The 42665-nt window shown below is 66.3% G+C and carries 30 protein-coding genes, 5 tRNA genes and 1 pseudogene; 16 read left to right on the forward strand and 20 right to left on the reverse strand.

Features of this window, described 5'->3' with window-relative positions; translation table 11 throughout:
- The coding region (locus tag ACIQ6O_RS00435; RefSeq protein ID WP_396205796.1) for a glycosyltransferase at positions 1–581 on the forward strand (581 nt) is incomplete at its 5' end.
- Here the strand turns inward: ACIQ6O_RS00435 and ACIQ6O_RS00440 are convergent.
- Genes ACIQ6O_RS00440 through ACIQ6O_RS00450 form a run of 3 tightly spaced genes read right to left on the reverse strand, consistent with a single transcriptional unit; the run spans position 520 to position 3513 of the window.
- A complete protein-coding gene (locus tag ACIQ6O_RS00440) occupies positions 520–1698 on the reverse strand; it encodes a glycosyltransferase family 4 protein (RefSeq protein ID WP_396205797.1) in 1179 nt (392 codons plus the stop codon). The genes ACIQ6O_RS00435 and ACIQ6O_RS00440 overlap by 62 nt on opposite strands.
- 41 nt (positions 1699–1739) lie before the next feature.
- Entirely contained in the window at positions 1740–2993 is a 1254-nt protein-coding gene (locus tag ACIQ6O_RS00445) for a glycosyltransferase (RefSeq protein ID WP_396205798.1), read from the reverse strand.
- Positions 2994–2997: 4 nt separating this feature from the next.
- Positions 2998–3513: a phosphatase PAP2 family protein gene (locus ACIQ6O_RS00450; RefSeq protein ID WP_396205799.1), complete on the reverse strand. Its 516-nt coding sequence runs from the start codon at positions 3511–3513 to the stop codon at positions 2998–3000.
- Positions 3514–3716: 203 nt separating this feature from the next.
- On the opposite strand from ACIQ6O_RS00450, the gene ACIQ6O_RS00455 reads away from it, so the two are divergent.
- Positions 3717–7049, forward strand: coding sequence for a WD40/YVTN/BNR-like repeat-containing protein (locus ACIQ6O_RS00455; protein ID WP_396205800.1), 3333 nt, complete (start codon positions 3717–3719; stop codon positions 7047–7049).
- Between the two features lie 151 nt (positions 7050–7200).
- Here the strand turns inward: ACIQ6O_RS00455 and ACIQ6O_RS00460 are convergent, their stop codons facing one another.
- The 3 genes from ACIQ6O_RS00460 to ACIQ6O_RS00470 are packed head-to-tail and all read right to left on the reverse strand — an operon-like array spanning position 7201 to position 13041.
- Positions 7201–9084, reverse strand: coding sequence for an ankyrin repeat domain-containing protein (locus ACIQ6O_RS00460; RefSeq protein WP_396205801.1), 1884 nt, complete (start codon positions 9082–9084; stop codon positions 7201–7203).
- Between the two features lie 20 nt (positions 9085–9104).
- Entirely contained in the window at positions 9105–10484 is a 1380-nt protein-coding gene (locus ACIQ6O_RS00465; protein ID WP_396205802.1) for a DUF1552 domain-containing protein, read from the reverse strand.
- A 7-nt stretch (positions 10485–10491) separates the two neighbouring features.
- On the reverse strand, positions 10492–13041 hold the full coding sequence (locus ACIQ6O_RS00470) for a DUF1592 domain-containing protein (RefSeq protein ID WP_396205803.1): 2550 nt from the start codon (positions 13039–13041) through the stop codon (positions 10492–10494).
- Between the two features lie 146 nt (positions 13042–13187).
- Here ACIQ6O_RS00470 and ACIQ6O_RS00475 point away from each other — a divergent pair, with 146 nt between their 5' ends.
- Positions 13188–13538 (forward strand): hypothetical protein, encoded by a 351-nt coding sequence (locus ACIQ6O_RS00475; RefSeq protein WP_396205804.1) that lies wholly within the window; start codon positions 13188–13190, stop codon positions 13536–13538.
- 17 nt (positions 13539–13555) lie between these two features.
- On the opposite strand, the gene ACIQ6O_RS00480 is transcribed toward ACIQ6O_RS00475, so the two are convergent.
- Positions 13556–16081: a zinc-dependent metalloprotease gene (locus ACIQ6O_RS00480; RefSeq protein ID WP_396205805.1), complete on the reverse strand. Its 2526-nt coding sequence runs from the start codon at positions 16079–16081 to the stop codon at positions 13556–13558.
- A 208-nt stretch (positions 16082–16289) separates the two neighbouring features.
- Between ACIQ6O_RS00480 and ACIQ6O_RS00485 the strand changes: the two genes are divergently transcribed.
- The 5 genes from ACIQ6O_RS00485 to ACIQ6O_RS00505 all read left to right on the forward strand — a co-directional run bounded on the left by ACIQ6O_RS00485 (position 16290) and on the right by ACIQ6O_RS00505 (position 23110).
- A complete protein-coding gene (locus ACIQ6O_RS00485; protein WP_396205806.1) occupies positions 16290–16790 on the forward strand; it encodes a hypothetical protein in 501 nt (166 codons plus the stop codon).
- The gene (locus tag ACIQ6O_RS00490) at positions 16787–17314 is read left to right on the forward strand and encodes an L-2-amino-thiazoline-4-carboxylic acid hydrolase (RefSeq protein WP_396205807.1); all 528 of its coding nucleotides are present in this window, start codon (positions 16787–16789) and stop codon (positions 17312–17314) included. Before ACIQ6O_RS00485 ends, ACIQ6O_RS00490 begins: the two co-directional genes overlap by 4 nt.
- 66 nt (positions 17315–17380) lie before the next feature.
- On the forward strand, positions 17381–17821 hold the full coding sequence (locus ACIQ6O_RS00495) for a hypothetical protein (RefSeq protein ID WP_396205808.1): 441 nt from the start codon (positions 17381–17383) through the stop codon (positions 17819–17821).
- A gap of 28 nt (positions 17822–17849) precedes the next feature.
- Positions 17850–20219 carry a DNA polymerase domain-containing protein gene (locus ACIQ6O_RS00500; RefSeq protein ID WP_396205809.1) on the forward strand — a complete coding sequence of 790 codons (2370 nt, stop codon included), beginning with the start codon at positions 17850–17852 and terminating at the stop codon, positions 20217–20219.
- Positions 20220–20287: 68 nt separating this feature from the next.
- Positions 20288–23110 carry a carboxypeptidase regulatory-like domain-containing protein gene (locus ACIQ6O_RS00505; RefSeq protein ID WP_396205810.1) on the forward strand — a complete coding sequence of 941 codons (2823 nt, stop codon included), beginning with the start codon at positions 20288–20290 and terminating at the stop codon, positions 23108–23110.
- A 246-nt stretch (positions 23111–23356) separates the two neighbouring features.
- Here ACIQ6O_RS00505 and ACIQ6O_RS00510 read toward each other — a convergent pair whose 3' ends face one another.
- Positions 23357–24628 (reverse strand): exo-beta-N-acetylmuramidase NamZ domain-containing protein, encoded by a 1272-nt coding sequence (locus tag ACIQ6O_RS00510; RefSeq protein WP_396205811.1) that lies wholly within the window; start codon positions 24626–24628, stop codon positions 23357–23359.
- Between the two features lie 172 nt (positions 24629–24800).
- On the opposite strand from ACIQ6O_RS00510, the gene ACIQ6O_RS00515 reads away from it, so the two are divergent.
- Entirely contained in the window at positions 24801–25955 is a 1155-nt protein-coding gene (locus tag ACIQ6O_RS00515; RefSeq protein WP_396205812.1) for an exo-beta-N-acetylmuramidase NamZ domain-containing protein, read from the forward strand.
- Between the two features lies 1 nt (position 25956).
- Here ACIQ6O_RS00515 and ACIQ6O_RS00520 read toward each other — a convergent pair whose 3' ends face one another.
- On the reverse strand, positions 25957–26505 hold the full coding sequence (locus tag ACIQ6O_RS00520) for a hypothetical protein (protein WP_396205813.1): 549 nt from the start codon (positions 26503–26505) through the stop codon (positions 25957–25959).
- A gap of 143 nt (positions 26506–26648) precedes the next feature.
- On the opposite strand from ACIQ6O_RS00520, the gene ACIQ6O_RS00525 reads away from it, so the two are divergent.
- Both ACIQ6O_RS00525 and ACIQ6O_RS00530 read left to right on the forward strand, forming a co-directional pair.
- Complete coding sequence (locus ACIQ6O_RS00525; RefSeq protein WP_396205814.1) at positions 26649–27503, forward strand: DUF1028 domain-containing protein; 855 nt, start codon at positions 26649–26651, stop codon at positions 27501–27503.
- Between the two features lie 11 nt (positions 27504–27514).
- The gene (locus ACIQ6O_RS00530; RefSeq protein ID WP_396205815.1) at positions 27515–28114 is read left to right on the forward strand and encodes a YbhB/YbcL family Raf kinase inhibitor-like protein; all 600 of its coding nucleotides are present in this window, start codon (positions 27515–27517) and stop codon (positions 28112–28114) included.
- A gap of 25 nt (positions 28115–28139) precedes the next feature.
- Here ACIQ6O_RS00530 and ACIQ6O_RS00535 read toward each other — a convergent pair whose 3' ends face one another.
- Positions 28140–28673 carry a heme NO-binding domain-containing protein gene (locus ACIQ6O_RS00535; RefSeq protein WP_396205823.1) on the reverse strand — a complete coding sequence of 178 codons (534 nt, stop codon included), beginning with the start codon at positions 28671–28673 and terminating at the stop codon, positions 28140–28142.
- Positions 28674–28678: 5 nt separating this feature from the next.
- Positions 28679–30064, reverse strand: coding sequence for a response regulator (locus tag ACIQ6O_RS00540; RefSeq protein WP_396205816.1), 1386 nt, complete (start codon positions 30062–30064; stop codon positions 28679–28681).
- Between the two features lie 119 nt (positions 30065–30183).
- Here ACIQ6O_RS00540 and ACIQ6O_RS00545 point away from each other — a divergent pair, with 119 nt between their 5' ends.
- On the forward strand, positions 30184–31005 hold the full coding sequence (locus ACIQ6O_RS00545) for a fumarylacetoacetate hydrolase family protein (protein ID WP_396205817.1): 822 nt from the start codon (positions 30184–30186) through the stop codon (positions 31003–31005).
- Positions 31006–31115: 110 nt separating this feature from the next.
- A complete protein-coding gene (locus tag ACIQ6O_RS00550) occupies positions 31116–33074 on the forward strand; it encodes a methyl-accepting chemotaxis protein (protein ID WP_396205818.1) in 1959 nt (652 codons plus the stop codon).
- A gap of 66 nt (positions 33075–33140) precedes the next feature.
- Here the strand turns inward: ACIQ6O_RS00550 and ACIQ6O_RS00555 are convergent, their stop codons facing one another.
- From ACIQ6O_RS00555 to ACIQ6O_RS00590, 8 genes are all read right to left on the reverse strand, one after another.
- Positions 33141–35504 carry a response regulator gene (locus ACIQ6O_RS00555; protein ID WP_396205819.1) on the reverse strand — a complete coding sequence of 788 codons (2364 nt, stop codon included), beginning with the start codon at positions 35502–35504 and terminating at the stop codon, positions 33141–33143.
- A gap of 10 nt (positions 35505–35514) precedes the next feature.
- Positions 35515–37974, reverse strand: a complete 2460-nt coding sequence (locus tag ACIQ6O_RS00560; RefSeq protein ID WP_396205824.1) for an ATP-binding protein — start codon at positions 37972–37974, stop codon at positions 35515–35517.
- Between the two features lie 48 nt (positions 37975–38022).
- A complete protein-coding gene (locus tag ACIQ6O_RS00565; protein ID WP_396205820.1) occupies positions 38023–38655 on the reverse strand; it encodes a YbhB/YbcL family Raf kinase inhibitor-like protein in 633 nt (210 codons plus the stop codon).
- A 258-nt stretch (positions 38656–38913) separates the two neighbouring features.
- Positions 38914–38987, reverse strand: a tRNA-Pro gene (locus ACIQ6O_RS00570).
- Between the two features lie 33 nt (positions 38988–39020).
- Positions 39021–39094 (reverse strand) — tRNA-Arg (locus ACIQ6O_RS00575).
- 149 nt (positions 39095–39243) lie between these two features.
- Positions 39244–39317 (reverse strand) — tRNA-Val (locus ACIQ6O_RS00580).
- 18 nt (positions 39318–39335) lie between these two features.
- A tRNA-Gly gene (locus tag ACIQ6O_RS00585) sits at positions 39336–39408 on the reverse strand.
- 88 nt (positions 39409–39496) lie between these two features.
- Positions 39497–39569: transfer RNA gene (locus ACIQ6O_RS00590), tRNA-Ala, on the reverse strand.
- A 347-nt stretch (positions 39570–39916) separates the two neighbouring features.
- On the opposite strand from ACIQ6O_RS00590, the gene ACIQ6O_RS00595 reads away from it, so the two are divergent.
- Complete coding sequence (locus ACIQ6O_RS00595) at positions 39917–40804, forward strand: RNA polymerase sigma factor RpoD/SigA (protein ID WP_306520846.1); 888 nt, start codon at positions 39917–39919, stop codon at positions 40802–40804.
- Positions 40805–40883: 79 nt separating this feature from the next.
- Here ACIQ6O_RS00595 and ACIQ6O_RS00600 read toward each other — a convergent pair whose 3' ends face one another.
- A complete protein-coding gene (locus ACIQ6O_RS00600; RefSeq protein WP_396205821.1) occupies positions 40884–41324 on the reverse strand; it encodes a PEP-CTERM sorting domain-containing protein in 441 nt (146 codons plus the stop codon).
- Between the two features lie 337 nt (positions 41325–41661).
- On the opposite strand from ACIQ6O_RS00600, the gene ACIQ6O_RS00605 reads away from it, so the two are divergent.
- On the forward strand, positions 41662–42465 hold the full coding sequence (locus ACIQ6O_RS00605; RefSeq protein ID WP_396205822.1) for an ABC transporter ATP-binding protein: 804 nt from the start codon (positions 41662–41664) through the stop codon (positions 42463–42465).
- 9 nt (positions 42466–42474) lie between these two features.
- A pseudogene (locus ACIQ6O_RS00610) lies at positions 42475–42665 on the forward strand (hypothetical protein); the annotation flags it as partial.

A 42665-nucleotide genomic window follows, 5' to 3' on the forward strand; every position in this document is an offset into this window, starting at 1 on the left:
CGTTCCTGCATGTCGGGCGGCTCGCCCCCGAAAAGAACGTGGAGCTCGTGCTGTCCGCGTTTTCCCGTGCGCGATTGCAGCTGCCCGACATGGCCCTTCGCCTGATTGTCGCGGGCGCCGGGCCAAGTGAGCAGGTGCTCCGGTCGTACGCCACGCACGGCGTGACCTTTCTCGGAGCGGTCGATCGCACGAGTGAGCTCCCCTCGCTTTACGCAAGCGTCGACGCCTTCGTCACGGCCTCGACGACCGAGACGTTGGGGCTGGTGACCCTTGAAGCCATGGCGTCGGGGCTCCCGGTGGTCGCGTGCCGCGAAGGTGGCCTGCGCGACTACCTGGAGCACGCCCATAATGGGCTGGCGTTCGTCGCCAACGATGTCGACGACTGCGCCAGCGCGATGGTGCGCCTCGTCAGCGACGCCTCGCTCCAGGAGCGGTTGCGTTCCGGCGCCCGTCAGACCGCGGAAATCTGGTCGTCGAGCCGCGAACTCGACCGGATCGACGAGCTGTTTCGCGGCGAGATTACAGCGCGTGCGCGAGCGCCGATGTCGCCTCACGCACTGATCCCGCACGTTGCACGCTGAGGTAGTCCGCGAACAGCGTGTCCCACACGGCCGTCCAGCTCCGTGACTGGGCGAACTGCAGGGCGAGTGCGCGCATCGTCACGAGCGCGGTGCGGTCATCGATCAGCGTGATCAGTTGCTGCGCGAGGGCGTCGGCATCGCCGGCCTTGCACACCCAGCCGCGACCGGGGAGCAGCACTTCGCGGGTAGGTGCGACGTCGGCCCCGATGACCGGCGTTCCCGACGCCATCGCCTCGAGCATCACGTTGCCGAACGTATCGGTGGTGCTCGGGAAGAGCAGGACGTCGGCGCTGGCGTAGACCTCGCTCAGGGCCTGTCCCTCGAGTCGACCGGTGAACACGCTCCCCTCGGGGGCTGCCTCGCGGGCCGTCTGCTCGAAAGGGCCGTCGCCGACGACCACCAGGCGGGCCGCCTCCGGTCGGCTGGCCGACACGGCACGCATCGCGTCGAGCGCGACGCTCACGTTCTTTTCGGGAGCGATGCGCCCGACGTAGGCGGCCACCAGCGTATCATCCGTCGCACCGATGGACTCGCGAAACGCCGTGGAGCGGAACCGCGGAGCGAATCGTGTGCTGTCCACGCCGCGTGACCACTCACGGCAATGCGTGAAGCCGTGCGCGGTGACCTCGTCGACAATGGCCATGGTCGGGCAATACGTGCGACGGCCCACGTTGTGGAACCACCGCAGGTACGACCAACCCGGCACCGCGAGCGCGCCGAGACCGTAGTGGGCCGCGTATGCCGTGAAGCTGGTGTGGTACGACGAGACAAAGGGCACGCCAAGCGTGAGGGCAGCGCGACGGCCGGCGAGCCCCACGCCGAACTCCGTGGCCGCGTGGACGAGCGACGGTCGGAAGTCCCGCAGCGCCGCCCGCACCTCGCGCTGCTTCGGCCACGCCAGCTGCAGCTGCGGGTAGGCCCAGAACGAGCGGCTCGGAAACCGCTGGACGCCGTGGCGCTCCGTGGCGTCGGGGTCGTCGGTCGTGAAGACCCGTACCTCGCCACCGCGTTCGCGCAGCGCCGTGACAAGGCGGTCGAGTGTACGCGCCACCCCATTCACCTGCGGCGCAAAGGTATCGCTGAACAGCGCAAGTCGAATGTGTGAGCAGTCAGACATGACGGGCACCTCGCCAGCAGAGGACAGAGACGTAAAGACGCTCACAGCGCGACGCCCGTGATCTCGGCGTACACACCAAACAGCCGATCGAACACCACGCGCCAATCGTGCTCACGTTCGGCGAACGCACGCGCGCGCTCCGACCGTAACGGGAGGTCCGCTGACAAGATGGTCTGCGCGGCGCGCGACACGTCATCGGCGTCGCCCAATGCGTACGTCACGCCGCCACCGCTGCGTTCCACATGTTCCGCAACGGCCCCGCTGCGCACACTGAGTACCGGAGTGCCACACGCCATGGCTTCGACGGCCGCCAACCCGAAGGTTTCGGCCGGCCCGGGCGCAATGTACACGTCACAGGCGGCGAGCAGTTCGGCCAGCGCGCGACGGTCGTGGACGAAGGGCCGGAACAGCACGCGTTCCCCGTACGGATGGGCACGGAGCCGCGCCTCGTCGGGGCCGGCCCCCACGAGGAGTAGTCGAGCGCCCGTGGCGCGTTCGACCCGCTCCCAGGCATTCAATACGACATCGATTTCTTTCTCGCGAGCGAATCTGCCGGCGAATACCGCCAGCGGCTCCGGGGGCAGCTGCAACTGGGCGCGCACCTGTTCACGCGCGGCGCGCCGATCGGCATTGAACACGCCAAGGTCTACGCCCAGCGGAATGTGGATCACCCGTGGAAACCCCTGACGTTGAAGCTCATCGGCACCGCCGGCGGTCGCCACGATGGTCGCGGCGCTGCGGTGGGCGATCTGCCGCAAGTACCTCCACGTCACATCGCTCGCCCACTGCTTCGTGCGCGGATGGCCGAACGCGCGGGACGCGATGCGCGGGACGTCGGTATGGTGATAGTACACGAGGGGCGTACGGCTGCCGCGCGTGGCGTGCCGCACGATCCAGGGCACCAGAAACGGTGACCCGACCTCGATGATCTGCGGGCGCTCGTGTTGCACGATACGGGAGACCGAGCGCGTCGCGAGCATGAAGCGGTAGGGGCGGTGCCGCGGAATGGCCGGGCCGCGCAAACGTACGATGCGCACGCCGTGATCGTCTTCCACCTCATCGGTGGCGCCGGGGACGACGATCGTTTGACGCAGCTGCGGCCGCGCGGCGACGTAGCGCGCCTTGGCCAGCAGATAGGTGCGAATGCCGCCGCTGGTTTCACCGAACCACTCGGTGGCGTCCAGCACGCCCAGTCGGGCGTCCTCGCGAAGCCGCGCCGGCAGGGGAGAGGAGCCGGCGCGGAATTCCGCGGGGGCGGCGGTGAGCGGCGCCGCCAGCACACTTTGAGCATCCACGACGTCAGCCCAGCAGCGGATACGCCGTGAGCAAGGCGATTGCCTGCCCAACGACCACGTCTCCCGGGTAGTGCACACCGAGCATCACGCGCGAGAAGCCAACGAGCAGCGCAAGGATCAGCAGGGGGATGGCCAGCGCGGGAAAGGCCGTCGAGAAGCCGATGGCCACGGCCATCGCCGCACAGGAATGCCCGCTCGGAAACGAGAATCGGTCGGGAATCTCGATGAGCGATTCGAGCCCTTCCGTGAGCTGTGGCCGCGGACGGCCCACCGTGCGCTTCACGATCTGCACGGCGAGATGCGACCACCCCAGCAGCAGCAGCGTGTTCCACACCTGCGCTACGTGAACCGTTGGCAACACGAGCGCGAGGATCGTCAGGCCGATGCTTGCGCGCGCACCGCCAAGGTGCGTCACGAACGACCAGAACGCTCTTGTGCCTCCGCGACAGGCGGGGGAGAGACACAAGCGGGAGAATATCGCGCGATCACGCGCATCGAGGCGCTGCAGCCAGGGCGTCATGACCGGGAACACTCTGGGAGCTCCGCCACGGCCCCATGTCGGCACCGCAACGCTCAGGTAAAGCCTCGATCCCGATTGTGTGACGACCGACGCAACATCCTCTCGCGCCGACTGGCGGAAGTCGTGACCAGCGCGTCGAATTAATCACGCCGCGCGCGGTCGTTCGGCGGCAAACCTCCCCTCCACCTCCAGCTGCCTCCGCCATGTCGTACCATGGTTCCCGGTGGGCCGTCCCCGCCACCTGTTCCACCTCGCTGGGCCTTGCCCTTGCCGCGGTTCCGCTCGCGGTCGTCCCGCTGGCAGCACAGTCGTCGAAGGCCGCCGCCCCTCCAGCCGCGCCCGCGCCCGCGTTAGCGGCGCAACTCGATCGCCTCGAGTGGCGCAGTGTCGGGCCGGCCAACAACGCGGGACGCATCTCCGTGATCGTCGGCGTACCCGGAGATCCGCTCACGTACTATGTGGCCGGCGCGAACGGCGGCATCATCAAGACCACCAACGGTGGGACCACCTTCCGCCCCATCTTCGACCAGCAGAGCGCCGGCTCCATCGGCGCCATCGCCGTGGCGCCGAGTGACCCCAACGTGATCTACGTGGGCACCGGTGAAGGCAATCCCCGCAACAACGCCTCCATCGGTGACGGGATGTACAAGTCGGTGGATGGCGGCGAACACTGGACGAAGATCGGCCTCGAGAAGTCCGACAAGATTGCGCGCCTCGTCGTCGACGGAAAGAACGCCGACATCGTGTATGCCTGCGTGCTCGGCCGCGAATGGGGACCCAACGAGGACCGCGGCGTCTTCAAGACCACCGACGGTGGCGCCACGTGGCGCAAGATGCTGTACATCGATTCGCAGACGGCGTGCTCCGATATCTCCGCCGATCCGAACAACAGCAACGTGCTCTACGCCGGCATGTATACCTATCGCCGCTGGGCGTGGTATCTCGCGTCCGGGTCGGGGAACACCTCGGTGTGGAAGTCGGTGAACGGTGGGCAGACCTGGGAGCGTCTCTCCGGGCCCGACAAACTGAACGGCCTCCCGCGCAAGGCAATGGACCGTATCGGCGTGGCGGTCGCGCCGAGCGATCCGAACATCGTGTACGTCCTCAGCGAAACGAAGGACGAGGGCGAATTGTGGCGCTCCGACGACGCTGGACAGACATGGCGTACGGTGAACCGTGATCCGAACATCAACTTCCGGCCGTTCTACTACGCGGACATCCGCGTGGACCCGAAGAACCCGAACCGGGTGTTCACGCTGTCGGGCGGCCTGTATTTCTCCGACGACGGCGGGCGCAACTTCACTACCATCGCGCGTGACGTGCACGGCGACCATCAGGCGATGTGGATCGATCCCGTCGACCCGCGCTACATCCTGAGTGGTAGTGACGGCGGATGGCAGGTGAGCCGCGACGGGGGTAAGAACTGGGATGTGGTGAACACGTTCGCGTTCACGCAGTTCTATCACATCAACTACGACATGCAGCAGCCGTACAAGGTGTGCGGCGGTCTGCAGGACAACGGCAACTGGTGCGGCCCGAGCAACTCGCTCTCGGGGCAGGGGATTCGCCCGTCCGACTGGTACACCATCTCCGGTGGCGACGGCTTCTTCGCGGTGCCGGTGCTCGACAAGCCGTGGCTGCTCTACAGCGACTCGCAGGGCGGCATGCTCAACATCACCGACACGCGCAGCGGCGTGCAGAAGATGATCTACCCGTATCCCAACCGGGTGGGCTCGGTGGGTGATGCGATGATCGGCCACAAGTACCGTTTCAACTGGAACTCACCCATCGCCCTTTCCCCCCAGAATCCCGGGGTCGTGTACTTCGGCGGCAACGTGGTGTTCCGGTCCCGCAACTACGGGCAGAGTTGGGAGGTCATCTCTCCCGACCTCACCACCAACGATCCGAAGAAGCAGCAGTCGAGCGGCGGCGAAATCGTCACGGACAACACCGCGGCCGAGTTCCATTCCTCCTTGCTCAGCATCGCGCCGTCGCCACTCGACTCGAACGTCATCTGGACGGCGTCCGACGATGGGCTGGTGCACGTGACGCGCGACGGCGGAAAGAGCTGGACCAAGACCTTCACCAACGTCCCGGGGCTGGCGCCCAACGCGTGGCTCGCGACCATCGAGGCGTCGCATTTCGACAAGGGAACGGCGTACGTCACCGCTGATCATCATCAGGACGACGACTACCGTCCGTACGTCTACATGACCACCGACTACGGCGTCACGTGGAAGAGCATCCGCGGCGATCTCCCCGAAAAGGCGTGGTGGACGCACGTGGTCCGAGAAGATCCGAAGAACCGCAATCTCCTGTACCTCGGGACGGAGGCGGGTGTCTGGGCGAGTTGGGACCGCGGCGAGCACTGGCACTCGCTGCGCGGCTCACTGCCCGTCACGCCCGTGCGCGACATGCTGATCCATCCGCGCGAGAACGATTTGCTGTTGGCCACGCACGGCCGCGGTCTCTACATCCTCGACGACCTCACGCCGCTGCAGCAGATCGCACAGGTGACGCAAACGGCGGGGAGCAATGCGGCCCTGTTCGACGTGCGTCCCGCGATCAACTGGACCTCCTGGAATCGCGACGGCAACCTCGGGCAGCGGAAGTACGCCGGCGAGAATCCGCCGCCCGGTGCGCTCATCTCGTACTGGCTGCGTCAGCAGCCGGCCGGTGAGGTGAACATCGAGGTGGCCGATGCGAGCGGGCGCATCGTGCGTCGCTTCCGGCGCGTCCCTGATGAGGCCGGTGTGAACCGCATCAACTGGGATCTCCGTGAGGATGCCGCGCCCGGTGCTGGTGGTGGCGCCCGTGGCAACCGGGGCGCCGCCGAACCTGCGGCGCCGACAGATACTTCGCTGAACGGGCTACGCGAGCGTCGTCGCGCTGCAGCGCAGCGGCGTTCGGCGGGCGGCGAAGGGGGTGAGGAGAACTTCTTCGGCCCGGCTTCGGCGTCGGTAGTCCCCGGCACCTATCAGGTCACGCTCGTGGTGAATGGCCAGCGGTATACCAAGGCCGTGCAGGTGAGCCGTGATCCGCGCATCGAGATGACCGGCACGCAGATCGCCGAGCAGTTCGAGGCGGGCAAGGCCATCGAGGCCACGCAGGTCCGCATCGCGCGGGTCATCGCGGGAGTGGATGATCTCTCGCGGCAGCTCACGGCGGTACAGACGGCGCTGCGCGCCGCGCCTGGCGTCGCGAACGGCGCCGCGGCGCTCACCGAGATCGGCACCACGCTGCGCGACCTGCGCCACTTCCGCGATTCGGTCCTGGCGCGTCCGCTGCCTGGGCTCGGCTATCGGCAGTACCCGCGCCTGCGCGAAGAGGCGCAAACCATCAGTGGCTCCATCTCGCGGCCGCAGTGGCCGGTGACAGCCGGCGAAAAGCTGCGCAGCGGGGAACTCACGGTGGAAACCGACGATGCGCAGGGGCGACTGGACGCCATCGTCCGCGATCGGATCGGCAAGATCAATGATCTGCTGAAGGGATCGCAGCACATCATCACCCCGGGATCGGGGAGGATCGTGCCGTAGACTGAGTGGATGAGGTCGCGTGAGGGCAGGGGGAGTGTTCAGCCTTCAGCTCTCGGTCTTGAGCTGAACTGATGGCTGAAGGCCGAAAGCTGAAAGCTCCCCCCAACCTCGCGCGATGTCAGGCTCTCAGCCCCACGCGAGATCGATCCCCTCAGCAGCTTACGCAGCGATGATTGTTCTTCGCGCCCATCCCTTCGAGCAGCTTGATCGTCTCGAGGTACGGGGATGTGCGCTGCACCGGACCGTTGGCCATGTCCACCGTGGTCTGTCCCGACCGCGCCACGAGTTTGGGGTCCGCGCCCTTTGACACGAGATAGAGAATCATCTCGTTGTCGCCGCGCGCGGCGGCGTGATGCAGCGGCGTGTAGCCGGCGTAATCGCGGGCGTTCACGTCGGCCTTGAGCTCCTCCACGAGGAACTTCACCGTGGGCAGCCACCCGTCGGTCACATGCCGGTGGTCGTTGGCGGCGAAGCCGGTGCCGTAGCCCACGCCGCTGGCCCCGTGAATGGGGAGAATGCCGAGTCCACCCGCTGGCACCGGGGGAAGTCCAGACGGGTCGGCAGGTGCCGCCGCCGTACCCGCACGCCGCACACGCGGCGGCGGCTTGATGGTGCCTACGTTCGGGTCGGCGCCAGCGGCCAGCAGCATCTTCATCGCCGGAAGATCTGTCGCATACGCAGCGCGCAGGAACGGCGTCGCCCCATTGAAGTCGACGCCGAGGTTGTCACGGTTGTACGTGGTGTACCAGAGCGATCGCGTGAGGCGCGCGTTTGGATCTGCCTTGGCGTCGAGCAGCGCCTTCATGACCTCGAGATACGTGGCCTTCTGCTGCAGCTGAAACGCCGGCTGCGGGGTGCGCGTGCTTGGTGCCCATTCCTTGTTCAGTACGGCGAACAGTGGCCCGGCGCCGGCGTCACTGTAGAGGTTCGGATTGGCGCCGCGCTTCACGAGTGCCAACGTGAGATCGTAATGCCCGTTGATGGCGGCCATGAGGAGCGGGCTGGTATGGTCGCCGCCGCTCACCTGGTCGATGTTGGCGCCGCCGTCGAGCAGCGCCATCGTGGTTTCGATTTCGCCTTCCCGAACCGCGAGCAGGAGCGCCGTCAACCCGCCCTGCACCCCGAGCAGTTCGTTGTAGGCTGGGTTGTCGTCGTCGAGTCCGCGGCCGCCCTGCGCCGCGAGACGCGCTTCCTCGGCCGCGGTGGCGTCACGGACGCCGGCAATGGACTGCGCCGTCGCGGCGGCGCGCTCCACCTCGCGCGACGCCGCCACGGCTGCCTGCACCTGCTCCGGTGTGGGCTGCCAGTTGGGGTTGTTGGCCTGCCCCTGCTTCTCGCGTAACTGCTGCAGCACGACGTCGCGTCGCATCTTCGCCTGCCGGTCCTGCGCCGCGCTCGCCATGATGTCCATCGTACGCGCCACGAGCGACGGATTCGCCCCGGCCTTCATGAGCGACCGGACCGCCTCGGTGCGGCCGCGTGCCGCCGCCAGCATGAGGGGCGACTGGTTCCATCCGGGCTCGAGGGCGTTCACATCAGCGCCGGCCTTGATGAGCGCCGACACGGTACCGGGGACGCCGGACGCTGCGGCCAGATGCAGCGCCGTCACCCCTTCGCTCGTGACGGCGCGTACGTCGGCCTTGGCCGCGAGGAGCTGCCTCACGATGGCGGTGCTCCCGGCGCTGCTGGCGACGTGCAGCGGCTGGTACGCGCCGATGCGGGTGGCTGCCCGTACCGAGGCGCGGGCACGCAGCAGCATCCCCGTCATCACCGAATCGCCTCGCTGCGCGGCCCAGTGCAAGGCGGTCATGCCATCACCCTGCGCCGCGTTCACGTCCACGCCCTTGGCGAGCAGGGTGCGCAGCGCCGAGACGTCTCCCTGCATGGCCGCATCGGCCACCGGTGCCGTGGCAGCGGCGACCCGCGTGTGGGCCGACCGCACCACGCCGTCGTTCGTGAAGGGACCGGCCACGCGAGGGGCGGGTGGCAGCACCAGCATCGGCAGCAAGAGCGCCGTCGTGACTCCGTATCTCATCTTTCTGCGCCTCCTGCCCGTTAGAAGCTGAACTCGCCGGTGCTGTCACCGAACGTGGTGAGATCATCCATGCCGATCTTGTGCATGAGGCTCAGCATCACGTTGGCCATGGGCGTGCCGTCGGGCGCCTTGAGGTGCTGGTTCCCCGATGCCAGGCCATGACCGCCGCCGAGAAGAATGAGCGGGCAGCGGCGATGGTTGTGCGTGTTGCTGTCCGACATCGGCGAGCCGTAGACGATGGTCGTGCGATCGAGCAATGGCACATCGCCGTCCATCGTGTTCTTGAGCTTGTCGAGCAGGTACGGCAGCAGGCTCACGTGATACTTGTTGATCTCCGCGAACTCCTTCACGCGCGCCGGGTTGTTGCCGTGATGCGACGCGGGGTGGAAGCCGGTCATCACGCCGCTGTCGGGGAATACGCGCGCCGACGCATCGCGCCCCATCTTGAACGAGAAGACGCGCGTCATGTCGCTCTGCAGCGCCAGGACCTGCAGATCGAACATGATCTTCACGTGGTCGCCGAAGTTGTCGGGCACGCCCGCAGGCGCGCCCGCGAGTTCCCGCTCCTCTCCCGACTTGTTGCGCGCTTCCACCTGCTGAATGCGCCGCTCGATCTCGCGGATGTGCTCGAGATACTGGCCCATGCGCTGCCGGTCGGCGGCGCCGAGCTCGCGGTTCAGCTGCGCCACGCGCCCCGTGATCCAGTCGAGCACACTGCCCGTGCTGCGGTTGCGCATCGCCCGCTCTTCCGGCGTGCCACCGGCGCCGAACAGCTGCTCGAACGCCACGCGCGGATCCCGGATCATCGGCAGCGGATCGGTGGGCGAACTCCAGCTGATCGAGTCGGTGTACATGCACGAGTAGCCGTACGCACACCCGCCCGCCCGGTCGAGCGGCTCGATGCACAGCTGCATGCTCGGAATGGGCGTGGCCTGCCCGAAGCGCTGGGCGTACAGCTGGTCGAGCGACGTGCCCGCGAAGATGTCCGAGCCTTCCGTCTGCGTGGGGTGCGACTGCGTGAGGAATACCGCGCTCGACCGGAAGTGATCGCCGCCGATTTCCTCGGGCTTGTAGGCCTCCGCCATGCGCACGTCGGTATTGCTCACGATCGTGAGATACTTGCGCCACGACTCGAGCGGTGACAGCGAGGTCTTGCTCAGGTCGAAGGTGCGCCCCGTCGTAGGTGGCGCCCACAAATGCTCCGTGAGTCCGAACGGGGCGCAGCCGGCGGCGCCGTGCACCATTTCGAAGGCGAGCAGACGCGTCGGATTCGCGGCGTGCCCCACGCGACCGAGTGCGTTCACCGGCGTCATTGCCTCGAGGTAGGGCAGTGCGACCATGGTGCCCATGCCCTTGAGGAACGTGCGGCGCGGCATGGGTTGGCGGAACAGATGGGCCATGACTGACTCAGCGAAGCGGCGAGGGGGCGCCCGATGCGCCGCTCTCGACAGTGGTGGACGACTCGAGCTTCTGCATGCGGAACGCGGGGCTCTTCACGACGCCCATGATGTACGCCGATAAGCGGTGCTGCTGTGCGCCGGCGTCGCGCACGATGCGGCGCACCGTCGGCATGTCCGTGGCTTCCATCCGGCGGCCCACGGCATAGGCCATGAGATTGCGCGTGAAGGTGCGAAGCAGGGCGTCCTGCCGCTTGAGCAGTGCCCCCTGCAGTTCCACGGCATTGTTCACGATGCTGCCATCCCACAGTTCTCCGCGGGAATCCACGGGCATGCCGTTGTCGCGCAGCCGGACCTTGCCAGTGGCATCGTACTGCTCGAGCGCCAGCCCAATGGGATCCATCATCTTGTGGCAGCTGCTGCACGACGGGTTCTTGCGGTGCTGCTCCATGCGTTCACGTACGGTGAGCGGACGGGAGCCCACCGTACCCGGCGTGGCTTCGAGGTCGGGCACGCCCGGCGGCGGCGGCGGCGGCGGGCTGTTGAGCAGCACCTCCATCACCCACTTGCCGCGGTCCACGGCCGAGGTACGCGTCGCGTGCGAGGTGAGCGTAAGCACGCTCGCCTGCGCCATCAGCCCCCGGCGGAGCGGGTCCGTGAGGGATACGCGCCGGAACGCCGGGCCCACCACGTTCTTCATACCGTAGTGCTGGGCGAGCCGCTCGTTCACGAAGGTGTAGTCGGAGCGGTAGAGATCGAGCACCGGCCGGTCGCGTCGCACGAGGTCGTCGAAGAACAGCTCCGTCTCGCGACGCATCGCCGTGCGCAGCTGCTCGTCGAAGTCGGGATACTGCCGAATGTCCGGCGTGACCACGTCGAGGTCGGGCAGGCGCAACCACTGCGCCGCGAATCGTGTGGACAAGGCGGCAGCCCGTGGATCGGCGAGCATGCGCTTCACTTCCCGCTCGAGGCCTCCCGGCTGTGACAGGCCACCACGCTGTGCGGTCTGCAACAGCGCTTCGTCGGGGGGCGCTGACCAGAGGAAGAAGGAGAGACGCGACGCGAGGTCGAGATCGCGCAGCGCATACCTGCCGTTCCGCGGCGCGGAGCTGGGTGCGCGTTCGAAGCGGAACACGAAGTCGGGGCTGGCCAGCATCCCCTCGAGCGCCAGGCGCACGCCGTTCTCGAAGCTGCCGCCGCCCTTGCGCTCGGTGTCATACAGCGACATGAGCCCCGCTCGGTCTTCCTCGGTGAGCGGACGGCGATAGGCGAGCGTGCCGAGCCGGGTCACGATCGACTGGGCACACGGGCGTTCGGCGGCGGCCGTGGTCGGCTGGCAGGTGAACACGCGCCGGCGGATGTGCGTCTCGCTCACGCCGTTGGCCGCGTACGGCCCGGTGATCGTGAGCTCGCGCAGGTGGGGGAGCAGCGTGAAGCCGTACGCGACCGCGTTCGAGGTGCTGTTCAGCGAGTACTTGAGCGGCGAGATGAGATCCTGCACCACGCCCTGGAAGCGCGGCGGAATGAACGCGGCCGACACCTTGTGCGGCCCCGCAGTCACGCGCACCGGGGGCAATCCCTGTGCAACGCCATTGGGATCCGATGCGTGCATGAAGCGGTCGATGTCGATCAGCGCCACCCGTTCGCCGTCGATCGAGATCTCCAGCGCTTCCCCGCGCGCGAGGCCGCCGGCGAATGCGCCCGTGGTCTCGTGGAAGAAGTTCACGTTGAACCGGTACTCACCGTCGGCGGGGAACATGTGCGTGACAACCATGCCGCCGCGCGTGCCGAACGGTGCGCCCTCCACATGTGCCGTCTGCGACGCGAGCTTTGGCATCGTGTACGTGGTGGCACCGGCACTGGCTTTTGCGTTACCCACCGCCAGCCAGCTGATGTCACCGGCCGCGCGCAGATACGCGCCGAGCAGCGTCGGCGACAGCGCCTGTACGTCGGCGATGTTGTCGAAATTGTCGCTCTTGGTGTCGGGCGGTAGGTACTGCGCGGCGTCGACGTCGATGCCCAGCAACTGCTTTACCGCTGCCTGATACTCGGCCCGATTGAGACGCTGGAAGGTGCGGCGCCCCGGGTCCGGATCGAGCACGGCGGCCGAGTCGAGTCGCGTCTCCAATTCCAGCGCGAGGGCGTCGAGTGTGTCGCCGGCCGGTCGCGGTGAACCCACCGGGGGCATCATCCCCACCCGAAGCTTCGCCACCATGCGTTCGGCCACATCGACCTGACCGAAGGGCGAGGCCACATCGAAACGCGCGAGCGTGAGGTTGCCCCGCTTCATCGTGTCGTTGTGGCACTTGCCGCAGTACTGCTTGACGACGCCGTTGAGGGCGGCCGGTGCCAGGCGCTTCGCCATATGCGCGCGCGCCGGCAACACCGCGTGCTTCGCGGCGGGGAACCGATCGGCCGGCGATGGTACGAGTGGAGTAGAGGCCACTCCGCGAGTGGCCGACAACGGTGGATCGATGCGAGGCGTGGGACGCGCGCTGCCGGGAGGAGGGGACAGCAGGGCAGCGGACAGCGTCACAGCCAGCGCGGACATCGTCTTCATGCCGTACCTCGGGTACGTGAAACCACGAAGGCCTTCGTCGAAACGCGCAACTGGAGAAAAGTGCGGGTTGCCGAGGGAAGGCGCAAGAAAAGGAGGGCAGAATCCGCCTGCATTGACGGGGGCGCTTTGGGCCGGGATGTTAGGGGATGCCCGCGTATCTCCCCGCCATCCCGGCCGCGCAGCCGCCCGCCAAGGCCGCCGCCGCCACCGTCGCGCCAGCGGCGGACAGCATCAGCACCGCGATCGAGGCGTTCGCCAAGCTCCAGCGCGCCATAAATCAGCTGCGTGACACGGAGCAGGCCGAGCTCGCCCTGCCGCGCAACAAGAAGGTCGAAGAGCAGGCGACCATCCGGGAAAAATTCCGCAAGCTCCGCGCGGATTCGCTCAAGGCGCACGGTTACACCCAGGCGCAGGTCACGGCGATGACGCTGCGCCTCAGCAGTGATGACACCCTGCGTGCACGCTTTGAAGCGACGATGGAGCGACTCAGCAAGTAGCTCCATCGTCTGACCCCTTACCGCGGATCCAGAATCGCGGTGGCCCGCTCAGCGAGATCCGCCCAGTGCGCTTGCTGCGCCGCATCGGACGAGCTGGTCGCGTGGGCCCGCGCCTCGCGCTGTACGGCGCGCACCTGCGCGCGGGCCAGCGCTGGCAGATCGCTCTGCAACACGTTCGGGGCCGTCACGAACGGTGTGAAACGCGCATTCTGGCCGCCGCCGAACCCGCCCGCACCGGCGCCGCCGGCGGGGGCTGTCGGTGGGGTGATGAGCGCTTCGAGTCGCTGCAGGTACACCCGCTGCAGGGTGCGCCGGTGGGCGTCCGGGGCTGACCCGTTGAACAGCGCGCGCCGGAGATCGCTCATGTACGCGGCCAGCGGATACGCATTGGCGGCGTCGTAGCGCTCCGATTCCGACATCCGCCCCAAACGGGCCGGCGACAAGAGGGACGTGATGACCCCGGCCGACCGAGCGCCCACGACGGTATTCGGGCCAATGCGGGTGACGACGCTTGCCGGCATCAGCCAGTCGGGGCTGCTGAACAGCTGGCTGGCGATGAATGACAGCGCCGCCTGCTGACGGGTCTTTGGCACCACGCGATACACCGCGCCCTGCTGCTCGGCCACTTTGAGATCCACCTCAACTCCGCCAACCACCGTGGCGACGTGGCCCACGTTGCCGAACCAGCGTCCCACCGTTTCCTCGTAGAGCTCACGCAACTCGGCGAAGTCTTCGCCAGTGGCCGTGGTCCACGCCGCGAGGTTGGGCAACACCCGCTTGTAGTTGGCGGTGGAGTACTGGGTGGCCTTGAGCGGGTCGTCGCCCAGGTCTTCGGTCTGATTGCGCGGATCGCCGGCGGCCAACTGCTGCGACGCGAACCGGTATGGAAACCGCACCGTCTGCTGAGTGAGCCAGCGATTCAGCGTGGCCCGCTCGGCCTCCGGCGTTGGAGCGGTGATGACGCGATAGCCCCAGTTGATCGCGAAGTCGTCGAAGGGCCCCACACGACGGATGAAGTCCTTGGGCTGCAGTCCATCACCAGGTTGCGCGACGTAGTTCTGTCGCGCGTAGTCCATGATGGTGGCGCTCACCCCGTACACGCGCGTAAAGCTCGGACTGCGCAGCGAGTCCACCGGGAAGGATGCCGATGCGATCATGTTGTGCTGCAACCCCAGCGCATGACCGATTTCGTGCGTGATCACCTGCCGCATCGTCTCGCCCATCAGCTCTTCCGGGATGTCGAGCGACCGGGCCGACGGATTGGCGGCTCCCGTCTCCATGATGAGCCAGTTCCGATACGAGCGCATGTGGTTGTGATACCACGTGATCTCGCTGTTGATGATCTCGCCCGAACGCGGATCGTGCGTGTGTGGGCCGGTCGCGTTGCGCACGAGGCTCGCGGCCCAGCGCACGATGCTGTAGCGCGCGTCGTCGAGGTCGAAGTCGGGATCCTCCGTCTTCGACGGCGCCTCCCGGGCAAGAATGGCGTTCTTGAAGCCTGCCTTCTCGAATACCTGCTGCCAGTTCTCCACGCCTTCCTTCACATAGCGCTTCCAGCGCGCGGGGGTGGCCGGGTCGAGATAGTAGACGATGGGCTTCACCGGCTCCACGAGTTCACCGCGCGCATACGCGGCGGGATCCTTCGGTTCGAGGCGCCATCGCGTGATGAACTCCTGGCTCTCCGCCTTCTGCACGTCGAGCCCGTAGTTCACGCGCTCCACACTGAAGTAGCCCACGCGAGCATCGGCATGGCGCGGCCGCATCGGTACCTTGGGGAGCAGCACGATCGACTGCCGCGTTTCCATCGTCACCGTGGCGCCGTCCGCGTCCACCGGGGGCGTGGCGGCGTCGAAGGTCTGCACCTGACGCACTTCGATGTTGATCGGGAAGCCGCGCATGCTGGCGATATAGCTGCGCGCGGCATCGTAGCGACGCACCCCATAGGCCCGACGCTGCGCGGCATCGAGACCGGAGGTGGCGGGGTTGTCGGCGCCGAAGAAATCGGTCACATCGATGACGTACGACGTGCTGTCCTTGCCGAACGCCGCGATGGGAAACGCCCCGATGATCGCGGGATAATTGTTCTGCGCTACGCTGCGGGCGATGGGGAGCGAGTCGTCAGCCACGGCGCCCGTATTGATGCTCTTGAGCAACACGCGGTCGTTCGCCCGTTCCCAGCGCACGAGGCGTTCGACGAGCGAACTCCCGGCGCTCAAAAAGCCACCGGCTCCTGCCGGGACACCGGAGACGCGGGTGACCATGAGGAAATCGCGGCCGGCGAGCGAATCGGGTACCTCGAAGAAGAACCGGTCGTCGACCTTGTGCACGGAAATGCCGCCCTTGTCGGTGCGGGCGCGCGCCGTGATCACCTGCGCGTAAGGGCGCGGCCCGCGGCGGGCCGTCGCGGCGCCTTCCTGAGGACCGTTCGCCGGCGCCGCTGAGGGAGGCGTACCACCCGCCGGCGGCGTCGCCTGCGCGCCAAGTGCGCCGGCGGATCCAGCGTAGGGCAGGACGAGGAGCGTACACGCAGTAATGAGCTTCATTTCGGAACTCGGTGTGTGTGTCGGGAGGCTGGCGAAGACAGGCACCATGGGGCAGGCTGCGCCGCCCCGAGTTTTTCGCGCATCAGTGCTACGTACAACCGGCCCCGCGCGCTCGAATTCATCCACGCGCGGGGCTGCGCCCAGCGGGGATGGCCCCACGGGCGCTTCGTGCATGGCGGGGGGCATACTCGCGCGCTATCGTTGCGCCATGACCCGTCTTCGTTTGCGCACGACTGCCCCCCGCCGGCGCCCGATCCGTGCTGGCCTGCTCGCGCTGACCAGCACAGCCACGTTTCTGGCCGGCTGCTTTTCGTATCGACCGCTGGCGCCGGCGGCCCTGCCGGCCCGCACCGAAATCCGCCTCGTCTTCACCCCGGACGGAGCGAAGGTGCTGCGAGAGGCGGCGGGATTCGAGCTGCGGCAGCTCGATGGCATGGTGGTGCGTACCCTCGGCGACAGCGCGGTGCTGGTGAAGCCCGACGCGCTCGTCACGGTTGACGGCGATGAATTGCCGTGGCGGCGCGGTGAGCTGGTCGTGCCCTGGCGGACGGTCGATCGCCCGCTGCAGCGCACCATGGACAAGCGGCGTACGCGCGGCTTTGTGGCCGTGATGGGGGCGGCGTTCACGGGGGTCGTGTACTTCGCGCTCAAGAGCATCAGCAGCGGCAGCGGTAGTAGTCTGCAGTCCGGCCGGGGGGTCCCGGAGTGACACCGATTTCGTCAGAGACCTCTGGGCTGCCCACCGACGCCGAGCTGAATGCCATCGGTGTGCTGCGGCGGCGGCTTATCGAAGCCCGTGTGGTGGCACCCTTGCTGGAAGCCCTGGGCGAGAGATTCGGCCGTGACGATGTGCTCGCGGTGGCCCGTGAGGTGATCGTATCGCTGGCCACCAGACAGGGGGGCGAACTCGCGGCCCACGTAGGCGGCTGTTCGTTGCAGCACTTCGAGGGCACCCTCGATCGCTGGACGGCTGACGGGGCACTGGAGATCACCGTTCGAGAGTCGAGCGATGAGACGTTCGCCTTCGACGTGACCCGCTGCCGATATGCCGAGATGTACCGGGCGTTGGGCATTCCCGAGTTGGGGGCGATCCTCTCGTGCAATCGGGACGCCGCCCTCATCGGCGGCTTCAATCCCGATGTGGCGTTCACGCGCACCCAGACCATCATGGGCGGGGCCAGCCACTGCAACTTCGTGTACACCCTTACCCGCGCCCCGCGGTCGACCCCCTAGATTTCCCGTCCGGCGCCCGCGCTCCCGGCGTGTGGCCGATGTCGACCTCTTCTCGCGGATGGTGCGATGTACCCGTTCGTTCTCAAGTTTCACAACGTGCTCGCGTGGCTCGTGCTCGCGACCGCACTGCTCGTGATCGTAAAGGCGCTGACCGCCAAGACCACGTGGGGCGACGCCGAGACCTCATGGGTGCGTCGCCTCACCATTCTGGCCCATCTGCAGCTCGTCGCCGGGCTGACGCTGTGGTTCGTGAGCCCGGCGGTCGGTGCGGCCCGCTCGGCCATGGGGGCGTCGATGAAGGACGCGGCCACCCGGCGAACGCTGGTGGAGCATCCCTTCCTGATGGTCGTAGCGGTCATCGCGGCCACCGTGACGAGTGTGATGGTGCGCAAGGCGGCCGGTTCCGATGCCAAGGCGAAGAAGGCGCTGATCGGGACGCTCGTGACGCTCGTGCTCGTCGCGGCCATGCTGCCGTGGAACCGCCTGATCGGGTCGTGGACGGCCTGAGCGGATTCGTCTGAACAACGAGGAATGGTTGTGGGGGTGGGATCCCACGCCGGGCATCGTCTCGGTGTGGGCCACGCCCGATGGTGAGGCCACGGTGTGGCGCCGTCCTGGAGGCGGTGTGTTGCTCACCGAGACGGAACGGTTTCGCCCCTGGGTGCTGGTGTCCACGCTCGACTGGCTCGCCGCGTCGGGGGCACCATTCACGCGTGACGATCCGTCCACGGGATTGCACGCCCGCGAACTCGCCGGCCCTGGCGCGCTGCGATTTCTGATATCGGCGCCGCGCTGGCACCTGTTGGAACAGGCCCTGTGCCGTGGGGCATCGCGTGTGCTCGGGCAGCGCCTCACCCGCGTACAGCAGTTACCGCGTGAGCACCGACACGTGCTGCCGCCCGACGAGCAGTACCTCGTGGCGACCGGGCGCACGTACTTTCGCGACCTCACCTTCGCGCAGTTGCGTCGGCTGCAGTTCGACCTCGAGACTACCGGGCTCGATGCGCGCGTCGACCGCATTTTTCTCATCGCCATCGGGACCCCGGACGGCGGCGTGGAGCTGCTGGAGGCCGCCGGCGAGGACGACGCTGCTGAGCGAGAGCTGCTCGAACGATTCGTGGCGCGGATCACGCTGCTCGATCCCGATGTGGTGGAGAACCACAATCTCCACGGCTTCGATCTGCCGTTTCTCCGGCAGCGGGCGCGTCGGCTCGGGGTGCGGCTCGCTCTGGGTCGTGTACCCGGGCTTGGTCTCGACGAACGCGTGGCGATGCGCGGTGTGCTCAGCGACGATGGTGACGGTCCGCCGCACCACGAGCGACGTGTGCGCTATGTGATTCCCGGTCGGGAATGCATCGATACGCTCGACGCCGTGCGCCGGTACGATTTCGCCGTCCGCGAGCTTCCAAGTCACGGCCTCAAGGCGGTGGCCAGGCACTTCCACATCGCGGGGAGCGACACCCGTGAATTGCTGCGCGGCGATCGCATTCACGAGGTCTATCGCACCAACCCGGACCGGGTGCGGCGATACGCCCGCGCCGACGTGACCGAGGTGGCGGCGTTGGCGCGCCTGCTGGGTGGCGCCGGTTTCGCGCTGGCCCGCATGGCCCCGCGCCGCTACGAGCGACTGGCCGATGCCGGCCCGGCCACAGGCGTCATCGATCCGCTGCTCGTGCGCGCGTATCTGCGCGCCGGCCAAGCGCTCCCGGCCCATGCGGCCGGTGATGGTACGGTACACAGTGGCGCCGCACTCATGCTGTTCAACGCGGGTGCCCTGCAGCGCATCGTGAAGGTGGACGTGGCCAGTCTGTATCCGTCGCTCATGCGGGCATATCGGATCGGCCCGCAGCGGGACCACCTGCAGGCGCTGCTGTTTCTCGTCGATCGGCTCGTCGAGCAGCGACTTGAGGCCAAGGGGCGGGCCCGAGCGGCGGTGCCGGGGAGTGATGAGCAGTTCACGCAGGAGGCCATTTCGGCGGCCATGAAGCTCGTGGTGAACTCGGCGTACGGGTATCTCGCGGCCGGGGAGGGGCTCACGCGTTTCGCCGATGTGCACGCGGCCAACGAGGTGACCCGCCGCGGTCGCGAGACGCTCGCGCTGATGTGTCGCGAACTGGCGGCTCGTGGCGCCGAACTCATCGAGGCCGACACGGACGGCGTGTACTTCGCAGTGCCCACGTCATGGCGTGAGCCTCAGGAACGGGCGATGGTGCAGGAGGTGGCGGCGCTCCTGCCGTCGCTGGTGCGCCTCGAGTTCGAAGGCCGCTACGCGGCCATGCTGTCGCACGAAGCGAAGAATTACGCGCTTCTGACCCACGACGGCCGGCTGTTGTTGCGGGGGGTCGCCTTTCGCTCGAGCCGGGCCGAGCCGTTCGGCGAAGCATTTTTGAGAACGGCCATCACCTGTTTGCTCGCCAGTGACGTCGTGGGTGTCCGCCAGGCCTATTTGAACACGGTGGCTGCGCTGCAGCGTCGGCAGCTGCCGACCACCGCGGTGGCTGCGCGGGTGCGTTTGCGCAAGACACCTGCCGTCTACGCGCGCACCCGTTCCGCTCGTCGCGAGTTTGCCTACGAGGCGGTTTGGCAGCATACCGGCGGCCACTGGAATGTCGGTGAACGGGTGCGGGTCTATCGCGCCGCGGACGGTACAGGCCGGGTGCTGGACGAAGTGGAGGGTGAAGTGTGGGTCGATCAGGATCTGCGCGACTACGACGTGGCTCACTACGTCGCGCTCCTGCGCCGGACGTTCGCGACCCGGTTGGCCCGGGCGTTCCGCCCGGCGGACTTCGCGCTCCTGTTCGCGGACGCCGAGCAGTTGCCACTGTTCGTGCCGGCGTTCGAGGCGATCCGGTCGATCGCGGTGCGGGACGCCGTGGCGTGGGCGGCCTTGCTGGCCCCCGAGTGAATCGCCCTCTATAATCCCGACGTTCGTCCCTCCCGTACCGTCCCCTCCCCACCACAGAAGGAAAGCCCATGTTGCGACCGCTAATCGCTCGGTTGCTCTGCGTGGCGTCCGCCTCGGTGCTCGCCGGATCTCCGGTCGCCGCCCAGAACACCATCACCCTCGAAGGCGCTGTCCGTGGTGACGGCGCTCCGGTCGTTGGCGCACAGATCACCGTGCGGAACATCGCCACCAGTGAAGCCTCGCGGACGCTCACCCGTCCGAACGGCGAATTCCGCGTGCTCGGTCTCTATTCCGGGCAGTACACGGTGAACGTGAAGGCCATCGGCTACCGCCAGCGGACCGACACCGTGAATCTTGTGCAGGGGCAGCGCGCCCGGCTCGACTTCGAACTCGAGAAGGGGGCCGCTGAACTCGAGGCGCAGACGGTCACCGCAGAGCGCGTGAAGCAGGTGGAAGTGCAGCGCATGTCGGTGTCGGCGCCCGTCGTGAAGGAAGAGATCGAGAATCTGCCCTTCAACGCGCGCGGCATCATGAACCTCGCCGGCATCGCGCCGGGCATCAAAACGTACGCGCCGCAGTCGGGCCGCACGCTCCCGTCGGGCGGTGCGGCGCCGGACCTCCGCTTCTTCAACGTCTACATGGACGGCGTGGAGATGAAGAGCCTGTTCAACGGCAACATCGTGGGGCTCGGACAGACCGGGTCGCCGCTGCCGCAGGAAGGGCTGGAGAACTTCCGTGTGTATCTCAACCCGTACGACGCGGAATTCACTCGCGCCGGCTCGTATGTGATCAGCGCCGAAAGCAAGCGCGGTACGAACGAGTGGAAGGGGTCGGCGTTCGGCTTCCTGCAGAACAAGGCCATGATGGCCAGGAACGCGTTTCTCCCCACGGCGCAGGTCAAGCCCAACTTCGGCCGTGAGCAGCTCGGTTTCAACATCGCCGGCCCGCTCAAGAAGGACAAACTGTTCCTCGCCACGAGCTACGAACTCACCAATACCGATTTCTATCTCGACGTGAACCCCACCACGGCCGCGGCGAATACCCGCTGGCCGGGCGAGCGCGGCGCATTCCTGGCGCCGAACAAGAACCACACGCTCTTCTCGCGCCTCACGTACGTGCAAAGCCCGCGTGTCACCTATGACTTCATGGGCTCCACGCGCTTTCTCCGTGGCGAAGGCAACTTCGGCGGCCGCGTCTCACAAGACGGCGGCATCTCCCAGAAGTACGAGATCTACACCGCGCAGCTGCGCCAGAAGTTCGTGTCCACGAGCGGCAACCTCGTGAACGAAGCCTCGCTGCAGTTCGTGGGCTGGAACCACAACGAAGCGCCGCTGCTCCCCGGGCCGCAGCGGAACTATCCGGGCGTGCAGTTCGGCACGTCAGGGTTCCCGCTCATCCTGCAGGAGAATCACTTCCGCGCCGTGAACCGGGCCACGTACAACCTCGAGAAGGCGGGCTCGCACATCATCAAGGCCGGCATCGAGCTCAGCACCATCGGCGCGTTGCAGAACCAGCCGAATAACACGAACGGCACGTTCACCTACGCGGTGGACGATCCCACGGCGCTGCCCGTGTCGGCGACGATCGCCGTGGGCTTCACCGATCCGAACGGCACGTCGGACGCCATCGCGCGGGCCCGTGGTTACACCACCGGCATCTACATCAACGACGAGTGGCGTATCAAGCCCAACTTCACGCTCTCGTTGGGGCTCCGGCACGACGCCGAAATCAACACGATGAACAACAGCTACAAGACGCCGTGGGCAAGCGATCCGGTGCTCACCGGTATCGCCGAACTCCGGCCGTTCATCAACACCGGTAACCGCAAGAACCAGCTCGGCAACTTCTCGCCGCGCGTCTCCTTCTCGTGGGATCCGTTCAAGGACAACAGGACCTTCGTGCGCGGCGGTTTCGGCATCATCTACGACCGTGTCACGAGCTTCATGGGCTTCCAGGAACGCCGCAACTCGGAGTGGCGCACCTACACGTTCGCCAATCCGGGCACGAGTGACCCGGCGGTGCTGCGTCAGCGCGTGATTGCCGGCGCATCGGCGGCACTCTCGCCGATCCTGATGGACAACGAGATGAAGACGCCGCATTCGAAGCAGATGTCCCTCGGTGTCGGTCATCAGCTCACGCCGGAACTCGGCTTCAACGTGGACTACGTTCGCCAGAACATGGAGAACCTGTACGTCCAGCGGAATCCGAACTACCTCGATCGCACGGTCACGCCCGCCCGCCGCAAGCTCACTCCGGCGTTCGGCGACATCCTCATCTGGGACGACATCGGCCGCTCGAACTATTCGTCGGTGCTCGTACAGGCGACTTGGCAGCGTGCCAAGGCCCGCGTGAACCTCGCCTACACCCTCGGTTGGTATCAGGGCGATTTCGATACGGCCGCGCTGCCGAACTTCGCCTACATGTTCCTGTTCAACCGCCAGCGTACCACGGGCGACGAGCGCCATCGTGTGGCGTTGTCGAACATCCTGCCGCTGCCGTTCGGGTTCACGTTCTCGAGTGTGACCACGATCGCCAGCCCGCGACCGTTCCTCACCACCGATGGTCGCGACATCAACCTCAACAACATCCTCGGCGACGACTTCCCGGGCGGCACCGTGAACTCCACGGGTAACCGCACTACGCTGCCGGCGAATGCGTGGCCGAACTGGTATCGCACCGTGGATATCCGCGTGGCCCGCCCGATCCTCAACTGGAACGGCAAGAAGGTCAGCGTGTCCGCCGAGGCGTTCAACCTGTTCAACTGGAAGAACAACCTCACCTTCGGCAATCAGCAGTTCACCGCCGCGGGTGCGCCCCAGTCCACGTTCGGCGTGCCCCTCTCGGCGTTCGCGGCGAGAATGGGACAGGTCGGTATGCGCCTCGACTGGTAAACAGTCGAGAGGAGAGGCTCGAGACTCCGATCTCTAGACTCCGATCTCGAGCCTCCAGTCGGAGAGCTCCGAGGCTGAGAGTTGAGCCCGGATAGAAGCGAGAGGCCAGTGTCCTCGAGTTGGGAAGTCAGTGGTGCACGCTGACTTCTCGCTTCGAGAGCACTGGCCTCTCGTTTCTATCCGGGCTCGCTTCTGAGTCTCGCCGTTCGATTCTCCCGCTCAATGCTCGGGTCTCACCACTCGAATTCAGCGGTAGATTAAGTACGGCTTCACCATCGTCTCAAATCGCTTCGCGTCCGCGTCCCACTGCCTGATCAGCGCGTCGATCGTTCCCGCATCCACCGCCTTCGTGAGCTGATCGGTGCCGGCGAGGCGATCGATGCCCTTGATGCGCCCGGCGGCATTGACGCTCGGCTCGCGCCACGTGAACTCCTGCGGGTGGGCGGCCTTGAACGCGCGCAGCATGCGGATGCCCAATTCCACGGGGCGCACGCGGTTGCGGTCGGTCACGCCCACCTTGATCATCGGGATGGTCTTACCGCCGAACTTGTAGCCCGTCTCGATGGTGCGCGTGGCCGTGTCGAAGCGCACGCCGGGCAGCTTCATCGCGTTGAGTGTGGCCGCGATGGCGACATGGTCCTTGAGGTAGTCCGCGCCGATGAGCTGGAAGGGCGCATCCGTACCACGCCCTTCCGTGGCGTTGGTGCCCTCGAAGAACACCGTGCCGGGGTAGAGCAGTTCGGCATCGAGCGTGCGAAGGTTGGGCGACGGGTTCACGCGGGGCATGCCCGTTTCGTCGTACCACATGGAACGCCGGTAGTTCTTCATGGGCACCACTGTCACGCTCGCATTGAGCGCCTTGGTCCCCACGAGATACTTCATGAGCTCGCCGACGGTGAGACCATACCGCAGCGCCACGGCGTGCTGGCCCACGAGTGAACGGAACTTGAGATCGAGGATATTGCCCTCGAACCGATCGGCGCGAATGGGGTTGGGCCGGTCGAGAATGACGAGGGGCTTCCCTGCCGCTGCCGCTGTCAGCGCCAGCGTCCACTGATACGTGTACACGCGCGCGCCCACGTCCTGGATGTCGTACACGAGCACATCCACGTCCTTGAGCATGTCGGGCGTCGGCGTTTCGACCGCGCCGTAGAGCGAGTACACCTTGACGCCGGTCTTCGCGTCGACCGCATCGGCGATTTTGGCGCCGGCCTTGGCCTCACCGCGAATGCCGTGCTCGGGCCCGTACAATGCCGTGAGCTTTACGCCGGGCGCCTTGAACAACAGGTCGATGGTGCTCGTGCCCTGGCGATCACGTCCGGAGTGATTCGTGAGCAGGCCCACCCGCTTGCCGCGGAGGAGATGGAGCGAGTCGGAGAGCAGCACCTCGATCCCCGGAATCACATTGCCCTTGGCCTGCGCCGCCAGCGGGGCGTGGGGAAGGCACGCGGAGATCGCGGCGGCGAGCGCCGTGGTGGCCACCACGCGTGCTCGTCTGGTGAACGGACGCTTGAGCATGTCTGGGGAGGGAAAGGGTGGGATCGTCGGTGCACAGGTACGACTTCATATTCTACTCTTCGTGCGCCACTGCCGTTGTTTCCCTCCGGTTTCCCGCGTGTCACCTCATCCCCTGCGCTTCGGCGCCGATGTTCTGCTGAGTACTCCAAGACGGTGGCGGGAGTGGCGGCACGTGGCCTTGGTGACCAACGATGCCGCGCGCCTCGCGTCCTCGGAGCACACGCGGCCCCGTCTTGCCCTGCTCCAGGCCGGGCTCCCGCTTGTCCGGCTGTTTGGCCCCGAACACGGGCTCACGGCTGCCGCTGATGATGGCGCACGGGTCGACGACGGCACGGACCCGCTCACGGGTCTTCCGGTCGTCTCACTGTATGGCGAACGCATGCGTCCTGACGCGGCACATCTCGCGGGGCTCGACGCTGTGCTCTTCGATATCCCCGACGTAGGCGCTCGATTTTACACGTATGCCTGGACCTTGTGGCACGTGCTGCACGCCTGTGCCGAGGCGGGCATACCTCTCGTGGTGCTCGATCGCCCGAACCCGCTCGGTGGTATGCTGGAGGCAGCGGAAGGACCCATGCTCTCGGATGATTGCCGGTCGTTCATCGGTGAGGACGATATCCCCCTGCGGCATTCGCTCACGCTGGGGGAGCTTGCACGATTGTGGCAGCGGGAGCATTGCCCGAACGCACTGCTCGAGGTGATCTGCTGCGAGGCTTGGGAGCCGTCGCGTGCCTGGCCGGCCTTCGCGTTGCCGTGGGTGCCCACCTCGCCGGCGATGCCTGCGTTCGACAGCGCCATCTGGTATCCGGGCACATGCCTCTTCGAGGCGACCAACGTGAGCGTCGCCCGGGGAACCGATGCCCCGTTCACCACCATCGGGGCGCCGTGGATGAACGCCGAGGCGATCGCGCCGTCCATTCAGGTCGCCGGTGTGACGTGTTCGCCAACGACCTTTACTCCCGCTCAGGGGCCATATCGTGGCGAACGCTGCGAGGGTGTGCGACTCTCACTGGACGTCCGTGTCTTCGGAGCTCCGGCGATCGCCGAATTCGTGGCCCGTGATCATCGCCCCGTGGCCCTCGGTCTGCGCTTACTGCACGCCGTGAATAAGCAACACCCATCCGAATTCGCGTGGGCACCCTATCCCACTGCGGCCAATCCGTCGGGGCACAATCATCTCGCGCGGCTCATCGGCCGGCGCGAGGTGGCCGGCCTCATCGGCACCCTGACACACGAGCAGTCCGGGGCCACCATCGCTGAATGGACACGCGTTGACGACTGGCGATCACGCGTTGCTTCCATCCTGCTGTACGACCGGACACCCTGATTCACGGCGGCGGCGGTCCGCGTCGCCGCATCATGTTCTCGTGCATCGCGGCCATGCCCCGGGTTACCAGTTCGGTGACCTCCGCGGCATGCGCCTGCAGGAGGGATACCGTCACGCTGTCGTTTGAGGTCTCCGTGACCACCACGCCCTTCGCCGTATGCTCCACGAGGCGCGTGATCGAGGCCCCGCGCTGCAGCAGCCGACGTAGCGTCGGTGAGGCCGGCGGCACATCGAGATCCTGCGACTTCTCCACCAGCACACCGGTGGTGGCCACGTGGTGTCGTAACTGCACCACCATCACCGAGTCGTCGGACTCGGTAACGGTACGGACCCCGTTCGGCAACGTGGTCACCGTGCGCCGCAGCTTCTGATGATTCATCATCAGCTCGTGTACCCCCGGCATCACGGCCGCCGCGACGGTGTCGCGGCGCATGCCGGCCCCTCGTCCCATCATCCCCTGTCCGTGCACAATCGCCGGGGACGTCAACGCCAGTGATGCGGTGACCGCCACGATGGCGTTGCGGCACGTCATGAATGTGCCTTGTCTCATGTTCTCCTCCGGTAGATACACGTACAGTGCGTCGCACCGCTGGCCGGCGCCGTCGGCGGGCGCCCGGGGCCGCGTACAGGTTTTCCCCACAGTCCGCTGGGTCAACGCTGGACGAATGCCGGTACTCGCTGCCTCTTATGGGTATGCGACTTTCCACTCGTTTTCTCGCCCAGTTCGTTCTGGCGCTTTCCTGCGTGCTGCTGCCACGCGCCGCCTACGCCACCTGGTCTGTCATTGCCGTGGACATGGCGACCGGGCGCGTCGTCATCGCCTCCGCCACCTGTGTCGACCGCGACGATGCCTTTCTCAGCGGCATTCAGGCGGTGGTCGTGCCCGGCAAGGGCGTCGCGGCCTGTCAGGCCGGTGTCGACGGGACCCATGCCAACCAGATGCTCGTCTACCGCGAGTTGCAGAAGGGCACCGACCCCGCCCGCATCATCGAGATGCTGTCGGCCGATCCCGCCTTCCAGTCACGACAGTTCGGCATCGTCGATCTCACCGGTCGTACCGCGGGCCACTCGGGATTGTCGAACGGCTATGTGACGCAGGATATCCAGGGGCAGGTGCCGGGCACGCAGATCTACTACTCCATACAGGGCAACATCCTGCGCACCGGTGACGTGATCCCTAACGCCGTGCGTGCCTTCGTGCATACCAAGGGGGCGCTCACCGATCGTGTGATGGCGGCGCTCGAAACGGCTGACCAGTACGGTGGTGACAGTCGGTGCGTGTGTCCGCCATTGCCGGCCGACGGGAGTAAGCCCGCCATCGCCTGCGAAGGGCGCACGGCGTACATCGCGTACATCCTCATGGCCAACCGCGCCGATGTGAGCGGGGATTCGCACAGCAACGGGAAGTATTCCCTGTATCTCACCGTGGCCCAGCCCAATCAGCAGGGGCCGAACGTCATCAAGCCCGGTGAGAATCTGAATCCCGTGAAAACCCTGCGCACGCGCTACGACGCGTGGCGCAAGACGCAGCCGGCGTCCTACAAGTGAGGCAGCGCAACATGATCCGCTCGAGGTTGTTCCGCGGCGCCGCCATGGTGTTCGCACTCGTCACGGCCGAAGCCACGACAGCCGGTATCGCGCAGGCGCAGTCCCGTACGCCCATGCGCGTGCTCACCCTCACCACCACGGCATTCACCGATGGTGCGGAGATGCCACGGCGACAGGCGCAAAGTGGCCGCGATGTGTCGCCGGCGCTGTCGTGGAGCGGCGCCCCTGATTCCACCCGCAGTTACGTACTACTGGTGCACGACGCCGATGCGGCGATGGGCGATGGGACCGACGATGCCCTGCATTGGCTGGTCTGGAATATCCCCGGGACAGCGACATCTCTCGCGGAGGGCGTGCCGAGCGGCGCCCAACTCGCGGATGGCACGCGACAGATCAGCGTGAGCGGCCCGTACTATCGCGGCCCCGCAGCGCCCAGCACGGGGCCCGCTCATCACTACGTGTTCGAACTGTTTGCGCTCGACACCATGCTGAATGTGCCACCCACGGCCATGTCGCCGGCCGCCACGCGCGAGGCGATCATGCGCGCCATGGCAGGTCATGTGCGCGCGAAAGGCGTCCTCGTGGGGCTGTACCGCCGACCCGCCCCGTGATGGGGCGCGTCGGTTGCCGCTGGCGCTAGATCAAGTCGATCGTGAAGCGCACGGCCATTCCCTGCTCGACCGGCAACTCGTCGCTCTGCACGCGCACGGTCACATCATACTGACGCGCGGAGCCGATGATGAGACCTTCCGACAGGTGACCCATGCGCCGGGGGCTCCGGTACAGGAACACCAGTTGCGTGGCCGTCCGGCGCTCCACCACGAAGTGCGGCAACTCGGCATCCGGGTAGAGCTTGCGCACTTCCACGTGGATGTGGTCGTCGATACTGCTCAGAAAGTCGAACAGATTGTTGGCACGGCGATAGAAGTCCGGGAAGTCGCGGGCGAACGTATCGCTCAAGCGGTCGCCGAAGTCGCACACGATGTCGCGCACCGACGAATTGGTCCGCTCGGCGAGGGCTTCGCAGAGCGCCACCATTTCGGCGTGGTTGTATGTGCCCACGGCGGTGTAGGCACCACCGCTGGGCACATTTGCCGCGTCGATCATGTCGTCCACCATGTCGTCGCCGAATCGAGCCCCGACATAGTCAAGGAACTCGGTAAAGACCATGCCCTTCACGAGCGCAGCTCCCCGTGGCCCTGACGGCGATGGCTGCTGGCGCGCACGGTACGCTTCACGACGGAAAGAAAGGATGGCACGTCGAACGGCTTGTTCATGAGCATGAGCCCCGCTGTTTGAATGCGTTCCTGAACCGAGAGATCGTCGACGAATCCACTCACCAGCAGGACCGGTAGGGTGGGGTGCATGGCGCGGAGCGCGAGTGCCAGATCACAGCCGTTCATGCCGGGCATGCGCACGTCGCTGACGACCATGTCGAAACGCGTCGGCGTGTCGGTAAGCCGCTGTAACGCTTCCTCCGCGCTGTTTGCCTCGTCCGTTTCGAACTGCTGACGCTGCAATAGCGTCGCGACAGTGCGGCGAACGGCCGGATCGTCGTCGACGACGAGGACGCGCGCGCCGATCACCGGGTCGATCGGGGAGTGGTCAGCCCCTGGCGAAGGCTCGACTCTCGGTGTGGTGACACGCGGCAGCAGCACCCGAAACGTGGAGCCTTCACCGACCACCGTACGAATGGCAATGCTGCCCTTGGCCTGCCGCACCAGTGAATACACGGTGGCGAGTCCGAGACCATTCCCTTGCCCCACCGGTTTCGTGGAAAAGAACGGATCGAAGGCGCGCTGCGCCGTTTCAGCGTCCATCCCCTCGCCAGTGTCACTGACTTCGAGGCACACGTACTCGCCCGGCTCGAGCTGGAGCGTCCCGGCCTCGCCGACGGTAATCGTGCAGGGCGTGGCCGTGAGGCGCATCACGCCTCCATCTCGCATCGCATCCCGCGCATTGGCGGCGAGATTGAACAGCAGCTGATCAAGTCCCCCTCGCGTGAGCCGCACCGCGAGATCGGGCGAGACGTCGACGTGCAGCGCGACGCGCTCGGTGAGCAACCGCTGCAGCAGCGGACGAAACGTCGAGATGCTCAGGCCAAGGTCGATGTCGATCTCTTCGACCGCCGTCTTTCGGCTGAAAGCCAGCAAGCGCGAGGTGAGCTCCCGCCCACGCTGCACCGCGGAGATCAACTCGGCGAGGATCGCGCCACGCTCACCCACGTCGGCATCAGGCAACAGCGCGGCGGCCCCGCCAATGACCATCAACATGTTGTTGAAGTCGTGTGCAACGCCGCCGGCCAGTAACCCCACGGCTTCCATCTTCTGCGAGTGGCGCAACTCCTCCTGCATCGTCCGCATCTCGGCCGTGCGCTCTTCTACACGCCGCTCGAGATTGTCGGCCAGTTCCTGCAGCGACCGGTTGGACATGAACAGCTCGAGCGACTTCGATTCGAGCAGGCGCTCGGCTTCGCGCCGCGCTGTGCGCTCGCGTTCCACCCGTCGTTCCAGGCGCGCAATCCGCTCGATCGGATCTGCCGAATCAGGGTGATCACTCATTGGTGAAATATTCACCCCCGGATGCCCAGTTCGAGAAGAGGGAATGTGACATTCTGGTTTTTCCGTGTGGTAACTTCGCCGAAACGTGCCGCTCCACCCCTTTCATCCCCGGAGTCCCTATGCTGCGACTTGCCCTGGTCCTTGCGCTCGCCACCGTCTTTCCCACGATGCTCGAGGCGCAATCGCAGCAGTATGTCCGCTATCGATTCAACGGGAAGGTGGCCTACGGTCGACTCGAGGGGGCAACCATCGTGCAACTCGGCGCCGCGCCGTGGCTCGGCGGCACGCCCACAGGCGTCAAGGTCCCGCGGAGCGGCGTGGCGCTGCTCGCGCCGGCTACCCCGTCGAAGGTGATCGCCGTGGGGCTCAACTATCAGACGCACCTCGGGGAACGGTCCGCCGCCGCGTACCCCGGACTCTTTGCCAAATTTCCCACCTCTATCATCGCACACAACGACACTGTCGTCCTGCCTTCCGATGCGAACAACGTCCACTACGAAGGCGAGATGGTCATCGTGATGGGCAAGCGGGCGCAGAACGTGAGCAAGGAGCGCGCGAAGGAGTACGTGTTCGGCGTGACCACCGGCAACGACGTATCAGAGCGCGACTGGCAGAAGAGTGACCTGCAGTGGTTCCGCGCCAAGGCCGCCGATACGTTCGGACCGCTCGGACCCGTGATCGTGACGGGGGTGAACTACGACGACCTGCTGCTGGAGACCCGGCTCAACGGCAAGGTCGTGCAGTCGCAGCGCACGAAGGATCTCATCTTCAACGTGGCCGAGATCGTCAGCTACATCAGTCGGTACGTGACGCTGGAGCCGGGAGACGTGATCTACAGCGGCACGCCGGGCACCACCCAGCAGATGAAGGCCGGCGATGTGGTGGAAGTACAGTTGGAGAAGGTCGGGACGCTCAGCAATCCGGTGGTGAAACGGAATTAACCGTCGAGCGTCCTTTCAAGGGGCGTTGGTGCTTTCGGCGCGTGCTTGGCGCCGGCGATGACGCTTTCCTGTTTCCCGTTTTCGAAATTTCTTCTCCACACACCACCACCATGCGCTGGTCGAACGCTTCGCTCGGTTTCCGGCTGACCGCTGCCTTTCTCTTCGTTGCGGCGCTGACGTTCGGCGTCACGGCAACGCTCTTCGGCTTCCAGCAGGAACTCACCACCCGCACCCGCACCATCTATTTGGATCGCGTGGTGCCGCTGGGGCAGTTGAAGCTCATCAGCGACGCCTACACGGTGTCGGTGGTGGATGCGGCGCATAAGCGGCAGGATGGCCTGCTGCCAAGCAAGGTGGCGGGGGAAACGCTGGCGGCCGCGCGTGATACCATCCGGTCGCAGTGGGCCGCCTATCGCGCCACCTATCTGACCGTTGAAGAAGCCGCGCTCGCGGCCCGCGCCGACAGCCAGATTACGCGACTGGAGCCGGTACTCGAACGATTGAAGGCGGCGTACGCGGCCGACAGTACGCCAATGCTCAGCGAAATCCTGACCACCGCCCTGTACCCGGCGGTCGATCCGTTGTCCGCAACGTTGCACGATCTGGCCGCGCTGCAGCAGCGCGTCGCGGCCGAAGAATTCGCAAGCTTCGAAAAGACCGCCGCCCTTGAGAAGCAGGTGGCGATCGGCATCAGTCTTGCCGCATTCGCATTCGCGGTGCTTCTCGGACGTCGCATGGCGGGGCAGGTGACCGGGGCGCTTGGCGCCATCTCGACGACGGTCGGTGATCTGCGGACGCGACTGCAGCGGCTGCGAGAGGCGCTTGGCGAATTGGCTGACGGTCGCATCGTATCCGTTGCCGTGACGCCCCCCAAGGCGGTGACATACGCCCGTGAGGATGAGGTGGGTGCCGTCATCCGTGATGTAAACGTGATGGCGCAGAATACCGGCGATGCCGTGATGGCGCTGCAGACGGCGATGGCTCGCCTCCGGGACGCCACCGAGGAAATCGGCAAGGACATCGCCCTCGCGCGCTCTGGTGTGCTCGACGTGCGCACCGACGCGCCCGTACTGCCGGGCGTCTTCGGCGAACTGTCCGTTGGGGTGCGTTCCGTGGTGCAGACCATTGCGGAGCCGATTCGTGAGGCGAACGGCGTTCTTGCGGCAGTCGCGGAACGGGACGTGTCGGCGCGAATGGTCAGCCACTACACCAATGACCTTGCGGATCTCGAAACGGCGATCAATCGCGCCATCACCAATCTCGACGATGCCCTCGGCGAGGTGGCGATGGCAGTCGGCGAGCTGAGCTCGGTGGCCGAACAGATCGCGGGCAGTTCTGTGGCGCTGTCCGACGGGGCGACCAAGCAGGGGGTCGCCGTGGAAGCCATTGCCGGACGCTTGCGTGAGCTCAACAGCTCCAGCGAAGTCAATGCGCGCACCGCGGCCGACGCCGGTTCCCTCGTGGAGGCGAGCCGGGAGGCTGCGCGGGCAAGCGTAGGCACCGCCGACGAACTGGCGCGCGCCATGACCCGTATTGCCGAGGGAGGTGCGGCAACTGGCCGCATCGTGCACTCCATCGAAGAGATCGCGTTCCAGACCAACCTGCTCGCCTTGAACGCCGCGGTGGAAGCGGCGCGGGCCGGCGACGCCGGACGTGGCTTCGCCGTGGTGGCAGAGGAAGTGCGCGCGCTCGCCTTGCGGTCCGCCGCGGCGGCACGTGAGTCGACGGCGTTGATCGAAGCCGCGACGACCCAGACGCGGGAAGGCGAACAGCTCACGGCCCGCATGGTCTCGGCGCTGCGTGCCCTCGATGCGCGCATGGAATCGATCAGCCAGGTGTTCACGGCGCTCGCGGCCTCGAGCAGTGCGCAGCGGGATGCCGCCCACGTGGCGACGACCGGTGTGATGCAGGTGGAAGCGGTGACGCAGCAGGTGGCGGCGTCAGCCGAGGAGTCGGCCGCGGCCGCTGTGGAGATGCGGGCGCAGGCAGCGTCGCTCGATGGGCTCGTGTCCCAATTCGTGCGCACGGCCGCGTCGGCTGTGCGGCGGCGTGACCAACAGTACGCCTAGGACGGCACGCGAGCCCGCGCTGCACCGGTAGGTACGCCCAGCGCGGCGTGCCGCCGGAACACCGCGTCAGGATTGCGGCAGAGTCCGTGACCGCTCGATGTCCCGCTCGAGTTGATCGAGCACCGGCACGAGCTGACGCACCAGGACTTCGGCTTCCAGATGCACCGTGGGTCCCTCGAGGACTGCCATCTCATTCAGCATGGCACAGAGCCGGTAGCACTCCGTCGCCTCCATCTGGCCGGCTGCCGACTTGAACCGATGCGCGTGAAAGGCGAGGCCTCGCATATCATGTGACGCGATTGCCGTATCGATCCCGGCACGCGCTTCAGTGAGCGATTCGAGGAAGTGCGTCAGCACCTCCTGGATCGCCTCTTCGTCGTCCTCGAGCAGCTTGCGCAGTGCACGAAGGGGGAGCGGCGCCTCCTCGATCGACGCGGGCGCGGCCGTGGTCTCGGTCATCGGTTCGGCTGGTGTCGCGAGCGGCAGATGGTCGAGCCATGCTCCGAGGGTGTTGATGAGTCGCTCGGGGACGATCGGCTTGGCAATCACGTCGAGCATACCGGCCTCGAGGCACCGTTGCCGGTCGTCCTGACTGGCGTTGGCGGTCATGGCGAGGATCGGCACCGACGGATGCGCCGAAAGTGTCCGGATGCGATGCGTGGCCTCGATGCCGTCCATGACCGGCATCTGCACGTCCATCAACACGAGGTCGAACCCGTCTGAGCCGTCCAGCGCCTCGATCGCCTGCACGCCATCCGAGGCAATCGTCACCTGCAGGCCGGCGCGTTCGAGCAGTTCGCGCGCCACCTGCTGGTTGAACGGGTTGTCTTCGACCACCAGCACCCGCTGCCCACGAAAGCGCGGGGCGGTCCCTTCCGGACCTGCGGCCGTGAGTTCCGATGCCGACAGCACGGCTCCGGCGACCTCGAAGTCGAGGGCGAAGCGAAACGTGGAGCCTTCTGATGGGACACTGTGCATGGTCAACGCACCGCCCATCACCGTGAGGAGGCGCTGACTGATGGCCAGTCCGAGACCGGTCCCCCCGTAGAGTCGGGTGATGGACGAATCCGCCTGACTGAACGGGCGGAACAGGCGCTCACGCTGCTCCTCACTCACACCAATGCCGGTGTCGATCACCTGAAAGGCCACTCGGACCGAAGGCGTGGCCCTGAGACGGGCGGCGGCTTCCGCTTCGTGAGACGGCGGAGGCACGCAATCCACGGTCACGCGTACGCTGCCGGTCGGCGTAAACTTGACGGCATTGCCCACCAGGTTAGTGAGGATCTGCTGCAGGCGCAGCGCGTCCCCCTGGAGGTGCGTGGGAATCGCGTCGTCGAGCTCCATGGTGAGCGTCAGCCCCTTGGCGCGCGCCGCGTCTCCCACGATCGCGTCGACGCGGTCAAGCACGACGCGCAAGGAGAACGGTTCGCTTTCCAGCACGAGGGCGTCAGCGTCGGCCTTCGCGAAGTCCAGCACGTTGTTCACGAGGCCCAGCAGGCTCTGCGACGCCACCTCGATCTTGCCCACGTAGTCCCGCTGCTTCCCCGACAACGGGGTCTGCAGACACAAGTGCGAGAGCCCCACCAGGGCATTGAGCGGTGTGCGAATTTCGTGGCTCATATTGGCCATGAAGGCACTCTTGGCCCGATCGGCCGCCTCGGCCGCCTGCTTGGCTTCCAGCAGCGTGGCATTCGCATCCGTCATGCGCTGGCATGCGTCGCTGAGCGAGTCCCCCAACTCGCGCACAGCCTGCGCGAGGTTATCCACCTCGGTGATCCGCGACGAAATCGTCACCGGGACATCGTACTGCCCATCACGGAGGGCATTGGCGACGGTCGTAAGCTCCGCGATGGGGCGCGCCATCCCACGCGACACCAATAGCACGGCCAGCAGCGCCAGCAGGGTGATCCCGAGCAGCGCGCCGTACAGCGAGCGGTTCAACGCCGCGATCTCCTGCTCGATCTGCGACTGCGACATGGCGACCACCAGTGCACCGCGTATCGCTGCCGTGCGAACCGGTGCTCGTGCCCGCAGGTGGAGACTGTCGCTGCGGGACAGTACGAGAGCCGCCGGAGTGTTACGCGGATACACGGCAAGGACATGCGCGCTGTCAGCGCCAGGGCCCTGCTGCAGGATGGCGACCCAGGCGAAATCGTGCGCCGTCGTGGTGACCTCGATGACGCGGTCGAGGGACCCGCGCTGTTTGCGCTCGATAGCCAGTTCCACACCGAGCGCGGCGGCCTTGGCCGACTCGGTCATGCGACCGGTGATGCTCCGGCGCACGAGCGTTACCTGCCGCGCCGCATACACCGAACCCAATGCCGTCAGCGCGCACGTGAGCACGACAGCCAATGGTAGCCAGATGCGGAAGCTGATGCTGTTGAGCATCGCGCGCAGGCGCGGTTGCCTGCTGGTGCGAGGAACGCTCATGCGGGCCTCATTACCCGTTCGCTGAATGCGCAGGCAGCCACTTGGCCAGCGTCACATACATGTGGTCGGGATCGATGGGCTTGGGCTCGAAATCGTTCATGCCGGCCTCGATGCAGAGGCGACGGTCTTCGGCCATCGCATTCGCGGTCATGGCGATGACGCGTGTGCCCATGAGGGCCGGGGTCGCCCTGATCTGTCGTGTGGCGGCGTACCCGTCCATCTCCGGCATCTGCACGTCCATGAGCACGAGGTCGAACGGGGCCTCGTGCTCGAGCGCGTCGAGGGCAAGGAGCCCATTCGCGCAGAGCGTCACGCTCGCCCCGACCTTGGTGAGCAACTTCTTGATCACCACCTGGTTGAAGGGGTTGTCTTCAGCCACGAGGATGCGGGAACCGGCCAGCCGGCTTCGCGCTGCGGCCACGTCGACGGTGTTCCCCGCCGGCTCCTCCGGCGTCTCGAGTGAAGCCGCGGTGAACCACGCCGTGAAGGCGAACATGCTCCCTTGCCCGACGGTGCTCTCGACCCAGATCTCGCCCCGCATCAACTCGACGAGTTGTTTGGCGATCGCGAGACCGAGCCCGGTGCCACCGTGCCGCCGGGTATTGGAGGCATCGGCCTGACTGAACGGCTGAAACAGCGTGTCGATCTGCGCCGCACTCAAGCCGATGCCGGTATCGTGCACGCGAAACTCCAGCGCGAACCGGCCGTCGTCCAACGCGGGTGCCGACACGGGGCGACGGATCTCGACGCGCACTCCGCCGCGCTCTGTGAACTTCACCGCATTCCCGGCGAGATTGAGCAGGATCTGTCCCAGCCGAAGCGCGTCGCCGGCGACGATCGCTGGGACGTCTGCGGCAACGTGCATGTCGAAGCGCAAGGCCTTTTCGCGTGCCAGATGTCCGCAGATACCGTCGACCTGATCGAGCGTGGCCTGCAGCGCGAAGGGCCGCAGTTCGAGTTCCACTTTCCCGGCGTCGATCTTCGAGAAGTCGAGAATGTCGTTGATCACCGCCAGCAGGTCTTTCGACGATCGGTGCACTCGCGTCAGGTAGCCGTGTGCCTGTTCCGTCAGCTCCTCCTGCAGGCACAGATACGACATGCCGATGATCGCGTTCATCGGCGTGCGAATCTCGTGGCTCATATGCGCCAGGAACTGACTCTTGGCCCGGTTCGCCTGGTTGGCGTACTCCACCGCCATTTGCATTTCGGCGATCTGGCGCTCGGCCGCCAGATGTTTCCGCCGTTCCGTGAGGTCGCGGACGGAGACGATGTCCGACGATGCCTGGAGACCGGAGGCGCGCGCCACGGTGAACTCGGCATCGAAGGTCGTGCCGTCGAGATGCCGCGCGACCCCTTCGTGCACCGTGTTCGGCGGATCGGTGCGACTCAGTGTGCGCCATCGCTCGGCTTCGGGGAGGACGGCCGAGAGTAGGCATCCCTGCAGGGTGCCGAAGAGAGTGTGTGCGCGGGCGTTGGCGATGGTGACCACGCCGTCGCTGTCCACGACGAGGAGCGCGTCGGGGCTTTGGTCGAAGAGGGCGCGCAGCGTCCGCTGCGTGCTCGTCTGCGTGATGAAAGCGCCGAGCAGCTGTGCAACCTGCTCGAGTAGACGCGGGAGGCGATCGTAGCCCGGGTAGGTGTGCGACCCGGCGAATTCGATGACGGCGAGCACGCCTTCGCTCCCGAGTACCGGTACGGCGCACACGGTGCGGATTCCGGTCCGGAAGGCCACGTCGGCGCGTCGTGAGAGGCGGCCGGAGCTGTCGTTCATCCAGAAGTCGGTGCGCTGGCAGGGCGCGGCCGTTCCCCAAGCGACACCGGGGGCGCCGACACCCTGCAGCCACTCCGTTCCGCCGCCAAACAACAGCGTCGAAGTGATCTGGACCCATTCCTCGAACGGCGCCGCCGACGCGGCTCCGGTCACGAAGTGCAGCGCGGAGTGCCCGGGCTCCACCGTCCACACGCAGGCCGCGCGCACGTCGAGGATGCCGACGAGGGTATCGGTGACGAGGCGCGCAGCCTCCTCGATGGAATGGCACTGCAGCAATCGATCGCCCACCAGCCGGGCCACGGCTGCGTGGCTGCTGGCGATCCGGAGTTCGGTGACATCCGTGTGCGTGCTGATGTACCCGGCCGGTCGTCCGGCGGCGTCGTGAATCGGGGCGCCCTCGACGAGCGCCCAGTACTGCTCGCCGGATTGGCGGTAGTGCAGAATCTCCGCCGAGGTGGGGCGTCCCTCGGCGCGTGCCAACGCCAGCGCATCACGGACCTCGCGGGCCGTATCGGGGCCATTGAGCAGCTCGTCCACCGGGCGTCCGACCACGTCCGCCAGCGCGTACCCCGTGTGCCGGCAGAATGGTTCGTTCACCCATTCGATGCAGTCGCGCGTGTCCGAGACGATCACGAGGCTGCGCGTCCGCTCCGACAGCGCGCGGAGCACTTCCGCCTGGCGCAGTGCGTCGAGGTGCATCACGACCGTTGAGGGCGATGCCGCGAATTCGCGCCAGTCACGAAACGGTCATCGCGCGCGCGCGTCGTCCGCGAGGGTGTACGTGCCGGTCAGTTCGGCGCGGGCGAGGACATGCCCCTCGATGGCCTGTCGAACGGTGCGGCCATCGACCACGTCCTCCACCGGGCACCGCGCCACGTCGAGCGCGTACAGGGTGAACGTGTACGGGTGGATGACGGTGTCGTTGAAGGGCGGGCAGGGGCCATCATAGCCGAAGTACCGTCCCTCCATGGCTGGATCGCCTGTGAACCAGAGGGTGTAATCGTTGGTCCCGTGCCGGCAGCCGTTGGGGGCTTCGGGGCCCGGCTTGCCGTGCGGCTGGATGCCCTCGGAGCCAAAGCCCTCGGGGATCGCGCGCGCATCGGCGGCGAGGTCCATCAGCACCCAGTGAAAGAAGTCGAAACGCGGCAGGTCGAACGGCACCCGGCGGTCGTCTTTGTTCACGTCGTCGGCGACGGTGGGGACTTCCGGGTCGTGGCAGAGGAGTACGAAGCTCTTCGTGCCTTCCGGCACCTCGGACCACACAAGAGCCGGGGACCGGTTGCTGGAGAGCGCCATGCGGGTGGCGGGGTCCGGGCGCGCGAAGGCGAACTCCGGTGGGATGGCGGCGCCGTGGGCGAAGGCGGGGGACTCGAGCTTCAAGCGGATACCTCGCAGGGTGGGGGCCGATGGCGCAGGCTCGATGCCAATCGCCGCGCCTGTGAGTGCACGACGCTCCGGCATTTTCCGCGGTAACGAATGCCCACCTTACTTCTAGGGCCCCCAGGGGAGCCGCGCAAGCTGTTCCGGGGTTCCGGGGCCGCCGCTCTGCGGCGAGGGAGGGGCGCGTCGACGTCGCCGATGGGGCAAACAAAAACCCCGCACCGACCGAAGTCGATGCGGGGTCTCTATTTATCACAGTCGGGGCGACTGGATTTGAACCAGCGACCTCCTGCTCCCGAAGCAGGCGCTCTACCGGGCTAAGCTACGCCCCGTGCGATACTCTGGTGCACCTACTCAACCAACAACGCGCCTGGAAGGACTCGAACCTCCAACCTTCTGATCCGTAGTCAGATGCTCTATCCAATTGAGCTACAGGCGCAACGGACCACCACCAACGCACACCGAAGTACCGCACTTGCTACCTCATGCTCCCAGCGCCGCCTGGCGAGGGACCCGCAACCTAGTGCCTCAGAGCGATCGTCGCTACTGCCCAATCGTTCCAGCGACACCTGGTTCCTGCACCAACAGTGGGTCGTACAAGACTCGAACTTGTGACCTCCACGATGTCAACGTGGCGCTCTAACCAACTGAGCTAACGACCCTCGACATCGGACCTGCAGAGCGGGAAACGGGACTCGAACCCGCGACCCCAACCTTGGCAAGGTTGTGCTCTACCAACTGAGCTATTCCCGCATGAACCGGAGTGGCGAACACGTCGCACCACCGGGCGCCTCGTTTTGCATGACGACGGTCAGAACGACCGAGCCAGCAATCCGGGGCATGGAGCCGAGGGGAATCGAACCCCTGACCTCTTGAATGCCATTCAAGCGCTCTCCCAACTGAGCTACGGCCCCGGTCCCTGAACCTCGTCGCCGCGAACCAGCAGGGCTGGCGTCGTGCAGCAGGGTCTCAGGAACCGCGCAGTCTAGTTAGGTGTATGTCCTGCGTCAAGCAGACTCCCAGAAATCACACTGGCGCTTCCCCAACGCTGGCGTATCTTGCAAGGCTACCCCCGTTCCGCTGTCGCTCCCGCTGATCCTTTGGCGAGTCGGCAGGGCGGGCGGGTTGCAACTCGCTACACTGGGCGTGTGCCGGCGCCGATGCCAGGCCAGCCGACCCCCACGTGGCTGCTGCTGTCACTGCTCCTTTTTTCGTCTCTTCAGCAGGGATGATGTCTCATCCCAAGGTCGCTTAGCACATCATGACCGAAGTCAAGCGGAAGCGCCGTCGTGCGGCCCCCGCGGGCATTGCGCCCAGCGAGCCGGAACGCGACATCCTCGACCAGTATCTCTACGAAGTCTCGACGTATCCGCTCCTCAAGGCCGCGGAAGAAATCGAGCTCGCCAAGAAGATTCGCGCTGGTGATCAGGACGCGCTCCAGGAGCTGGTGAAGCGCAACCTCCGCTTCGTCATTTCCGTCGCCAAGAAGTATCAGAACCGCGGCCTGCCCCTCATCGATCTCATCGGCGAGGGCAACGTCGGGCTGCTCACCGCGGCGCGAAAGTTCGATCCCGATCAGGGCGTGAAGTTCATCTCCTACGCCGTGTGGTGGATCCGTCAGGCCATCCTGTCGTCGCTCGCGCGGCAGGGCCGCACCGTGCGCGTGCCGCTCAACCGGACCGCCGACCTCTCGCGCATCATCAAGGCGTCGGAGATCCTCCGCCAGAAGCTGCGCCGTGAGCCCTCCCCCGAGGAGCTCGCGCAGGTGACCGGCCTGTCCGTCGACGTCGTGCAGTCGCTCGCCGCGCTCAACACCGGCGACGTGCGTCTCGATGCGCCCATGGATCCGGACGGCGACCGCTCGCTCATCGAGCGCTTCGTCGCCGATGAAATGCCGGACACGGAAGAAGAAGCGATGAACCGCTTCCTCACCGACGAAATCGAGCAGGCACTCTCCACCCTGCCGCCGCGTGATGCGAAGGTGCTGCGCCTCTACTTCGGGCTCGAAGGCGGGCGTGAGCATACGCTCGAGGAAATCGGGTCCATGCTCGGCGTCACCCGTGAACGCGTGCGCCAGCTGCGCGACCGGGCGCTCAAGCGCCTGCGCGAGGGAGACGTGGGGCGCGCGCTGGGCAGCTTCGCCGCCTAAGACGTACCACCGGTGAACAGACAGGGGGCGGTCGAATCACTTCGGCCGCCCCCTCTGTCGTATACACGGCCTCTGCCGCTTAGGCTCGCCGGCGACGCCTGGCGGCCACCACCATCGAGATGAGGCCCGCGCCAAGGAGTGCGCCGGACGATGGTTCGGGAACCTCGGCCGCCTGGATGAAAGCGCCGCCTTCAGGATTGTCTGGCGTCGTTCGTGTTGTCGACAGTGAGAACGAGTACGACCCCGGGGCGAACAGCGCCTGGCCTTTGCTCAACCGCTCATCGTTCCACGCAGCATCGCCACTCTCGCAAGAAGCGAGATCACCGTCCGTCCCAAATGCGCCCGTCGCGAGGGAGCCGGTCGTCGTGCCGGTCCACGAGAGCAAAAACTGGTCACCGATCAGGCAGACATCGGTGACTCGGATCCGGAACGGATTGAGAGACGACACCCCGAACGAGTCGAAGGGGCTCAAGGCCGGTCCGCTTTCATTCCAGAAAAAGACCTGCCACGTGCCGTCCACGGGCAGCTGCGCCCTCGCGAAGGCCGGCGTGACGCAGGCAAGCAACGCGGCCGTAGCGGTGTTGCGGAACAGGGACCAGCCGATGCGACGTCGCACCCGGGACCTCGGTCGATGTTGAAGTTGTGGACAAGTGCACCCCAAAACGGCCCCATCCATCAAGCTTTGTGCCGACGAATCGGTACGTGTGTAACGGGCCGAACAAGAAATACTTCCAGATAACGGAACGACGAAAGCCGCCACGTGGTGTTGTCTGGTGGCACCGATGTCGTGGTCGGCATGCCACTGCGGAGCGGCATGCCTAGCGATGGCGCGGCACCGGTGTCATATTTGTGATCCCATGATCGAATTCCGCAACGTCCACAAGGCTTTCGGCCCCAAGAAGGTGCTCCGCGGCTTCTCCCTCCAGGTCAACGAGGGCGAAACCATGGTCATCATCGGTTATTCGGGTACCGGCAAGTCGGTCGCCATCAAGCACATCGTCGGCCTCCTCGAGCCCGACGAAGGCGAGGTATGGGTGGACGGCCTGCGGGTCGATCAGCTGTCCCGGAAGGATCTCTATGCCCTCCGCGGCAAGATCGGGTACGTGTTTCAGTTTGCGGCGCTCTTCGACTCCATGACCATCGGCGAGAACGTCGCCATGGGATTGCGCAAGCAGGGCGAGCTGTCGGAAAAGGAAATCGTCGCGCGCGTCGACGAGGCGCTGCGCTTGGTCGACCTCCCCGACGTGCAGAACCGCATGCCGGCCGAGCTCTCCGGCGGCATGCGCAAGCGCGTGGGGATCGCGCGCGCCATTGCGCTGCGCCCCAAGTACATCCTCTACGATGAACCCACCACCGGGCTCGACCCGGTTACTTCGGCCACCATCGACCAGCTCATGGTGCGCATGCGCGAACAGCTCGGCGTCACGGGGATCGTCATCACGCACGACATGCGCAGTGCCTACACCGTAGGCACGCGCATCGCTATGCTGTACGAGGGGAGGGTGCACGCCGTGGGGACGGTCGACGAGATCCAGCACAGCACGGACCCCTTGGTGCGGCAGTTCGTCGAGGGTCGGGCCACGATTGACGACGATGCCCCGCTGATCGCTGGTCTCCCCGGCAGCTTGCCGCCGGACGCCGTCACGACACCGCACCGGTAACCGCCGGCCATGTCGCAGCCCGCGCGCAACCCGCACCGTACCCCGGAGACGTCGTCGCCCGATGGCGCCGACGGGCGCAAGCGCCCGCGCGCGAAGCTCGAAACGTCGGCCGGCGGGGTCGTGTATCGCCTGCACAACGGCGAGCCGCTGTTCCTCCTCATTCGCGACAGCTACAAGAACTGGGGGTTTCCCAAGGGGCA

The organism is Gemmatimonas sp. (assembly GCF_044345575.1).
In the GTDB taxonomy this organism is placed as follows: Bacteria; Gemmatimonadota; Gemmatimonadetes; order Gemmatimonadales; family Gemmatimonadaceae; genus Gemmatimonas.

What these genes read in the sequence shown, in the direction of transcription:
- ACIQ6O_RS00440 (WP_396205797.1), bottom strand. Translation starts at nt 1,698, where the DNA reads ATGTCTGACTGCTCACACATTCGACTTGCGCTGTTCAGCGATACCTTT.
- ACIQ6O_RS00450 (WP_396205799.1), bottom strand. Translation starts at nt 3,513, where the DNA reads ATGACGCCCTGGCTGCAGCGCCTCGATGCGCGTGATCGCGCGATATTC.
- ACIQ6O_RS00455 (WP_396205800.1), top strand. Translation starts at nt 3,717, where the DNA reads ATGTCGTACCATGGTTCCCGGTGGGCCGTCCCCGCCACCTGTTCCACC.
- ACIQ6O_RS00460 (WP_396205801.1), bottom strand. Translation starts at nt 9,084, where the DNA reads ATGAGATACGGAGTCACGACGGCGCTCTTGCTGCCGATGCTGGTGCTG.
- ACIQ6O_RS00465 (WP_396205802.1), bottom strand. Translation starts at nt 10,484, where the DNA reads ATGGCCCATCTGTTCCGCCAACCCATGCCGCGCCGCACGTTCCTCAAG.
- ACIQ6O_RS00470 (WP_396205803.1), bottom strand. Translation starts at nt 13,041, where the DNA reads ATGAAGACGATGTCCGCGCTGGCTGTGACGCTGTCCGCTGCCCTGCTG.
- ACIQ6O_RS00475 (WP_396205804.1), top strand. Translation starts at nt 13,188, where the DNA reads ATGCCCGCGTATCTCCCCGCCATCCCGGCCGCGCAGCCGCCCGCCAAG.
- ACIQ6O_RS00480 (WP_396205805.1), bottom strand. Translation starts at nt 16,081, where the DNA reads ATGAAGCTCATTACTGCGTGTACGCTCCTCGTCCTGCCCTACGCTGGA.
- ACIQ6O_RS00485 (WP_396205806.1), top strand. Translation starts at nt 16,290, where the DNA reads ATGACCCGTCTTCGTTTGCGCACGACTGCCCCCCGCCGGCGCCCGATC.
- ACIQ6O_RS00495 (WP_396205808.1), top strand. Translation starts at nt 17,381, where the DNA reads ATGTACCCGTTCGTTCTCAAGTTTCACAACGTGCTCGCGTGGCTCGTG.
- ACIQ6O_RS00505 (WP_396205810.1), top strand. Translation starts at nt 20,288, where the DNA reads ATGTTGCGACCGCTAATCGCTCGGTTGCTCTGCGTGGCGTCCGCCTCG.
- ACIQ6O_RS00510 (WP_396205811.1), bottom strand. Translation starts at nt 24,628, where the DNA reads ATGCTCAAGCGTCCGTTCACCAGACGAGCACGCGTGGTGGCCACCACG.
- ACIQ6O_RS00520 (WP_396205813.1), bottom strand. Translation starts at nt 26,505, where the DNA reads ATGAGACAAGGCACATTCATGACGTGCCGCAACGCCATCGTGGCGGTC.
- ACIQ6O_RS00525 (WP_396205814.1), top strand. Translation starts at nt 26,649, where the DNA reads ATGCGACTTTCCACTCGTTTTCTCGCCCAGTTCGTTCTGGCGCTTTCC.
- ACIQ6O_RS00530 (WP_396205815.1), top strand. Translation starts at nt 27,515, where the DNA reads ATGATCCGCTCGAGGTTGTTCCGCGGCGCCGCCATGGTGTTCGCACTC.
- ACIQ6O_RS00535 (WP_396205823.1), bottom strand. Translation starts at nt 28,673, where the DNA reads ATGGTCTTTACCGAGTTCCTTGACTATGTCGGGGCTCGATTCGGCGAC.
- ACIQ6O_RS00540 (WP_396205816.1), bottom strand. Translation starts at nt 30,064, where the DNA reads ATGAGTGATCACCCTGATTCGGCAGATCCGATCGAGCGGATTGCGCGC.
- ACIQ6O_RS00545 (WP_396205817.1), top strand. Translation starts at nt 30,184, where the DNA reads ATGCTGCGACTTGCCCTGGTCCTTGCGCTCGCCACCGTCTTTCCCACG.
- ACIQ6O_RS00550 (WP_396205818.1), top strand. Translation starts at nt 31,116, where the DNA reads ATGCGCTGGTCGAACGCTTCGCTCGGTTTCCGGCTGACCGCTGCCTTT.
- ACIQ6O_RS00555 (WP_396205819.1), bottom strand. Translation starts at nt 35,504, where the DNA reads ATGAGCGTTCCTCGCACCAGCAGGCAACCGCGCCTGCGCGCGATGCTC.
- ACIQ6O_RS00560 (WP_396205824.1), bottom strand. Translation starts at nt 37,974, where the DNA reads ATGCACCTCGACGCACTGCGCCAGGCGGAAGTGCTCCGCGCGCTGTCG.
- ACIQ6O_RS00595 (WP_306520846.1), top strand. Translation starts at nt 39,917, where the DNA reads ATGACCGAAGTCAAGCGGAAGCGCCGTCGTGCGGCCCCCGCGGGCATT.
- ACIQ6O_RS00605 (WP_396205822.1), top strand. Translation starts at nt 41,662, where the DNA reads ATGATCGAATTCCGCAACGTCCACAAGGCTTTCGGCCCCAAGAAGGTG.